Genomic DNA, 57671 nt, shown 5'->3' with positions numbered 1-57671 from the left:
ACAGAAGAGTTTGTTCAGAAAGAGAGGTATTCATGATGCCACTTACTTTTGCAGATAGCGGACAGCTTCTTAAGATCCGGAAGATCACAGGAAATGATGAAACCAAACAGCACCTTGCTACTTTGGGATTTGTAACCGGAGAAGAGATTTCGATTGTTAACAAGAATGGTGGAAATCTGATAGTGAATGTCAAGGATAGCCGCATAGCTCTTGATAAGACACTCGCAAACCGCATCTATATCTGATGCGGGTAATTTTATGTTGGTACTAAAAATATCAAATAGAGGGAGAAAACGATGAAAACACTTAGAGATGTGGAGATTGGTCAGAATGCCAAGGTTGTAAAACTCCATGGTGAAGGCCCGACAAGGCGCAGGATCATGGACATGGGACTGACTAAGGGAGCAGAAGTTTACGTAAGAAAGGTTGCACCACTGGGAGATCCGATCGAACTCACAGTCAGAGGATATGAGCTTACAGTGCGCAAGGCTGATGCAGAGTTCGTAGAGGTCGAGTAAGACCGATACTTTCCATTTTTATTCTGCATAGAGGGTATGCAGTTTATTTTTAGAAGGGCGGTTAGTTAATGCTAACGTCTGATATCAGATAATCAAATGATCACACATTAGGAGGCAGTAGATGGAAATAAAGATCGCACTTGCGGGTAACCCCAACAGTGGTAAAACAACACTTTTTAATGACCTTACAGGAAGCAGGCAGTACGTAGGTAACTGGCCCGGTGTTACTGTAGAGAAGAAGGAAGGTAAACTTAAGGGAGATGAATTCAAGGATGTTGTCATCCAGGATCTTCCGGGTATTTATTCCCTTTCGCCTTATACACTTGAGGAAGTTGTATCAAGAACTTATCTTGTAACAGAGAAGCCTGATGCCATCATCAATATCGTAGATGGAACCAACATCGAGCGTAACCTGTATCTTACAACTCAGCTGCTTGAGCTGAACATCCCAACAGTTGTAGCACTTAACATGATGGATCTTGTTCGCAAGAATGGCGACAAGATTGATATAAAGGCTCTTTCAGATGCACTCGGATGTGAAGTTGTTGAGCTCTCCGCACTCAAGGGTGAGGGTACACAGGAACTCGTTAAAAAAGCTGTTGCAGCAGCTAAGAGTGGAAAAGTATCCCATAAAATAGACTTCCTTACAGGTGAAGTTAATGAAGCTGTAGAGAAAATTGAAGAGATCATCAAGGGAAGCGGAGATCAGAAGTTCCTTCGCTGGAATGCTGTTAAGGCGTTTGAGAGAGATGAGAAGGCTGTAAAAGAGCTTCACCTTACATCCGATCAGCTTAAGGAAATCGAGGCAGTAACCAAGCAGGTTGAGGAGAGCCTTGATGACGATGCGGAATCTCTTATCACAAACGAGAGATATACATATATTACTTCGGTAACAGATAAGGCTGTTAAGAAGGGCCTTGCAAAGGGAGAGCTTACAGTATCCGATAAGATCGATAAGATCGTTACCAACAGAATCTTAGGTCTTCCTATTTTTGCACTTATCATGTTCCTTGTATATGCCATTGCAATGGGCGGTTGGAGTGTTTCAATCGGAACAATGGCTACTGACTTTACAAATGATGTTATCTTCGGTGAGTGGGTTCCCGGACTTTTTGATACACTTCTTGGTGCACTTCATGTAGAAGAGGGCACAGTTTTATACGGACTTATCCAGGACGGTATTGTTGCAGGCGTTGGCGCTGTTATCGGTTTTGTGCCTCAGATGTTAGTTCTTTTCCTGCTCCTTTCAATTCTTGAGGATGTCGGATACATGGCCCGTGTTGCATTCGTTATGGACCGTATCTTCAGACAGTTCGGCCTTTCAGGTAAGAGCTTCATTCCTTGCCTTGTTGCAACAGGATGTGGCGTTCCCGGTGTTATGGCGAGCCGTACAATCGAGAACGAGCGTGACAGAAAGATGACCATCATGACCACAACCTTTATGCCTTGCGGAGCTAAGCTCCCTATTATCGGACTTATCGCAGGTGCGATCTTCGGTGGATCACCACTTGTTGCAGCTTCAGCTTACTTTATCGGAATCGGTTCAATCATCCTTTCCGGAATCATTCTTAAGAAGTTCAAGGCATTTGCAGGAATTCCCGCTCCTTTCGTTATGGAGCTTCCTACATACCATGTTCCTTCTGTTTCAGGTGTGCTTCGTGCCACATGGGAGAGAGGCTGGTCATTTATTAAGAGAGCCGGTAGTGTTATCGTAGTTTCTTCAGTAATTATCTGGTGTCTGTCATCCTTTGGATCAGTAAACGGACACTTTGGTCTTGTTGATAACCTCTTTGAGGACGAGACAATTGTTACAGATGAATATGTTGCACAGCTTGCAGACAAGATGGATGTTCCTGAAGAGGATGTCAATGCAATGGATGCATCCCTCCTTGCAAGTGTTGGAAATGCAGCTTCATTCGTATTTAAGCCTCTTGGATTCGGCAGCTGGAAGCCTACTGTTGCAACAGTGACAGGACTTGTTGCAAAGGAAGAGGTTGTTGGAACCTTCGGTGTACTTTATAATTATGATGATGGCGAAGAAGAACTCGGAGAAGAAGGCGAGCAGATATGGAGCAGAGTTGCAGCTGATTTCTCACCTATCGCAGCTTACGCATTCATGATCTTCAACCTTCTGTGTGCACCATGCTTTGCTGCAATCGGAGCTATCAAGCGTGAGATGAACAACGCTAAGTGGACCTGGGCAGCAATCGGATACATGACAGGATGGGCTTACGTTCTTGCTCTTATTGTTTACAACATCGGTGGACTAATCATGGGTGAGGTTTCCTTCGGAATCGGAACAATCGCCGGAATAGTTCTTCTTGGCGGACTTCTTTACCTGCTTTTCAGAAAGGGCTATCAGGCAGCTGAGGGCGAGGGCAAAGAGATGGCTGTTAAGATGACAGCCTGATGTAAAACAGTTTTTGGCTTTTACTTTAGAAAGGAGGTGCGATATGGCATCTATAATAGGAAATGCGGTTGTCGTAATCGCACTTGCAGTTATCATATTCTTCTCCGGAAGAGCAACCATCAGGACCTTTAAGGGAGAACTTAAAGGAGAGGGCTGTAGCGGTTGCAGCGGCGGTAGCTGTTCACACTGCAGCAAATGTGCTTCTGTAGCTAAAAAGTAAATATACTTAGCTGATATCAGGACCCGGAATGTAAGTTCCGGGTCCTTTTGTTATGATTAAAATGCATATTTATTTAAATTCTGTTGACTGATATATTGGGCTTTTTGTAGAATAAAGAGGTAACTATTGGGGAATAATTATTCAGGAGGTATTAATGAAAAACTATTTTGATCTGAGCGGAAAGGTAGCACTGGTTACAGGAGCTTCTTCCGGTCTGGGGGTACAGTTTGCTAAGGCACTTGCCGAGCAGGGTGCTGACATCGCTATCTGCGCAAGAAGAGTAGAAAAGCTTGAGGCGGTTAAGAGCGAGATCGAGGCTCTCGGAGTAAAATGTTTTGCTCACAAGTGTGATGTTCTTAATGTGGACGAGATCCGTGAGATGGTTAAGGCTGTAGAAGATCACTATGGCAAGATTGATATTCTTGTTAACAATGCAGGTGTTGGCGATGCTACAGGCGCAGCAGATCTCTCTGATGAGACATGGCGCAGTGTACTTGGAACTAACCTTGATGCAGTATTCTATGTAGCAAGAGAAGTTGGTAAGGTAATGCTCAAGAACGGATATGGTAAGATCATCAATATCGGTTCACTTCATTCAGAGGTTGTTATGCCTCTTAACACATGGCCTGTACCGGCTTATGCAGCTGCCAAGGGTGGTGTTAAGATGCTTACCAAGGCTCTTGCTGTTGAATGGGCAAGAAAGGGTATTACAGTTAATGCAATCGGACCTGCTTACTTCGGAAGTGAGATGACCAATGACATTCTTTCAACCGGCGGATTTGATCCTGTGGCTCAGGCATATTGCCCTATGGGACGTGCAGGAAAAGAAGGTGAGCTCAACGGAGCAATGCTTTATTTTGCTTCTGATGCTTCATCCTACACAACCGGCCAGATCCTCTTTGTTGACGGCGGATGGACAGCAATGTGATTATTTATTGATATGACACAGGTACCCCTGCAGAAATTGCAGGGGTATTTTATTGTATGATAAAATATGCCAATGAATGAAAGTGTAAGAGAAATAGAATACATAATAAAAACTGAAGAGGACGGACTGACTGTAAGAGGGATCATGGTACTGGCTTTAAAGCTTTCTTCCCGGGAAATAACCAGGTGTAAGCAGTTTGAAGACGGAGTGATGCTAAGAAATGCCAAAGATAACGGGTACAAGCCTGTCTGGCTCAAGGATACTGTTCGATCAGGCGATGTACTTAAAATCAAGATATACGAGGACATCGATAACTCCGGCGATGTAATCCCGTCAGATGACCCGATAAACATAGTTTACGAGGATGAAGACCTTATTCTTCTCAACAAGCCCGGTGATATGGTGGTACATCCATCCTACGCTCATCATCTTGATTCTTTATCAAATGCCCTGGCAGGCTATTACAAGCGCACAGGTCAGAGTCACGTGGTACGCACCATCGGAAGGCTTGACCGGGAGACGTCAGGTCTTTTGATATTTGCCAAGAACAGACATGCGGCAGCGATACTCTCGAATCAGAAGGACAATATGTCCAGGAGAAAAGAGTATCTGGCAATTGTCAGCGGAGTTATGGAGCAGGAACAGGGAACAATTGATGCGCCGATCGGACAGGAAGAGGGCGTGCGTATGCTCCGTAAAGTCATGGAGAGCGGCAAACAGGCCATTACTCACTACAGGCTGATCAGGCAGTTTGACGATTACGCACTTATAAGGCTTCATCTCGATACAGGCAGGACCCATCAGATAAGGGTACATATGTCTTATATTGGTCATCCTCTTTTGGGAGATAATCTTTATGGAAAAGAGATCCCGGATAACCATGGGATGACAAGAGCTGCTCTGCATGCGGCGCATCTGGAATTCAGACAGCCGATAACAGGGCAGGATATGTCTTTTGATGCAGATCTCCCTGAAGATATGGCGAAGCTTATAGGAGAATTATAAAAGGAAGCTCAGAGCGAGCTTCCTTTTTTGATTATGTCTTTTCCGAATTCCAAGCGGAGCTTTTCCGTCATATCATCAAGCTTTTTTTGCCTCTCTCTGTCCGGAGAGCCGGTATTGATATCAGTGCTTTCATTGGGGGCGGAAAGACCCTGGTCGAAGAGGCTGAGCTGCTGGTAGGAACCGTCATCGAGTTTTGTTACGCCGACACCTACCAGTCTTATAACTTCGCCTCTCATGAACAATCCGTTATCTCCGAGAAGAAGCTTGTCGGACAGCTCTTTAGAGTACTTAAGAAGGTGCTGCTCATCATTTATGGAGCTCTCAAGCTGCATCTGAGCCGAGTGTCTCTTAAAGTTTCCTGTTTTGACTGAAACTGTAACGGTTCTGCCAAATACCCGGTCAGCTATAAGACGCCTTGAAACACTTCCGCATAGGTACTTCAGTACCGGGATTATATCCTTGTCGTAGCTGTCGGATGTAAGATCTGAACGGAGCGTAGTCTCGTTTGAGTAGCTCTTGGCATCCTCGTAGCTGTCTGATACTTCTGAACTTCCGATGCCGTTGGCAGCAGCGTAGATGTAGGAACCTATATTATCGCCGAGTATGGATGTGAGCATCTGCAGGTCAGCTGCGGCTGCTTCGCCGATGGTCCTTATTCCGATGCTCTGTAGCCTTCCGGCAGTAGCTTTTCCGCAACCGTACAGATCTCCTATATCAAGAGGCCACATCTTTTCTCTGATCTCTTCGGGGAAAAGGGTGTGTATCCTGTCGGGCTTTTGAAAATCACTGGCCATCTTGGCAAGGAGCTTGTTACTGGATATGCCGACGTTGACGGTAAAACCAAGAGTATCTCTGATTTCATCCTTTATCTTTGCTGCAAGGCAGATTGGAAAGGGGCAGTCCGGTGTTTCAAGATGATGATACATACTGTGCATGCCCGAGACATCAACATAAGCTTCATCAATTGAGACCTGCTCGATAAGCGGGGAATAGCGTTTTAATACATCAATAAATTTGTGGGAATAAAACCTGTAGGTGGTGAAGTCGGATTTTACAAGAACAAGTGAAGGACATTTCTCCAATGCCTTTACCACGGGTTCACCGGTGACAATACCGTATTTCTTGGCAGGAATTGACTTGGCGGTAATAATGCCGTGCCTGGTCTTGACATCTCCGCCGACAGCGGAAGGAATGGTTCTGAGGTCAACGCTGTCAGGATCCTCAGAAAGAGCCTTTAGCGCGGACCAGGACAAAAAGGCAGAATTGACATCAATATGGAATATGTATTTGTCATGATCGTAGACATGGTTTTCCATCGATTTTTATTTCCTCTAATTAGCCATTATACACCATATTTCCGACAAAAAATTGTATACTGAATATAGTGAATAAATACAGGTTATTTTTTGAAAAGAGGAGAGAAAAATGCCGATAATAGGAGCTTTTATGGTGCCACACCCGCCCATCATGCTTCCTGAGGTGGGGAGAGGCGAAGAAGAAAAGATAGCTGCAACAACAGCTGCGTACAGGCAGGTCGCGGACAGGATAGCAGAGCTTAAGCCTGAGACGATCATTATCTCAAGCCCCCACAGCATTATGTATGCTGATTATTTTCATGTTTCTCCGGGTAAAAGAGCTGAAGGCGACATGGGGAGATTCAGGGCATCTCAGGTGAAGTTTGATGTGGAATATGACACTGACCTTGTAGCTGAGATATGCGCGATTTCCGATTCCTACGGCCTGGAGAAGGACGACATAAAGAGTATGGAGATACAGGGCTTTCCTGCAGGAACCATGGGGGAAAGAGATCCTGAACTGGACCATGGTACCATGATTCCACTCTACTATATCAGAGAGAAATATACTGATTTTAAGATCGTGAGGATTGGATTATCAGGACTTTCTCTTCCGATGCACTACGAGATGGGACAGATCATACAACAGGCTGTTGAGCGAACGGGAGTAAGAGCTGTTTACGTTGCCAGCGGAGACCTTTCACACAAGATGAAGGAAGACGGGCCTTATGGTTTTGCCAAGGAAGGTCCCGAGTATGATGAGAGAATAATGGAAGTCTGCGGCAGCGGTGAATTTGACAGACTTCTTGATTTTGATGAAGTGTTCTGCGACAAAGCTGCCGAGTGCGGTCACAGGTCTTTTGTCATGATGGCGGGCGCTCTGGACGGACTGGCAGTATCTGCGCATAAGCTCTCTCATGAGGCGACCTTTGGTGTTGGATACGGAATATGCACCTTTGAGGTTGGCGGCCAAGATGAGAACAGACATTTTCTTGAGAAGTGGAGAGACAACAAGAAAGCACAGCTTGAAAAGAGAAAGCAGGATGAGGATCCGTATGTGAGACTTGCCAGATACTCTCTGGAGAGTTATATAACTCTGGGAAAAAGGATCACCAGGAAGGATTTAAAAGGTGATAAATGGTCTGATATGGACGATGAGATGTTCGGGAGAAAGGCCGGAACCTTTGTGTCCATTCACAAGGACGGGGCACTCAGGGGCTGCATAGGGACCATACTTCCGACCACCGGTTGTATCGCCGATGAGATCATGCAAAATGCGATCAGTGCAGGAACAAATGACCCGAGATTTCCAATGATCAAAGAAGATGAGCTTCCGTATCTTGAGATGAGTGTCGATGTCCTTGATGAGCCGGAGCCCATAGACAGCCCGGATGAGCTGGATGTTAAGCGGTACGGGGTGATCGTTACCCACGGCAGGAAGAGAGGACTCCTTCTTCCTAATCTGGACGGTGTGGACAGCATTGAGCAGCAGATTGACATTGCACGCCAGAAGGCCGGAATTTTTGAAGATGAAGATTATAGCTTGGAGCGCTTTGAAGTAATTCGTCACTACTAAAAAGCCGGGAGGGTTAATATGCCAAAATGTAACGTCTGCCACAATCATTGTGATCTGGAGGAAGGACGGGAAGGGCTTTGCAAGGCCAGGATCTGTCGCGATGGCAAGGTGGTTCCCAAAAACTATGGCCATGTCACATCCATTGCTCTTGATCCGATAGAGAAAAAACCTTTAAATCTCTTTTACCCGGGATCGAAGATCATATCAGTGGGAAGCTACGGCTGTAACCTCCGTTGCCCGTTCTGCCAGAACCACGAGATTTCTTATGATTTCGGAAAAGAGTATCCCTATGGCTTTCGGGAGATGTCCCCGAAGGAACTGGCTGACATTGCACTGGAATACAGGGATGAGGGCAATATAGGCGTGGCTTTTACTTACAATGAGCCGCTTGTGGGCTATGAGTTTGTGGTGGATGCTGCCAAGGCAGTCCATGAAATCGGGATGAAGACAGTGCTTGTATCCAACGGCTGTGTGACCAAAGAGGTGGCCGAGCAGGTAATACCTCATATAGATGCCATGAATATCGACTTAAAGGGCTTTACTGACAAATATTATCAGGAAGTACTTCGTGGCGACAGGAAGCTGGTCATGGATTTTATTAGCATGGCTGCAGAGGTCTGCCATGTGGAAGTCACAACCCTTGTGGTTCCGGGCTATAATGACACAGAGGATGAGATAAAAGAGCTCTCGAAGTGGATAGCTTCCCTGGATAACGGCAGGGGAAAAGAGAAGGTGGCGCTGCATCTTAGCAGATATTTCCCAAGGTTTAAAATGGATGCTCCGGCCACGGATGTAGATCTGATATACAGGCTAAAAAGCGTGGCAGCCAAAGAACTTGATAATGTATTTACAGGGAATTGTTGAGTTTTTTTGACTTTTGTACCCTATCATCATATAATAGTCCAATATTTGATTTGGAGGATTATTATAATGAGCAATTACGAAGATACAGAAGCATGCTGCTGCGGAGCAGAAGAGGGATGCGGCGATGGCGGATGCTGCGGCGGATCTGAAGGCGGCTGCGGTGGATGCGGCGGATGCCACACATATGAGCCTGATTTTGAGGGCCAGAACATTGGTAAGACCTGTAGAACTCACTATACAGGAACTTTCAACGACGGAACCAAGTTTGATTCTTCTTATGACAGAGGAGAACCTCTTGAGTTCATCTGCGGAACAGGAATGATGATCCACGGCTTTGATAAGGCTGTTGCAACAATGAATGTAGGAGATATCATCGATATTCACTTGGAGCCAGGCGAAGCTTACGGCGATGTGGATCCAAACGCATTCATAACAATGAACATCTCTGATCTTCCGGGATCTGAAGACCTTAGTGTTGATCAGAAGGTATATCTTCAGGATATTTACGGAAGACCGATACCCGTTAAGGTAACAGCCAAGGACGATTCACAGATCACATTTGATGCAAACCACGAGATGGCGGGCAAAGAGCTCAACTTTAAAATCGAACTTGTAGAAGTTGTCTGATGTATGATTTGTTTGCTCCTATACACTTATCCGGGGATTTAAAATAAAGTTTCAAATCCGCATGTTTTCAGGTGAAATTAATATTTATTTTCGAGAAATTTTATGGTTTTTAGTGTTGAATGACATTTCCGGGTAGGTTAGTATTTAGTTAAGAATATAGACAATTATGTTCACGTTATGATTATGATTGTGTAGGAGTGAAGATTATGAGGAAGTTAAATTTTAGAAGAATCCTTGCTATGGCAATGACTGCTGTTCTGACATTCACACTTCTTGCATGCGGTGCAACGAATGATGCGATTGTCGATGATCAGGCTGCTGTCAGAGGTTTAGACGAAGGTGTCGGCGAGATCTGGATTGATGATGAGGCTATTGCCCTTGCCGGATCAGCTGCTTCATCACAGGCTGCCCTTGATGCATGCACAGCTGTATTTAACATCATGAATCAGCAGAGAGTTGCAAGAGGTCTTTCAGAGCTTGCATGGAGCCAGGCACTTACAAATGCTGCTCAGGTTCGTGCTAATGAGATCACAACATCATTCTCTCATACAAGACCTAATGGTTCAGAGTTCTGGACAGTAGATTCAAGTTGTCAGTACGGTGAGAATCTTGCTAAGCTTTATCAGTCAGCTGATGCTGTTTATACTGCTTGGATGAATTCACCTACTCACGCTGCTAACATTATGGATGGCGGATACAAGACAGTTGGTATCGCTATTTGCCAGACAGGCGACGGCAGCTGGTACTGGGCACAGGAATTTGGATATTAAGACGAGTAAAAGTTAAAAAAGCACAGCCCTTGCTCGCAAGGGGGCTGTGCTTTTTTTGACTTTGACTCGTCTTAATATCCGAATGTGATATAATATAAGTGACTATATAATACCTGGGGAGGTGTTACTATGTTTGGAAAATCATCAAAGGACATTTACATCAACAATGAGACAAGACCTCTGTCTGTTTCAGGTTCCAACGACAATCCTTACATGCAGGAGATGCTAAGGGGAGAAGAGAAGCGTCGTGAGAAAAACCGTGAGGACATCTATAACAGACAGAACGGCTACATCAAGTAAATAAAGAAAGAGTTAAAAAGCGCCGGCTTTGGAATTCCGAAGCCGGCGCTTTTTTGCGTTACATCATCAAAGTTTATCTATTGTGCTCTCAGAGTATTTTTCATCGCAGTATTTACAGCGGTATATTTCTCTTTCCTCATCTGCAAGATAGAAGATCTGCGGAAGCTCCTGCTCAATGGAAGAGATGCATCTTGGGTTGTGGCATCTGATAACCCCGGTGATCTCTTTTGGAAGAACAAGGGATCTCTTTTCGATGATCTCACCGTCCTTGATTACGTTGACAGTGATGTTGTGGTCGATGAATGCCAGGACATCGAGATCCAGTGAATTTATGTCGCATTCAATCTTTAAGATGTCTTTTTTGCCCATTGCCTGGCTCTTGGCGTTCTTGATGATGGCAACTGTTGAATCCAGTTTATCAAGACCGAGATGTCTGTATATCTGCATGCTCTTGCCTGCCTGTATGTGGTCAAGAACAAAGCCTTCCTCTATTTTTCCTATATTAAGCATTGTTTATTCCTCCGGATTTATTTGATATTGAGAAGTGTGAGTATAAGTGCCATTCTGACGTAGAGACCGTATTGAACCTGTTTGAAGTATGCAGCTCTCGGGTCGTCATCTATTTCAACGGATATCTCGTTTACCCTTGGGAGAGGGTGGAGGATATACATATTCTCTTTTGCCTTGGCCATTTTCTCTTTATTCAGGATGTAGAAATCCTTCAATCTGATGTAGTCTTCCTCGTTGAAGAAACGTTCCTTCTGAACTCTTGTCATGTAGAGGAAGTCAAGCTGAGGCATAACATCTTCAAGCTTTATTACTTCTTCGTATGGGATGTTCTTCTGGGTCAGCATCTCGGTGATGTAATCCGGAACCCTCAGTTCTTTGGGTGAAATGAAGATAAAGCGGATTCCCTCGTATCTGCTGAGGGCGTTTATAAGTGAGTGAACGGTTCTGCCGAACTTAAGATCTCCGCAAAGACCGATGGTGAAGTTTCCAAGCTTACCATATAGAGATCTTATGGTGAGAAGATCGGTAAGTGTCTGAGTCGGATGCTGATGTCCGCCGTCACCTGCGTTTATCACAGGAATACGGGACTTGGTTGCAGCAACCATCGGCGCACCTTCTTTGGGATGTCTCATGGCGCATATATCTGCAAAGCAGGAGATTACCCTTATTGTATCGGCTACGCTTTCACCTTTGGCTGCCGAAGAATTTGAAGCATCCGCAAAGCCCAGTGTCTTGCCACCAAGGCGCAGCATTGCGGTCTCAAAAGAAAGCCTTGTTCTGGTACTTGGCTCATAGAAGCATGTGGCCAGGATCTTGCCGTCACATTTGTGGGCAAAACTGTCCATGTCCTTTTCGATTTCTCCCGCCAGGTCAAAAAGTTCTTCCAGCTCCTCTACTGAAAAGTCCAGAGGATTCATCATGTGTCTTAATTCTTTCATACTCTCTCCCTATTATTTTTATATTTAATGTAAGCGCGTATCCTGAAAAAGAGAATACGCGCCTTGTCCATTAATCCGTTATGACTGTAAACGTCGACGCCGGAGCCGACAGATCTACAGGAATGTGAAAGTAAACTTCATCGTTGCCAAACTGCTTGAAATAGATATAACGGCTTGTCACGTTAATGCTGTTGACAACGCCTTCGAATAAAACAACTTTATTGCTGCCGTCGAGATCACATCTGCGAAGAGATGGATTCATGGCATTTGAATAGGAATAGTAGATGTGATTCCTGTCCATTGTGAAGCAGTCACATCTGTCTGAAGTAACAAGCTGCTGTTCACCGGTGGTGAGATTGGTTCTCCATAAGCTGAAATTGGCAGGGCCGTTGAGATAATAAAGATACCCGTCCTGAACTACGGGGAAGAAATAATAGCCGTTTACCACAGTGGTTGAAACATCGCCGTCCCTTGTGAGGAGTGCGTGAATATCATGATCATTGGTTACGCCTGTGTAATAGATAATACCGTTGTCGTAGCACATGGGAGAAATAAGCTCATCAGCCACCTTGGTATTGTCTTTTTTGTTGCACTTGATCTTATGAAGAGTTCCGCCGTTGGCATCCTTGATCTGATAATAGAGATATTCTCCGCAGAGCTGTGTCTCTCCGCAGAAGTCTCTGACAAGACAAACCTGATCGCGGCCTGAAGTCTTGCAACGATAGATTCCGTACTGTTTGGAAGCTGCTCCAAGGCCTGTTACTTTGGAAGACTTACTGGTGGAATCCATATAGAAATAAAGATATCCATTGGCTCCGCTGATGTATTTGGTACCCATGCTTGTGAGGCGTTTGGGACTTGTCTCATCAACATTCATGGAGTAAAGACATCCGTCATCATATGCATTTGAAAAATAAACCTTGCCGTCCATTTCAAAAAACAGACCGCCGTTTTGCATGTTACCTGGAATATTACCGGAATCGGTGGGACTCATGGGAACGTGTTTATCAATAAAATAGAGAGTAAGAGCACCGGATATAATCAGAAGCATCAATATGAAAAACAGTGCAAATTTCTTGTTCATGCTTTTACCTCCGCTCTTTATTATATCTCTTGTGTCTTCTTGCTATCAAGTCGTAATTTGTATATCATTAATCATGTATAATTATGTTTAGTAAACACGGAGGAGCAGGCGGTTGGACTTAAAGGACCTTAGAAAACAGATAGATGAGATTGATTCATCTTTAGTCGAATTATATGAAAAGAGGATGGAAGTCTCTTCAGCAATAGCAGATTACAAGATAGCAAACGGCAAAAAAGTTTACGACAGGGAGAGAGAACTGGAGAAGATAAAGACAGTTAAGGGGCTTACCCATTCTGATTTCAACAGTATCGGTATTGAAGAGCTCTTTTCCCAGATAATGTCAATGTCGAGAAAGCTCCAGTATCAGAAACTCTCGGAGCAGGGGGCATCGCTTCGACTTCCGTTTATTCCGATAGATTCGCTTATGGGATCGGCAAAAAGAGTGTGCTACCAGGGAGCGGAAGGAGCTTATTCCGAGGAAGCTACCATAAGATTTTTCGGCAAGGATGTTAACTGTTTTCATGTAGACAGCTTCAGAGATGCCTTCGGAGCTTTGGAAGACGGAAGCGCAGACTACGCGGTTCTTCCTATTGAGAATTCCACAGCAGGCATAGTGAGTGAGGTTTATGACCTGCTTACAGAGTATGAGAACTACATTGTGGGAGAGCAGATAATAGACATAAAGCACTGCCTTCTCGGAGTTCCGGGAGCAAGGCTCGAGGATATAACAACAGTGTACTCGCATCCCCAGTCACTGATGCAGTCAGCAAGATTTCTTGCTGAGCACTCCGACATCAAGCAGATAAGTATGAAGAACAATGCCTTCGCAGCCAGGAAGGTTTCTGATGATAAAGACAAGACTCAGGCGGCGATAGCAAGCAGAAGAGCCGGTGAAGTCTATGGCCTTGAGATCATACAGGAAGCTATAAACCAGGCGGAGTCCAATTCAACAAGATTTATAGTGGTAACAAACCAGAAGGTATTCCTAAAGGGGGCCGGCAAGATAAGCCTGTGTCTTGAGATTCCTCATGAGGCAGGATCGTTATACCATATTATGTCTCATTTTATCTATAACGGTCTTAACATGACCAAGATAGAGTCAAGGCCTATCGAGGACAGGAACTGGGAGTACAGATTTTTTATTGACTTTGACGGTAATCTTGAGGATAGCGCAGTCAAGAACGCCTTGAGAGGACTCAGAGAAGAAGCCAAAATGATGAAGATTCTTGGAAACTACTAAAGAGGTTTTTTAAGGAGCGAATATGACCGGTGAAGTTTTTGCAGCAATAGATGTTGGCTCATATGAAATGGCGATGAAGATTTTTGAACTGGATCACAAGTACGGGGTAAAAGAGCTTGATCATGTCAGACACCGCATGGATCTGGGAACGGAGACCTATGCCAAGGGAACAATCAGCAGCAGCCATGTAGATGAACTTATCAGAATACTGTCGGAATTCAGGCAGAAAATGAAGGAGTATGGCGCAACACACTACAAGGCTTACGGTACCAGCGCCATCAGAGAGACTAAGGACATTGTGATCCTGCAGGAACTCATAAGGCAGAGAACACATTTGCAGATTGATGTTCTAAGTAACTCCGAGCAGAGATTTCTTGATTACAAATCTATCGCCCTTAAGAACGAGCAGTTCCAGGAGGTAATCAAGAAGCCTACCGCTATCATCGATATAGGCGGCGGAAGTATTCAGATATCGCTGTTTGAGAAGGATGCGCTCATTGCAACCCAGAACCTGAAAACAGGTGTCCTTAGGCTCTATGCCATCATGCAGACGGTACATGCCACAAGAAGAGAATACTCAGAGCTTATCTCCGAGCTTGTAAATACACAGCTGGCTGTCTTTTCCAAGATGTATTTAAAGGACAGAAGAGTTGAGAACCTTATTATCATTGATGACTATGTCTCACCAATACTCAGAAGGTTCAGAAGTGAAGGCAAACTTGTGGGTTACGCTTCGAACAAGGAGTACAGCCGGTTCCTTGAAAATGCCACAGATATCAACGCAAGGCAGGTGGCTAAGAGGCTCGACATCCCCGAGGAGAACATTCCGCTTTTGTATGTGTCCTCTATCCTGATCAAGTGCATCATGGATATCACAAATGCAGAGAATCTGTGGGCCCCCGGTGTTACTCTTTGCGACGGAATAGCATATGAGTACGCTGAAAAAAAGAACTTTATCAAATCACCTCACGATTTCGAACACGATATAATTTCCTGTGCACAGAATATTTCCAAGAGATACATGGGAAGTAAATCAAGGCGCGAGACTCTGCAGAAGATAGCTGTAGAGATATTTGACAACACCAAGAAGATCCACGGACTTTCCAGAAGAGAGCGACTTTTGTTGCAGGTGGCGACCATGCTTCACGACTGTGGCAAGTATATAAGCATGGTGAATCTCGGTGACTGCTCCTATAACATCATCATGTCCACCGAGATCATAGGTCTTTCACACAAAGAGAGGACTATTGTGGCCAATGTTGTCAGATACAACCATGAAGAGTTTGATCACTACGGAAGCAAGAGTCCATATCTGGAGGGGCTTTCCCAGGAGGAATACCTGATAGTTGCCAAGCTCACCGCAATCCTTAGAGTAGCAAACGGCCTTGACAGGACTCACAAACAGAAGTTCAAGGACGTCAAGGTCACTGTCAAGGACAAGCAGCTAATAATCAACATCGATACCGGAGCAGATATTACTTTGGAAAAGGGACTCTTTACCAACAGAGCAGCTTTCTTTGAAGAAGTATTTGGCATAAAGCCTGTTATCAAGCAAAAGAAAATGATGTGAGGAACAGCAAATGGCAAAAGACAGATCAACCATAGATTTTGAAAATCCAAAACTGTATATAAACCGTGAGCTGAGCTGGCTCCAGTTCAATTCAAGAGTTCTTTCGGAGGCTGAGGATATATCCAATCCACTCTTTGAGAGGCTTAAATTTCTCAGTATATCTGCCAGCAACCTAGACGAATTCTTTATGGTCAGGGTGGCTTCGCTGAAAGACATGATAAACGCAGGCTACAAAAAGCTTGATATTGCAGGTATGACTGCCGGTGAACAGCTTGAAAAGGTTCTGGATGCGGTTCATAAATTTGTAGATAAGCAATATGAAATATACAATGGCCAGCTGGTACCTCTTTTACTGGAAAAAGGACTTGAGGTTTCGGATGGTCTGGACCTTTCGGAAAGGGATCTTGAGTATGTGGACAGATACTTTGATGAGTATGTGTATCCGGTACTGACTCCGATGGCGGTTGATTCATCAAGGCCATTCCCGCTTATCAGGAATAAGTCTCTGAACATTGCGGCTCTTCTCAAGAAAAAGGAGGACAGCGATGAGGTGGATTTTGCCACCGTTCAGGTTCCTGATGTTCTTCCGAGGATTCTTGAGATCCCTGCAAGGGATGAGGGGGAAGGACTCAGAAAGGTAATACTTCTTGAGAAAATAATCCTCAGGAATATGCACAAGCTCTTTTTGAATTATGATGTTCTGACCTGCTCGGCGTACAGAGTGGGAAGAAATGCCGATCTTTCAATTGATGAGGACGAGGCGGAAGATCTTTTAAAAGAGATCGAGAAGCAGATCAAGCGTCGTCAGTGGGGACAGGCCATCAGACTTGAGGTTGAGAAGGGAATAGACAAAAAGCTTCTTAAAAAGATAACTTCCGAGCTTGAAGTTGAAGATAATGAAGTTTACAGCATTGAAGGCCCTATCGATCTGACATTCCTGATGAAGATGTATAAGCTTGAGGGATTTGACGATCTCAAGGAGCACAGCTATTATCCGCCTCAGAGCGTTCCCGAATTTGAGGGAGGCAAGAACATATTTGATGTGATTTCCGAGGGCGATATCTTAATGCATCACCCTTACCAGACTTTTGAGAATGTGGTGAAGTTTGTTGAGACGGCGGCTGTTGACCCTGATGTTCTTGCTATTAAGCAGACACTTTACAGAGTCAGTGGTAATTCGCCTATTATCGCAGCCCTTGCCAAGGCGGCCGATAACGGCAAGCAGGTAACGGTTCTGGTTGAGCTTAAGGCAAGATTTGATGAGGAGAATAACATCGTCTGGGCCAAGATGCTTGAAAAAGCCGGATGTCATGTAATCTACGGTCTTGTCGGACTTAAGACCCACTGTAAGATCACTCTGGTTGTAAGGCGTGAAGAGGATGGAATAAAGAGATATGTTCATCTGGGAACAGGTAACTACAACGATTCCACAGCCAAGCAATACACCGATGTAGGTCTCTTTACCTGTGCTCCGGCATTTGGTGAGGATGCTACCGCTGTATTCAACATGCTCTCAGGTTACAGTGAGCCTCTTGGATGGAATAAGCTTGCGATTGCGCCTCTGTGGCTCAAGGACAGGATAATAGATCTTATAAAGAGAGAAGAAGAACACGCCAGAAGGGGAGAGAGAGCAAGGATTGTTGCCAAGATGAACGCCATCTGTCACAAGGATGTCATAGCCGAGCTCTACAGAGCCAGCAGTGTCGGCGTCAAGGTGGATCTTATTGTCAGAGGTATCTGCTGTCTGCGCGCAGGTGTAGAGGGTGTCAGTGAGAATATCACTGTCAGATCCATTGTCGGAAACTTCCTTGAACACAGCAGGATATTCTATTTCGAGAACGGCGGAAGTCCTGAGATGTATGCTTCAAGTGCTGACTGGATGCCCAGAAACCTGGAGCGAAGGGTTGAGATTCTTTTCCCTGTTGAGGATGCATCTCTTAGGGAGAAGCTCTGGCATATTCTTGATGTGGAGCTCAAGGATACAGAGAAGGCTCACATCATGAACAGTAAGGGAGAATATGAAAAGATTTCAGGCAAGCTCCCTAAGGACGCAGAGAGAGTGAACTCACAGATGGTATTTGGAGATGAGGCTGTGGATGCAGTGCTTAAGCAGGATCCGGGCAGCAGCAGAGTTTTTATACCGGAGATGAATCCTAAGGCATAATAATCAGATAGGGGAATTAAGAGCAATGCGATATATATTGGCTTCCGGTTCGCCCAGAAGAAAAGAGCTTCTGGGCAAGATCATACCGGAATTTGAGATAATCCCGGCAGTTTCGGAGGAAGTTATGACCAGGCAGCTTCCCTCTGATATCGTAGAGGAACTGTCATTTCAGAAGGCTTCTGAAATATTTAACAAAACTTTTACGAATGAAGAGGAAGGACTTGTTGTAATCGGCGCAGACACCGTTGTATCATATAATCATAAGATACTTGGTAAACCTTCAGACAGAAGTGATGCTGCGTCAATGGTGCAAATGCTGTCAGGTAAGGTACACAGCGTATATACCGGTGTCAGCATTTTCTGGATAAGTGGCGGAGAGCCAAGGAGCATTACCTTTTCAGAGTGTACTGATGTTGAAGTGGCTGAGATGTCTTCTGATGAGATAGACTGGTATGTTTCCAGCGGCGAATGTGATGACAAGGCCGGAGCCTACGGAATACAGGGACTCTTTGCAAGGTTTATAACAGGTATCAAGGGCGACTATTATAATGTTATGGGACTTCCCGTAGCAAGGCTTTATAAAGAACTCAAAGAACAAGAATTATTGTAGGGTTATGGAGGAAAAGTTATGCATGAGTATGATGAAGCTGTAATCAGATGTTTTCTTGAAAATCAGGGGCAGCTGTTTCCTGAGGATGTTGCATCCAACGAGGAAGAAGCTGAAGCTTTTCTTGAAGACTGCATGGCTGTAGTTGTGGACGGAGTGGAAGAAGTAGAAGAATACTTCGAGGAATCCGGCGTTGACACCGAGGGTGGCAATGTTCTTGATGCGGACGAGGTGTTCGACATCGGAGACGGAAGATACTTAATAGTAGAGGGATAAAATGAACAAAAAGATTTTCTTTTTTGATCTGGATGGGACGCTTCTCAATTCAGAAAAAAAGATAACACCGAATACTTTGAATGCCCTGAAGAGATTCACTGATTCAGGGCATTATTTTTGCATAAATACGGGAAGGGCCATCGACAGTGCCAAGGCAGTTTACGATGGACTGGGTCTTGATTTCAAGGGAAGCTTTTTATGCGGCTCTAATGGCACCGAGATCTACAGCGTAGATGAGCGGAAGTATGTTTATAAGACAGGAGTTCCCCTGGAGCTTGTTGACAGTATCCTTGATCTTGCAGAAGAATATGATATGCACTGTCACACTTACAATGAGGACCATATTGTTTCTAGGCATGATAATGAGTGTATGAAGTATTACAGAAGAGTAATCAAGACTCCGCTTATCGTTACGGACAATGTGCTGGAGTATCTTAAGCAGCCGCCTTCCAAGATGATAGCAATAGAGCTCTATGACAGGGAGAAACAGGAGAGATTTAAGAAAGCTCTGCAGGATATGGTGGGTGACAGGCTTACTCTTTTATATTCGAATCCCAACTACATGGAGATTTTTCCATCCGAAGCGGGTAAGGGCAGTGCGGTCAAAAGACTTGCCGCAATTCTTGGGGTTGACGAGAAGAACACCTACGCTGCCGGGGATGAGCAGAATGATATTTCAATGATAGAAGCTGCCGGATGCGGCATTGCCATGATAAACGGTACCGATATGGTAAAAGAGTCTGCGGATGTCATAACGAGGTTTGACAATGATCATGACGGACTTGCCGAATTTATCCTGAGAGCGATGGAAGAATAATTTATCGTTGCCTTCGCCACTTTAATGTGTTAAACTAAACGGGATTTGTAAAAAAACAGAAGAAAAGGGGATTTTACCATGAACATAGTTTGTCTTGATCTTGAAGGAGTACTTGTACCGGAGATATGGATTGCTTTTTCCCAGGCCAGCGGAATACCGGAACTTAAGAGGACCACAAGGGATGAACCCGATTATGACAAGCTTATGAAGTGGCGTATCGGAATCCTCAAGGAGCATGGTCTCGGACTTAAAGAGATCCAGGATACCATAAGGACAATTGATCCGCTACCCGGAGCAAAAGAGTTTTTGGATGAACTCAGAAGCCTTACACAGGTTATCATCATAAGTGATACCTTTACTCAGTTTGCAACTCCTCTCATGGAGAAGCTGGGATGGCCCACAATTTTCTGCAACAGTCTTGAGGTCGCAGAAAGCGGCGAGATCACAGGCTTTAAGATGAGAATAGAAAACTCCAAGCTCACAACAGTCAAGGCACTTCAGTCAATTGGTTATGATACTATTGCCAGTGGAGACAGCTACAACGATCTTGCGATGATTGAAGCTTCCAAGAGTGGATATTTATTCAGGACTACTGATAAGATAAAAGCTGATTATCCGCATCTTCAGGCTTTTGAGGAGTATGGAGATCTTCTTGCAGCTATCAAAAAAGATTTATAAAAATGCACTTTATAAAGTCTTAATACTAATTGCATTGTAATAACGTTAAGATTTGGATAAAATTAAAATAACTATTGACGAGCAGTAAGGAAAGCTTGAGGAACCGTATGTGGAATTACGGCTACGCAATACATAGTCTGTTCATACTGTTTATTATCTTGTTGTTTTATTTTTCGCTGCCCAGGCTTTCTCTCAGGATCAACAGGATTTTTATATATATCTTGTGGCTGGAGAGCGCGGTATTATTCTTTGATATAGTATCAAGCTGGGCAGACAGTAATCTTTCGCAGGTGAGCTTATCAGTAGCTCATCTTTTGAATGTCTGCTATTTTGCATCCTTTTTCCTTAGAACACTTGCTTTTTTTGAATTCACTTCGATTGTGTTTAAACGCAATTATTCTGACAGCAAATTATATTTAGCTATTCTTTGCATACCATTTTCCGTTGCTTTTGTATTTACGTTTATAAGTCCATGGACCGGGCTTATCTATAATCTGGATGGCGGTCAGTATCATAACGGTCCGTTCTATTTTCTTTTGTACTATGTAACATATTTTTATCTGGTATGTTCAGTCTACGTTACCCTAAGGTACAGATATATTATACGGAGAAGGTATTTTTACAGTATGATGCTTTATCAGGCTGTTCTTGTTGCGGGTATTATATTCAGAAAAGCATTTCCTTCATATCTTTTAATGGACAGCTTCTGTCTTATGGCGATATTTACTGTGTATCTTGCATTCGGAAATCCGGAATTTTATCTGGAATCACGAAGCAAGGTGTTTAACGCGGATGCTTTCAGGGATTACTTTGAAGAAAATAACGGCAGACTAAACCATAAAATACTGGGTGTGTCCATACATAATTATATGGAGATGAGAGATATATATGGCGGTCGACAGATTGACAGAGGTATTACTCTTATAAGCCAGTATCTTTACAGAACATTTCCCGAATGTGAGATTTTTTATTACAGAAACGGAACGTTCTTCCTTATGGCAGATCCGGAATTTGATGAAAATGGCGCTGCAGCTGTCATCAAGGAGAGATTCAAACATGCATGGACGGCTGATAATCTGGAGCTGTATCTCGGAGTAACTTTTACAAGTGCATATGTCAGGAACGATGTTGCTTCATCTGATTATCTTTTAAGTACGCTTATGTCAGCGGTGGATAAGGCAGACGGGGAGTTTACCGGAGAAATTGCTTTTGTTTCAGATAAAGAGCTCAATGACTATGTAGATAAGGCATCGATCAAAAGAGCTCTTGAGAATGCGGTTGAACACAATCAGGTTGAAGTGTTCCTGCAGCCTTTCATAGAAGCAAAGAGCGGAAAGCTTGTAGGGGCAGAGGCTCTGGCAAGAATAAGGGATGCTGAGGGGAATATCATTCCTCCTATAGCTTTTATACCGATGGCTGAAGCCAACGGCAAGATCAATACTCTTGGAGAACAGATATTTGATAAGGCATGTTTATTTGCTAAAGAAAATGATATAGCAGCCATGGGAATGAAGTGGATAAGCGTAAACCTGTCACCTATTCAGTTTGTTAAGAGAGACCTTGCAGACAGATATGCTTCGATAGTTGAAAAACATGGTATTGATCCCGGAATGATGCATCTTGAGATTACTGAGGTTTCATTGGCTGATGAGAGCTTTATGAACAGGCAGGTTCATGCAATGCGTGAAAAGGGCTTTAAATTTGCTCTTGACGATTATGGCACCGGTTCATCAAATATCAAAAGAATAAAACATTATCCGTTTGTTGATATCAAGATTGATATGAGCGTGGTATGGGATTACTGTAAAGCTCCGGATGAGATACTTCCGACTATGATATCGACTTTTAAGCGTATGGGCTTTAAGACCACATGTGAAGGAATAGAAGATGAGAATATGGCAAAGATAGTAACTGAGCTTGGCTGTGACTACCTTCAGGGGTATCTGTATTCAAAACCTTTGCCTATGGATGAATTTGTTAAGAAATACAGCAGTTGCAATTTGTAAGGCAATCCCATATAATACGAACTGTTGCAAGGAATAGTTTTATTATATGAGGTTATGAAATGATTAGTGCTAATAATGTAACCCTGAGAGTCGGCAAAAAGGCTCTTTTTGAAGATGTAAACATCAAATTCACAGAAGGTAACTGCTACGGCATAATAGGTGCCAACGGAGCAGGTAAATCTACATTTCTTAAGATCCTGTCAGGACAGATAGAGACCACGAACGGAGATATAGCTATAACTCCCGGAGAGCGTCTTTCTTTCCTCGAACAGGATCACTTTAAGTACGACGATAACGTGGTTCTTGATACGGTCATGGGTGGAAATGCCCGTCTTCTTGAAGTAATGAAGGAGAAGGATGCAATCTATGCCAAAGAGGATTTCTCTGATGAAGACGGTATCAGAGCAAGTGAGCTTGAGGCAGAGTTTGCCGAGATGAACGGATGGGAAGCTGAGTCAGATGCAGAGAGTCTTCTTAACGGACTCGGAATTGAGACTGAGAATCACTACAAGCTCATGAAGGAGCTTGACGGTAATCAGAAGGTCAAGGTTCTTCTTGCGAGAGCTCTTTTCGGAAATCCCGATATTCTGCTTCTCGACGAGCCTACCAACCATCTGGATCTGGATGCTATTGCATGGCTCGAGGAGTTCCTCATCAATTATGAGAATATCGTCATCGTTGTATCCCACGACAGATATTTCCTTAATAAAGTATGTACATATATCGCCGACATCGACTATGGCAAGATCCAGCTCTATGCCGGTAACTATGACTTCTGGTATGAGTCTTCACAGCTCATGATCCGTCAGATGAAGGAAGCCAACAAGAAGAAAGAGGAACAGATCAAGGAACTTAAAGAGTTCATTGCCAGATTCTCCGCTAACGCTTCCAAGTCCAAGCAGGCTACTTCAAGAAAAAGAGCTCTTGAGAAGATCGAACTTGATACCATCAAGCCATCAAGCAGAAAGTATCCTTACATTGATTTCAGACCTGATCGTGAGATCGGTAATGAAGTCCTCACTGTTGACGGTATTTCCAAGACCGTTAACGGAGAGAAGGTTCTTGATAATATCTCATTCGTTGTTCAGCATGATGACAAGATCGCTTTTGTAGGCGGTAATGAGCTTGCTAAGACAACTCTTTTCCAGATTCTCATGGGAGAGATTGAGCCGGATGAGGGAACCTACAAGTGGGGCGTAACTACTTCACAGGCATACTTCCCCAAGGATAATACCAAGGAGTTTGACAATGACTACAACATCACAGAGTGGCTCACAGGCTATTCTGAGATCAAGGATTCTACTTATGTAAGAGGATTCCTTGGACGTATGCTTTTTGCCGGAGAGGATGGTATTAAGAAGGTTAAGGTTCTTTCCGGAGGAGAGAAGGTAAGATGTCTGCTTTCCAAGATGATGATAAGCGGTGCCAACTGTCTTATCTTCGATGAGCCTACCAACCACCTTGACATGGAGTCAATCTCCGCACTTAATGACGGAATGATCAAGTTCCCGGGAGTTGAGCTTTTTGCCTGCAGAGACCACCAGGTTGTACAGACAACAGCCAACAGGATCATGGAGATCCTTCCTGACGGAACACTTGTGGATAAGAGATCCACATACGATGAGTACCTTGAAAACGATGAGATGGCCAGAAAGCGTACAGTTTATAACACTGTGGCTGATGAGGAAGAAGACGACTGATAAAGAGTCTTTGAAAATATAAAGGTCAATATCTATATAGGAGGAGCAGTTATGCAGCAGTACAGTCCAGTAAAAGAGGGAAAAGTTCGTGAGATCTACGATATCGGGGAGAACCTTATCATGGTTGCTACCGACAGAATCTCAGCATTTGACGTGATCCTTAAGAACAAGGTCACAAGGAAAGGCGCGGTTCTTACACAGATGTCCAAGTTCTGGTTCGATCTGACAAAAGACATTGTCAAGAATCACATGATCAGTACAGATACGGCAGATATGCCTGAGTATTTCAGAGCGCCACAGTTTACAGGTAACAGTATGCTCTGTAAAAAGCTGACAATGCTTCCTATAGAGTGCATCGTAAGAGGATATATAACAGGTTCAGGCTGGAAGAGCTATGTTCAGGACGGAACAGTTTGCGGAATCAAGCTCCCTGAGGGACTTAAGGAGTGCGACAAGATTCCTGAACCAATCTACACACCAAGCACCAAGGCTGAAATTGGTGATCACGATGAGAACATCGACTTTGATCGCAGCGTAGAAGTTCTTGAGAGAGACTTCCCGGGACATGGTCTTGAGTATGCTACCAAGATCAGGGATTACACAATAGCTCTTTACAAAAAGTGCGCAGAGTACGCTCTTACAAAGGGAATCATCATTGCTGATACCAAGTTTGAGTTCGGCCTTGATGAAAACGGAGAAGTGGTTATCGGTGATGAGATGCTTACACCTGACAGCTCACGTTTCTGGCCTGTTGAAGGGTATGAGCCCGGACACGACCAGCCATCCTTCGATAAGCAGTTCGTTCGTAACTACTTGAAGGCTAACCCTGAGTGCGACTACAACCTTCCTCAGGATGTCATCGACAAGACCATAGACAAGTACCTTGAGGCATACAGACTCCTCACAGGCAAAGAACTTGAGATCTGAACAGATTCTGAATAAAAAAACCGCCCGGACCATTACGGATCCGGGCGGTTTATTTTTGTCGTTATTTAATCATCCACATCAAAGTGTTCAAGAACATTCTTTTTAGCTTCAGGCTTTGAGTCTCCGTGCTTTACCATGAGCATTGTGAAGAATGCCAGGGTCGAGAAAACAAAAGCGTATGGGAACAGTGTCCTGTAGGATACGTGTTCAAGAAGGAAACCTGAGAGGATAGGTGTAAATACCTGTGCTGCCATTGAGAAGGTGTAATAGGTTCCTGTGTACTTGCCGATGTCTCCTGATTTGCTCATCTCAACTACCATAGGATAGGAGTTTACGTTGATGGCTGCCCATCCGATACCGATGATCGCAAAAAATACATTGACGATTCCGTTGTAAACAGGCATAAGGGCTGCTACCAGATAGCATACACTCATGAGAATTACTCCAAAGAGAATGACTTTCTTACGGCCTACCTTACTTGAAACAATACCTACGGGAACGTAGCTTATGATGGCAGCTACCATGGCAATCATCATAGTCATTGCGTATCCGTCTCCGTTTAAGTGCCATACTTCGCTGACATATCTTGTGTAAGCGGTGGTAACGGCGTTGTAGGCCATGTACCAGAATGCTACAGATAATAACAGGAATACAAGACTCTTAAATACGTCCTTTGGAAGAGCTTTGCCTTTGCCGGCTTCATTTTCTGAGTCTTCTTCCAGTTCCTCGCCCAGGGAATGAAGGCCGCCTTCTTCCTGAATCTTCTTGGCTATCACAGGCTCTTTTATCGTAAGGAACAGTACGAGGACTGCAATACCCATGATGGCCAGCACACCACACATGATAGGAGTGTAGTTGACGTCTGCGGCTGCAGTATTACTGTCAATGAAAATCATGGTAAGCACCAGAGTGAAAGCGCCTCCCAGCGCACCCATGAGATTGATTATGGCGTTGGCAGAACTTCGAAGCGGAGCCGGTGTAAGATCAGGCATAAGTGATACAGCAGGTGATCTGTAGGTTCCCATCGCTATGAGCAAAAGCAGAAGCACTATAATAAAGAAGATAAGGCTTCCGGATGGCTTGGCTATCTGGATAAGAATAAAGTAAAGTATCATTGCGGAGATGGTTCCGAACAATATATAAGGAGTTCTTTTTCCAAGTCTGGTATCTGTTTTGTCGGAGAGAGCTCCGAAAAACGGGAGCAGGAACAGCGCCAGAACATTATCAAGGGCCATTATCACTCCGGTAAGGGTTTCTCCCAGGCCAAAGTTGTATTTGAGTATCTTTGGAATTTCATTGTCATAGAATTGCCAGAAGGCAGTGATGGACAAAAATGCCAGTCCGATTAGAATAGTTCTCTTGTAATTAAGTTTCATTTCCCCCAAACCCCCTTATTTTATATAGGATATGAGATTAGGATAGTTGAAAAACAAACTTTTTACAATCACTTCACAGATTTTTTTGCAATATAATTACTATATTTCTTGCGAAAACAAAAAAAGCAATGTACAATAGTTGGCGGACAAGTTATAAATTTATCAATTTCAGGAAGTGTTTTAATGGTTACAGTCAAGGTTATATGCGTAGTTCTGTTGATTCTGGCAGTTCTTTACTTACTTATTATAATGCCGAGAATGACAGGAAGGCCGGATAGGGAACCATACCTGAAAGTCCTGTATGCTCACAGGGGACTTCATGATAACAGTTCAGATGCGCCGGAGAACACAATGGCCGCCTTTGAAAAGGCCGTTATGTCAGGCTATGGCATTGAGTGCGATGTTCAGCTGACGAAGGACGGTGTTCCGGTTATTTTCCATGATTTTACACTGGCAAGGGTTGCGAGATACCCCGAGGGTGAGATTCCGGAGAATGCAGTCAGAAACGAGGACGGCAGCGTAGGTGTAGCCGGTAAGGTTATCGATTATACCTTTGAGGAACTTCAGAAGTTTCATATTTTGAACTCTGATGAGAGAATCCCAAGGTTTGAAGATTTTCTTAAGCTTGTTGACGGAAGAGTTCCGCTTATCATTGAGCTTAAGATAGAGCTTGGAGATTTATCTGTCTGTCCCAAGGTAGATGCGCTTCTTAGGAGCTACAAGGGTGTTTATTGTATCGAATCATTTAATCCGTTGGGGATAATCTGGTACAGAAGACACCGCCCCGAAATATTCAGGGGTCAGCTTTCGGACCAGTTCCACAGAGATAAACCTGAGGAATTCAAGGGAGCACTGTATTTTATACTCACCAATCTGTTTTTCAACTTTTTGGCTAAACCGGACTTTATTGCGTTTAACCGCAAGTATTCAAAGAGTCTTTCAATGCAGATATGCAGACGTCTTTACAGATGCGTTACTGCCGCATGGACCATCAAGGACCAGGAGCAGCTTGATGCGGCAAAAGAGGACTTTGATATTTATATCTTTGACAGCTTTATTCCAAGAGATGGCAATAAAGCAATTTAATAAGGTAATTCCTGTGTAATACTCGCACAGTAGTTATAAAAAATGTATATATGAAAGGTTACCGGACTGTATTCCGGTAAGAAAGGTAAAAACATGGCAAACAAGTGGGTTTATATGTTTAGCGAAGGTGACATGACAATGCGTAACCTTCTCGGTGGTAAGGGTGCTAACCTTGCTGAGATGACAAGCATCGGTCTTCCTGTTCCACAGGGCTTCACAATCACAACTGAGGCTTGTACACAGTATTATGAGGATGGTCGTAAGATCAACGACGAGATCATGGCTCAGGCTATGGAAGGCGTTAAGAAGATGGAGGAGATCAACGGCAAGAAGTTTGGTGATCTTCAGAATCCTCTCCTTGTTTCTGTTCGTTCAGGTGCTCGTGCTTCTATGCCCGGTATGATGGATACAATCCTTAACCTTGGTCTTAACGATGAAGTTGTAGCAGCTATGATCAAGGGCAATCCTGATCCTGCTTTTGAGCGTTTCGTATATGATTCATATCGTCGTTTCATCCAGATGTTCTCTGACGTAGTTATGGAGGTTGGTAAGAAGTACTTCGAGCAGCTTATCGACCAGATGAAAGAGAAGAAGGGTGTTAAGTTCGACGTTGACCTTACAGCAGCAGATCTTAAGGAGCTGGCTGAGCAGTTCAAGGCTGAGTACAAGAACCAGCTTGGCAAGGACTTCCCTTCAGATCCTGTAGAGCAGCTTAAGCTTGCTATCGAGGCTGTATTCCGTTCATGGGATAACCCTCGTGCTAACGTATATCGTCGTGATAACGATATCCCTTACTCATGGGGAACAGCTGTTAACGTAATGCCTATGGTATTCGGTAACCTTAACAATGAGTCAGGTACAGGTGTTGCATTCACACGTGACCCTGCTACTGGTGAGAACAAGCTTATGGGTGAGTTCCTTATCAACGCTCAGGGTGAGGACGTAGTTGCAGGTGTTCGTACACCTATGCCAATCGCTCAGATGGAGCAGGAATTCCCTGAGGCTTATGCAGAGTTCATCAAGGTTTGTGAGACTCTTGAGAATCACTACCATGATATGCAGGATATGGAGTTCACAGTAGAGAACAAGAAGCTTTACATGCTTCAGTGCCGTAACGGTAAGAGAACAGCTCCTGCTGCTCTTAAGATCGCTTGCGACCTGGTTGACGAGGGACACAAGACTCCTGAAGAGGCAGTTGCTATGATCGATCCTCGTAACCTTGATACACTTCTTCACCCTCAGTTTGATGCTGCTGCTCTTAAGGCTGCAACACCTATCGGAAAGGGTCTTGGTGCATCACCCGGAGCTGCTTGCGGTAAGGTTGTATTCACAGCTGATGATGCTGTAGCTTGGGCTGAGAGAGGCGAGAAGGTTGTTCTTGTTCGTCTTGAGACTTCACCTGAGGATATCACAGGTATGAAGGCTGCTCAGGGTATCCTTACAGTTCGTGGTGGTATGACATCACATGCTGCCGTTGTTGCTCGTGGTATGGGTGAGTGCTGCGTATCAGGTTGTGGCGACATCAACATGGATGAGGAGAACAAGAAGTTCACTCTTGCCGGCAAAGAGTTCCACGAGGGAGACTTCATCTCAATCGACGGTACAACAGGTAACATTTACGATGGTCAGATCGCAACAGTTGATGCTAAGATCGCCGGCGAGTTCGGACGTATCATGGCATGGGCTGATGAGTTCAGAAGACTTAAGGTTCGTACAAACGCTGATACACCTGCTGATGCTAAGAAGGCTAGAGAGCTTGGTGCTGAGGGTATCGGTCTTTGCCGTACAGAGCACATGTTCTTCGAGGAAGACAGAATCGCTGCTTTCCGTGAGATGATCTGCTCAGATACAGTAGAAGAGAGAGAAGCTGCTCTTGAGAAGATTCTTCCTTATCAGCAGAACGACTTCAAGCAGCTCTATGAGGCTCTTGAGGGATGCCCTGTTACAATCAGATTCCTTGATCCACCTCTTCACGAGTTCGTTCCTACAACTGAGGACGAGATCAAGAAGCTTGCTGATGCTAAGGGCAAGAGCGTAGACGAGATCAAGGCTATCATCAATTCTCTTCACGAGTTCAACCCTATGATGGGTCACAGAGGATGCCGTCTTGCAGTTACATATCCTGAGATCGCTAAGATGCAGACAAAGGCTGTTATCCGCGCTGCTCTTGAAGTACAGAAGGCTCACTCAGACTGGAACGTTAAGCCTGAGATCATGATCCCTCTTGTATGTGAAGTTAAGGAGCTCAAGTACGTTAAGAAGGTAGTAGTAGAGACAGCTGATGCTGAGATCGCTGCTGCTGGTGCTAAGCTCGAGTATGAAGTTGGTACAATGATCGAGATTCCAAGAGCTGCTCTTACAGCTGATGAGATCGCTAAGGAAGCTGACTTCTTCTGCTTCGGTACAAACGACCTTACACAGATGACATTCGGTTTCTCACGTGATGATGCCGGTAAGTTCCTCAATGCTTACTATGACACAAAGATCTTTGAGAACGATCCATTTGCTAAGCTTGACCAGACAGGTGTTGGTAAGCTTATGGAGATGTCACTCAAGCTCGGTAAGCCTGTAAATCCTTCACTTCACGTTGGTATCTGTGGAGAGCACGGTGGAGATCCTTCATCAGTTGAGTTCTGCCACAAGATCGGACTTGATTATGTATCATGCTCACCTTTCCGTGTTCCTGTTGCTAGACTTGCTGCTGCACAGGCTGCTATCGCTGAGAAGGCTGAGAAGAAGTGCGACAAGTGCGACTCAAAGTCTTTCGTAGACGATGAGACAAAGGCTAAGCTTGAAGAGGCTGCTAAGAAGGCTGAGGAGATCGCTAAGGAGCTCGCTGAGCAGTCAGCTGATGTTGCTAAGGCTGGCCTTGAGGGTCTTAAGGCAGGCGTTGACGCTGCTATCAAGGCTTACAAAGAGACAAGAAACAAATAATTGATCATTAAATGATCTTTAAGGGAACCATCCGATTACGGGTGGTTCTCTTTTTTATGATAGAATAGGGATGTTGGAGGATTAAGCATGAGGGGAATAGACTTACATACACACTCAAACTGTTCAGACGGCACTTATTCGGTAAAAGAGCTTATGGACTATGCCCATGAAAAGAATCTGGCAGCGATAGCACTGACCGATCATGATACAGTTGACGGACTTGATGAAGCGTCATCCTATGTAAAAGAAAACTATCCGGATATGGAGCTTATCCCCGGAATTGAGTTTTCTACTGTGGAGGAGGGCAAGGATGTCCATATCGTGGGGCTTTATATCGATCATCACAATGAGGGCTTTAAAGCCAAACTTGGACAGTTTATAGATTCGCGCACAGTCAGGAACAAGAAGATGTGCAAGAAACTCTCGGAAGAGGCCGGAATACCAATATCCTATGAGGAGCTTACAGGCTCTTTTCCCGGAGCTGTGCTCACAAGGGCACACTATGCCAAATTCATGGTGGACAGGGGATATGCCAGGAGCAGGAACGAAGTATTTGATAAATACATCGGAGATAATTGCCCATACTACGTAGAAAGAGAGAAGATTTCTCCCGAAGAAGCTATTTCTTATGTGTTGGAAGCAAAAGGAGTGCCTGTGCTTGCTCATCCGATACTGTATCACTTAAGTGACAGAAAGCTGGATGCAATGGTGGCAAGGCTTAAAGATGCGGGCCTTAAGGGAATAGAAGCGATATATTCAACCTACAGTCCCTCAGAGGAACGCCAGATAAAAGAGCTGGCGGAAAAATATGGACTTCTGATTAGCGGAGGATCAGATTTTCATGGTGCCAACAAACCCAAGATAGATCTCGGCACCGGAATGGGAAAACTGTTTTTGCCGGAAGATCTGCTCATACCAATAAAAAAAGCAAGGTAGTGACATAAAAGTCACTACCTTGAATTTTTGTAGTAAATATGCACAATTGTAACTGGTTTAATTATATCAGATAACAGTTTAAATTGTCTGTCAGGAATTATATAATATTGAATGTAGTCTAAAATTTCTTTAGGAGGAAAGTGGTTAATGAAAAGACAAAGAGTATTAAAATGTGCGGTATCTGTTTTACTTGCATTGGCTCTGGTTCTTACAGCCAATGTAACTGCCTTGACATCTTACGCTGCTGTAAACATAGCGCAGGATATTAAGACGATCGCTGATGTTCCTGCTGATCTTTCAGGCAAGACAATCATTCTTCACTCAAACGATGTTCATGGTGCCATTGGACGCTATGCTTATATCGCTTCTGTAAGGGATAATTTTGTGAGAAGGGGAGCTGAAGTTATCCTCGTTGACGCCGGTGATTTCAGTCAGGGTACTCCTTATGTTAGTACCACAAAGGGACTTGATGCTATCACATCAATGAATGCAGCCGGATATGATATCGCGACACTGGGAAATCACGAGTTTGACTATGGATATGCACAGCTTCGCGGAAACCTTGCAGTAGCTAAGTTCAAGGTTATCTGCGCAGATGTTCTTGATGCCAACGGAAATACAATCGTTCCCGCAAACACAATGTACACAACAAAGTCCGGAATGAAGATCGGTTTCTTCGGAATGGAGACACCTGAGACTCAGACCAAGACAAATCCTGCTCTTATCCAGGGACTTAAGTTCCTTTCAAAGGGTGAGCTCTACACATGTGCTCAGGCTCAGGTTGATGAGCTTAAGGGACAGGGCGCCGATCTTGTTATCTGCCTTTCACACCTTGGTGTAGATGATGAGTCAGCTCCTGACGGACACAGAAGTGTTGATCTTTATGCCAAGACAAAGGGCATTGATCTTATGATCGATGGACATTCACATACTGTTATGACAGCTGAGAAGAAGCTTCCACCTGTTACTTCAACAGGAACCAAGATTCAGACAATCGGTGTGGTTGTACTTGATAATGCAACCAAGAGCTTTGAGGACAGCTATCTGCTTAGCCTTGACGGGCTTGAGAAAGATGTTGTTACCGATGCTGTTACAACAGCAATCATCAAGAGAGTAGACAAGGAATACGGAGTAACATTTGCAAAGAGTGAAGTAGCACTTAACGGCGAGAAGGCTCCCGGAAACAGAACTGAGGAGACAAACCTTGGTGATCTTATTACAGATGCTATGCTCTGGACAGTTCTTAAGAACAGCGGTTCAGTATCGGTTGATCCTTCACATGTTGTAGCTATTACAAACGGTGGTGGTATCAGAGCTGCAATAAAAGCCGGTGATGTTACCAAGAATGATGTTAATACTGTTCTTCCTTTCGGAAACACAGTAGCAGTTGTTTATGTAACAGGCGATGAGCTTCTTGAGGCTCTTGAGGCATCCACATACTGCACACCTGATGCAATCGGCGGATATCCTCAGACATCCGGCATCAAGTTTACACTTGATACAAAGAAGAGCTTTGCTAAGGGTGCTGCATATCCGAATTCAACATACTACAAACCTGCAAGCATCAACAGAGTAACAATTGACAGCATTAATGGTCAGCCTTTCTCCAGGACTGATACATACGCAGTTGTAACCAATAACTTCTGCGCAGCAGGCGGTGATACATACTATGCATTCTCTGCCGCATCAGCTCAGTTTGATACAGGTATTCCTCTTGACGAGGCTCTTATTGACTACGTGGTTAATGAACTCCACGGCACAATCGGAAGCAAATATGCTGCTCCTCGCGGAGATCAGACAATTAAATAATCTGACAGGCTAAATAGACTACAGGGCTGTAGCACATATATCTGTGCTACAGCCTTTTTATATTGCTTTTGGCTAGATAGACCTCCCTGATGTTGGCTGTGAGTATTATAGATGTTAAAATAATAAGTATAATACGATAAATAGTGAGGTACGATATATGCAGGATTCGGGAAGCGGAGTATCTTTTGAGAAGATTATTTCTGGCTTGTTTTGGAAATTACAAGGATCTGATAGAGCCTGGTTAGTTGTTATTGCGATAGTGGTCATACTGATCGTTGTCGCTCTCTATGTGTTTTTTGTAATACTGTTGCTTAAACTGAATAAGAGGATATTTAAGAGTATAGAGAAGAAAAAGGGAAACAGTATTACCATTCAGTTCTTGCAGAAGGCGGTATCTCTTGGGATAATGGTAATATTGGTGGTGCTTCCGCTCGGCGGGCAAAGGCTGGCTCAGTCGCTGCTTGGATCTACTGCTGTGGTTGCAGTTATCGTAGGTCTTGCTGCCAATGAAGTTTTAAAAGATATGTTTGCAGGCCTTGAGATAAGTCTGTATAAGCCGTTTGATGTGGGATCCAGAATAATGCTGGAGGACGGAAGAGCAGGTATAGTTGAAAAGATGACACTGCGCCATGTGGTACTGAAACTGATTGATACAACCAGACTGATAGTACCAAACAGTAAAGCTAATCAGGGAATGATAGTGAACTACAGCTATGAAGAATATGTTCCCAGGTCTTTTGATGTATGCTACGGAATAGGATATAACTCAGATATAGACAAGGCCAAGGATATAATCAGGCAGACAATCTGCGAATGTCCGCTTACCCTGAATAAAGATAAATACAAAGAGGATGATCCCGGATCGAGATCTGTATATTTTCTGGAGGTAAAAGACAGCGCATTAATGCTTGGTGCGACTGTATATTATCCCCATGAGATAAGAACGGAAGTTGTTAAGGATCAGGTTAACACTGCAGTATTTAAGGCGCTTGTGGATAATGGAATAGAAATCCCATATAACTACGTGAATCTCGTAGTGAAAAAGGAGAATGAAGATGCTTGAATTAAGTAATGCTATCAGCGGAGATATTGACATCAGTTACAGTAATCTGTTTTCTTTTGCAAATTATCTGCTTACAGCCATCGGAAGCTGGTTTTTGTTTAAAAAATGCGGAGTAAAAGGGATATGGGCGATTATTCCTGTTGCCAGAGAATATCATGTGAGTCTGTGTGCTGACAAGGAAAAGGAAGGGCGTGTTTACACCATTGTTTCCCTGCTTTTTTATCTTCTCTATGTAATTACCGGAGTGTTTGTATTATTTAATCCTATGTGGGCACTTTTCATGGTGATTCCTTTGGTAGGTGTTTATGTAACGCTGATCATTTACATGCTCAAGATTTATCTTGGGCTTATCAAGGTCTTTGACAGAAAGAAAAAATGGCTTATTCTCTTTATGTTTTTTGAGGGAATTACACTCTTTTGGTGGGGCGTTTCATCAAGATTTGTTCCCGGCAAAAAGGTTGAGCAGATATCAAAAAACGGAGCCAAGGAACTTGGTGAAAACTTAACTGCTGCAGCAGAGGGACTTACGATAAATATCGCAGACAGAACCGTTATAGATTTCTTCAAGAAAAAGACTCTTTTAAAGGATATACATCTGATAATCCCAAGAGGGCATATGGTGCTTTTGCTTGGAGGATCAGGAGCGGGTAAGACAACTTTCCTCAACGCCGTAACGGGATATGAGAAGGCAAAAGCGAGTATAAAGCTCGATAATAATGATGTTTACAGTGACTATGACAAGATGAAATATGATATCGGATTTGTGCCGCAGCAGGACCTTATGAGAGGTAACGATACCGTAGAAATGACTCTTACGGATGCAGCACTTATGAGGCTGTCTGCAGATGCTTCCGTAATGGAAAGAGAAAACCGCATCGCCAACATGCTTGATCAGTTTGGACTTACAGCGGTGAGAAACTCACTGGTTGAAAAGCTCTCCGGGGGCCAGAGGAAGAGACTGTCAATTGCTATAGAGTTTATATCAGATCCATCGCTGTTTATACTTGATGAGCCTGATTCCGGTCTTGACGGTGTCGTGGCCAGGAGCCTGTTTGAAAAACTCAGAGAAATTGCTGATGACGGAAAGATAGTAGTAGTCATAACACATACCCCTGACAGGGTAATAGATCTTTTTGATGATGTTATAGTTCTTGCTAAGGATGCCACCAGAACAGGCCGACTTGCCTGGTATGGGCCTGTAGATGAAGCATATGAATTCTTTGGTAAAGACTCTATGGAGGAGATTCTTCTTTCAATTAACCAGAAGGATGAAGGCGGAGAAGGAAGAGCAGATGAGTTTGTTGAAAAGTATGCTGACAGAATTAAGGAAAAGGTGGGGTGACATGCTATGGAAGAATATAGCGTAAGACACAGAGGAAGAGTTTCACAGACTTTTATATATCTCGGCAAGCTTTTCAGGATGTTCCTGTTCCAGAATGATTGGAAGGTTCTGCCAATGGCGGCAGTTATAGCCGGACTTGTTGCTTTTTCAGTGGGAGCAAATCTCTATAAGACCATGGAGGGAACTCTGATGGGAACCTTTGCTCTTTCCTGTATATGTATTTGGAATGGCTTTTTTAATTCCATACAGGTGATATGCAGAGAGAGGGCAATAGTAAAAAGAGAGCACAGATCAGGACTTCATATATCATCTTATATTGCGGCTCATATGATTTACCAGGCGTTTTTATGTCTTCTTCAGGTTATCATTACCATAGGGGTATGCATGTTGATGAATGTAAAACTTCCTGTGGGAAGCCTTATAACTCCATGGCCTATCGTTGATTTTGGCATCTCTCTGTTTTTTATAACCTATTGCGCAGATATGCTGGCACTGCTGGTTTCGGCGTTTTCAAAGACCACTACGACAGCGATGACTGTCATGCCGTTTCTTTTGATCGTACAGCTCTTGTTCTCGGGGGCCTTTTTCAACCTTCCGCCTGAAGCTATGCCGTTTACTAATCTTACTGCTACCAAATGGGGACTTACGGCTCTTTGTGCTCAGGGTGATTATAATTCACTTCCTATGGTCAGTGTGTGGAACAGTGCTCTTAAAATGAAGGATGTAGAGGTCGAGGGAGAAAAGCCTCTTTTAACGGTCTTTCAGGAGATTGAAAAGAACAATATGAGAGATGATCTGCTTATGAAAACAGGAGAGCTCAATCAGAACCACGATTATGACTTTAACCCTGTTATAGTCCTTCGATGCTGGGCGTGGCTACTGATGTGGACAGCAGTATATGTGATCCTGACTATTATTCTTCTTGAAAATATCGATAAAGACAAACGCTAAAAAATACTGCCACGTCAGATTGTGACGTGGCAGCTTTTTTAATTTACAGGTGCTGGTCTCTTTTGACTTTGTCGTACTGTTTGTTGAGCCATGGATAGATGGCTGCTGTGAGCTTCATGTCCAGGTTAAAGAAGTAGACGGTGAAGGTCAGAGCAAAGAGTACAGCGATAACAATAACGATTATTTTAATTACATGCAAGAAAATTGACATTTCTTATTCTCCTTAGAATTTATTTACCATGATTTCTCATCAGGAAGGACCTCAAGTGATGGATCGATCGGTTCTTCGTTCCATACGGTCCTCATGAAGGAATTGATCTGATCGCGGACACCCTGGCGGGAGATGATACGTGGATCGAAGAGGTCGTGAGATACCCAAACCAGAGGGATACCTTTTTCACGGGCTTTTTCTTCGAATAGGCCGTGCATTCCATCAAGGGCCTTACAGCTCATGTGCTCCCAGAGGATGACCATATCTGCGTTGAACATCTCAACGAACTCCCAGAGTTCATCAAGAAGAACTTTGTAACCACCGTGAGTTCTGTTTCTCATGATCATGTTCTCTGTAAGCCAGGCCATATCGTAGATAGCCTGTTCTCTGTTCTCGGGAGTATCCTCTGTTACGAGCTTCTTGGTGGATACCATAGAGAGCATATCGGTCAGAGGAACAATGCCCCAGCAGTTAAGGAGCCATACAAGGAAGTCCATGTAGTAGTGGGACTGAACACCCCATACGATGGCGCGGTGTCTGTATTCCTTGGCTGCCATTTTCTTTTTGGCGTAAGCCTGACGGGCAAGCTTGGTGATCTTTCTGTCTGCCTTCTCGAAGGCGGCTACACGTCCGCAGATGGCCATGTAGTTGGTCTCTGTATAAAGAGCAAGGTTTGAACCAAATACCTGTGGGTAAGGAGTGCGGTTCATTTCAAGCCATTCCTGGCGACATTCGGTTGCATAGTTTACACGCTTTGCACACTCAAAGTATGCCTTCCAGTCCCATTTTACACCGGTATGCTTCTCAATGAATGCTATGGCATTTCTGATCTCCTGAGCTGCATACTCCTGAACGTCGTCCTCTCTGTGACGAAGTGGAGCAGCAAGCTGGAAGACAGGGATTCCGTCTTCTTTTTCAAGACGCTGAGAGATAACACCGTTTCCCAGGAGAGAGCCGTCACATGTTGTATTACACTGGATAGCACATGCTCCCAGGACAGGAGCGTCATCGTCAATTGAAACTCCGGCCTCTGCCTCAGGCATAGGGCAAACATCACCCGCAAGACCGTATTCCTGGGCTACGTCAATGTAGTGGCAGGCTGCATACTGATTAAGCAGAACCGAAACATAGGTGGACGGAGTTTCTCTTGAGAGACACTTAAGGGTTGGGAAGCCCATCATTACAGCTGTCATCTCGTTCTCATCAACCAGAACAACCTTATCTGAAAACTTCTTGTCATTGCCAATCCTGCGATCGCCTCTAAAGAGTGAATCAAGGAGCTTGGCTACGTCATCGATAACAAGGTCCTGTTCCTCATGGCAGATCCTGAGGTACTCGCCTCGAAGACCCTGAGTGTGTCTGTCCACCATCATGGGAACTGCCAGGTAGTTGGCCATCCAGCGATATCTGAACATAGCCTTGACATTTCTTGGTTTCATGACGAATTTGCCAAGGGTCATCATTATCTTGAGCCACCTTGAGTAGTCGTACATTGTGTCCGCAAGTCCTCGCCATTCGCGTCTCTTTCGGACAAGGGAACCCTCTTTATAAAAATCGCCGAGTCTGTCGGCGCCAATCTCTTTAGCCATTCGCTTCACCTCTCTGAATCTTCTTGATCTCTATGCTCTCGACAAAGGCCTGAACTCTGGTTGTCATCTGACCGGACACACCGATGCTGTAGGGCCTGTCAACTGCCAGAACAGGATAACCGTATTTATTTCGGAGGATCTGTGAACCCATCATCTTTTCATATGCCCACGGATCGCAGAACTTCATCTGCTCATATATAATGCCGTCGGCCTTATATTCTTTGGCGAGTTCATCAACATAGATCCTGCGATGATCCATCTTATCTGTGTTCATAAAACGAGGACATTCGCCCTTGTTCATATAAGCTCTGCAGATCTGAGTCAGAGCATCCTCATCGTCACTTAGGACAATGGGATTTCTTCCGGGAAGAGAACCGTAGCAGAAACGGTCGGCGCAGACATATGCGCCTGCATCCTCGATGAGCTTTACAAAATCAGTATCATCAACTTCAGAACCCGCAACAAGAACTCTGGCTCTGAACCTGCTCTTTTCATCGGGTTCCCTGCTCTTTAATTCCTCGAGAGTCTCCTCGAGCTTATCCAGCAAAAGATATTTCGGAGCGACATAGGTTGCAAGAGTTATGACGTTAAATTCATAACCGGTGATCCTGGGATTGTCTTCCTTTCTGAAATCGCCTATGGCGCGAATTATTTCGCATACGCGGTTGTGCTCTGCAACAGCCTTTCTGATGGCTTCATCCGAGATATCTATCCCGTATTTCTCGGAGAGAGGCTTTAGAATGTGATTTTTGCACTGGAGCACGTAGAGATTAAGACCGTTGTCATCGGCCTTCATAGGAATCTCCATATACTCGAAGAAGAACTTGTCTTTACCTTTGCCGAGGGTATTAAGAAGTTCCATGTTTTCAATGCAGCGGTTCATCATAGAACAGCCGTCGGGAGTGATTATGGCGTCAGCAAAATTGTATCCGCCTTCAATCGCGCGCTCCAAAAGAGCACGGCTGTACTCGCAAAGAAAACTTGTCATGTAGTAAGTGGAGATATCCAAGGAACCTGTCCTTGGTGCACGGAGACGTGCGGAGAAACACCCCGGAAGATTAAGGAGTGGTTCAGGAGTGTTTTCACAGGTGTAGGCAACACAAATACGCCCATCTGCCTGTGCTTCTTGAATCAGCTCATTGTTTGCCTCAAGGAGCAGATTCTCGAAGAAAATCAGATGTTTTAAGTCTTTCACTATTTTCCCCTACCTTCTTATTAATTATTTATAAAATTAGTCTAATAGAATAGAGAAAAGAAGTCAATTAATAGTGCATTTATACGATATATTGATTTATAATATAAGGTAGTATCGATAATTGTACCACTTGAGGTATCTATGGCAAATTTAGTCAATGAAAGATCTGCTTCAAGTTCATATTCCGGGCTCAATGTCTTTGGCGAGAATTCCTATGAAAGGGAACTGAAACTATGCCAGGAGCTTGGAGCTGATGTCCAAAAGCTTAAATCGCTGGGGTTCAATACACTTCAGCTTGCTGAGATAAGGAAAGGTCTGGCAGACAGGGTTGATGTAAGCAGATACATGGACCCCAAACTGTCATGGTCGGCTATGGAAGAACTGCGTCTTGAGATGTATCAGGGCATCGATATGTCAATGTACAGAGAGCAGGGATTTGATACTACTCAGCTTGCGCAGATCAGGCAGGGCATCAGTGAAGGAGTAGATGTAACTCCCTATGCAAAAAAGATCTATTTTGCTGACCAGATGCGTGAGCTCAGGCGAGGTCTTTCAAAAACCAACCCTGTTCCGATAATCTTTTATCAGGATCCGGCCTTTGACGCAAGGCAGATGAGAGAGATCAGAAAAGGCCTTCAGGCCGGAATCGACATCTCTTTATATGCCCATGCATCCATGCCTTATCTGAAGATGAGGGCAATCAGGGAGAGCGCTGAGGATGGACTGATCTTTGATAAGAATTATGTCGACAGGTACAATGCCAGTATTTTGAATCAGATACACAAGGCATATGTGGACAAGGTCGATATCTCCAAATATTTAGCACAGAGATTTGATGACGAACAGCTTGAACAGGTGAGGATTGCCTTAAAGGACGGTATTCCCATTGATGACTACATAACTGCCGATATGAGGGGAGACACCATCAGGGAGATCAGGCTGGGCCTCGAAAACGGAGTTGATGTCAAGCAGTATGCAGATGTTGCATATGGATGGCAACAGATGTATGAAATGCGCGTAGGTCTTGAGCATCAGATCGATATTAAGCCTTATTGTAATCCTCTTTATCAGGCGGACCAGATGAGAGAATTGAGGATAGGTATCGAGGAAGGCGTCGATATATCCAAATTCTCATCGATGATGTACACGGCCAAGGATATGCGCCGCATACGTCAGAATTTGCTTGCAGGAAGCGTTGACGGTCGGGGACCGGCCGCTGCAATAGCTGAGGCTAATGCTGAGGCAGCAAAAACACCGCTGAGCCATATATCCAAAGAGGATGCTTTTGTCAATGAAATGTTAGAGCATCGCGATACTTACCTCAACTTTGAGGAAGGCAATATGATGTGCTTTTTGACGCTTCCTGAGAGAATGGACGGCAGAAAATATACAGAGGAAATTCTTTTGAAATTCCTAAAAAAGGCCAAGGTCATCTATGGCGTTGACAAGCAGGCGATAAAGAAGCTGGGACAGGAAGGAAAGCCTGTTATCAGAAGCCTTGTGGCTGTGGGACTTGAAGTTGTCAACGGACAGAACGGATACTATGAGTATTTCTTCGATACCACGGAAGAACCTGAGCCGGAGATTCTAAGGGACGGAACAGCGGATCTTGAGAAGATGAAGTGTCTGCAGCCTGTCAAGGTTGGTGACAGGATAGCTCTCTATCACAGAGCAACAAGAGGTACAGACGGATACGATGTATTCGGTAATTACATAAAAGCTATTCCGGGAAAAGAGATACCTATCCTTAAGGGTACCGGATTTATGATAATGAACGACAGAGTAAGTTATGTTGCAACTTATACCGGTGCCATAAGAATGGTGAATGGGAGAGTTGAGATCACCAAGCTCATGGTCGTTCAGGAAGTAAAGATAACCGACAAGAAGATCAAGTACGACGGAACTGTATTTGTAGTCGGAGATGTCTTTTCCGGAAGTGAGATTGAAGCTACCGGAGATGTTATAATAGGCGGGCATATGGAGAGCTCGACTGTGACCTCCGGCGGAGAGGTAGTAATAAAGGGAGGAGTTACATGTCCTATCAGAGGCGGAATAAGCGCCAAAGGTGATGTGAGCGCCAAGTATTTTGAGGGCGCGACAATTAGCGGAGAAAACATCTCTGCCAATTACTTCATCAACTGTAAGGTTGACGCCAGAGGTCAGGTCAAAACCTATGGAAGAGTAGGAATGATCTATGGTGGAACCATCAACTGTATTTACGGAATAGAAGCTGCTTCCGTCGGAAATAAGTCAGGCGCAAGGACCATTATCAATCTGGGTGTCAATTCCGGCATTCTTGCTAAATACAATAATGCCCAGAAGAGCATTGTCAGAGAAGAGGAGCAGCTTGAGGCTCTCAATACCGAGAAGGAAAGGCTTAAGGAAGTGGGCGGCGGTAACCGTGAGCTTATGCAGTGGAAGGTTAAGATTAACGCAGCCGTGGCCGGCAAAGAGAACAGGATAAAAGAGCTTAAGGCCGAGATGGAAGCACTTGAGGCAGAGATCAACAAGAGCAACGGAGCCTGCGCCGTCATAACCGAGATGGCATATGCCAATACCATATTTGTTATTTCCGGTGTAATTTACAGACTTGAAAGTGACAGAAAAACCTATGACAAGATGATATTCAAGGCAGATGCAAAAAAAGAGAATATTATCGTACTTTGAGCCCTGTTGTAGAAAACGTACTGTCGGAGCCCCCTCCGGCAGTATTTTTTGTGAAAAAGAGCGATTGTTTAGGGCTTGATTGTATGTTAAGTTTGGATTATAATTTTTGGGACTTTAATACATCACAGTAATGGAGGGAACAAATGGCACAGCTTTGGGGCGGAAGATTTACAGGCAGTATCAACGAACTGGCGTGGACTTTTAACGCATCTATTTCTTTTGACAAGAGGTTTCTTGAGGTGGATGTCAGAGGCAGCAAGGCACATGCCACTATGCTGGCCAAGCAGGGAATCATCTCGGAAGATGAGAAGAATGCCATTATTTCCGGCCTTGATGCAATCCTTTCCGATGTAAGAGATGGTAAACTTGAGATAACAGATAAGTATGAGGATATCCACAGTTTTTTGGAGGCTAATCTCATAGACAGGATCGGGGATGCCGGCAAGAAGGTTCACACCGGCAGGAGCAGAAACGATCAGGTAGCTTTGGATATGAGGCTCTACTGCAGGGGCGAGGTTGAGGATATGGCAGGTCTTTTAAAAGAGACACTAAAGTGCCTGTCAGATATCATGAAAGACAATCTTGATACCTACATGCCGGGCTTTACACATCTTCAGAAGGCTCAGCCCGTAACTCTTGCTCATCATCTGGGTGCATATTTTGAGATGTTTAAAAGAGACCTCCTTCGCATGAAGGATATCTATAAGAGAATGAACTACTGTCCGTTGGGAGCCGGTGCTCTTGCCGGAACAACATATCCGCTGGACAGAGATTATGTAGCAGAGCTCCTTGATTTTGAGGGACCGACTCTCAACAGTATGGATTCGGTTTCGGACAGGGACTATCTGATAGAGTATATGTCAGCTCTTTCAACAATAATGATGCACTTATCAAGACTTTCCGAGGAGATAATTATCTGGAACTCCAACGAATACAGATTTGTTGAGATAGACGATGCGTATTCAACCGGAAGCAGCATCATGCCACAGAAAAAGAATCCTGACATCGCAGAGCTTGTAAGAGGCAAGACAGGAAGAGTTTACGGCGACCTCATGTCACTTCTTACAACAATGAAGGGCATACCACTTGCTTATAACAAGGATATGCAGGAGGACAAAGAGGCAGCATTTGACGCCATGGATACTGTCAGAAACTGCCTGACACTCTTTACCGACATGCTCAGAACCCTTAAGTTCAACAAAGACAACATGGAAAAGAGTGCGACCAAGGGCTTTACAAATGCAACAGATGCAGCCGATTACCTGGTTAACAAGGGAATGCCGTTCAGAGATGCACATTCGGTTATCGGAAGACTGGTTCTTGCCTGCATCGACAAGGGATGTGCTATAGACGATCTTAGTCTGGCAGAGCTCAAGGAGTTTTCAGAGCTCTTTTCCGAAGATATATATGATGCGATATCTCTTAAGACCTGCGTTGAAAAGAGACTTACCGTCGGAGCTCCAAGCCCTGAGGTAATGAAAAACGTGATTAAGGCAAACGATGAATTCTTATCATCATTTAGCTTTAAATAAACCCAAACGAAATATGAGAGGAGTAACTATTATGAGCGACAAGTTAAAAGTAGCGGTTCTTGGCGGAACCGGAATGGTAGGACAGAGGTTTATCTCTATTATTGAGAATCACCCATGGTTTGAGGTTGCAACTATTGCAGCAAGTCCACGTTCTGCCGGCAAGACCTACGAAGAGTCCGTTGGCTCAAGATGGAAAATGGAAAACCCCATGCCTGAATCTGTCAAGAACATCGTTATCAAGGATGTTACAGATGTAAAGGCCGTTTCTGAGGACGTTGATTTTGTCCTTTCAGCTGTGAACATGTCCAAGGATGAGATCAAGGCTATTGAGGAAGAGTATGCCAAGACTGAGACTCCCGTTGTTTCAAACAACTCAGCTCACAGATGGACTCCTGATGTACCTATGATCATTCCTGAGATCAACCCTGATCACATGGATGTTATCGAGTTCCAGAAAAAGAGACTTGGAACAAAGAGCGGCTTTATTGCTGTTAAGCCCAACTGCTCAATCCAGAGCTACACACCTGCTCTTACAGCTTGGAAGGAGTTTGAGCCATATGAAGTAGTTGCTACAACATATCAGGCTATTTCCGGTGCCGGCAAGAACTTCGAGGAGTGGCCGGAGATGGTTGGAAACGTTATTCCTTTTATTTCAGGTGAGGAAGAGAAGTCAGAAAAAGAGCCTCTTCGTATCTGGGGTAAGATTGAGAACGGCGTGATCGTTCCTGCCGATGACGTGAAGATCACATGCCAGTGTATCAGAATTCCTGTTCTTTACGGACATACAGCAGCTGCTTTCGTTAAATTCAAAAAGAATCCTACCAAGGAGCAGCTCATCGAGAGACTTGAGAGCTTCAAGGGACTTCCTCAGGAGCTTGGCCTTCCAAGTGCTCCCAAGCAGTTCATCCAGTACATGCAGGATGATAACAGACCTCAGGTTACTCTTGATGTCAACTATGAGAACGGTATGGGAGTAAGCATCGGTAGAATTCGTGAAGATTCTATCTACGACTGGAAGTTCGTAGGTCTTTCACACAACACATTAAGAGGAGCAGCCGGCGGTGCTGTAGAGTGTGCAGAGCTTCTTAAGGCAAGCGGATACATTAACAAAAAATAATTAATGCAAAGAAAGCGCTATGGAAGAAATCAGAAAAATCGATCTGGCTTTTTTAAACAGATATTATGACAGTGGTCGCTCCAACATTCTTGTAGTCTACGGACACAGGAATGTGGAGCAGAACTCACTGCTCTTTAAATTCATTGAGAACAGAAGAAGTGTCTTTTACACAGCGAGATCAGTTTCGAGCCTGGAGCAGATAAAGCTCTGGGAAAAAGAGCTGATGGATAATAACCACAGCTTTGGGGCAAATCCCACTTATACTGATATTTTTGATCTTGCTATCGGAAATGCGGGCAGAAATCCCGTAATATTTGTCATTAAGAATTTCGAATACATAATCAAATCATCTGAGAGTTTTATGAAGGAACTGGTGAGCTTTGTCGAGAAGAACGGCAAGTTCAGGCAGATCCTTGTTCTGCTTGTAAGTAACGATGTTTCCTGGGTAGAAAACAGCATGGTTCAGAGTCTTGGCTCTTTGTCTTCAAGCCTTGCGGGATTCAGAAAGATAAAGCCCCTGCCTTTTTCGGAGATGAGAAGCTATTTCAGGAACATGCCCTACAGGGATGCTGTTTTGACCTACTCTGTACTGGGCGGGCAGACGCTGCTCTGGAGATATTTTGATGACGCTCTGTCTTTTAAAGAGAATGTCTGCAAGAATATTCTTGATCCGGGTTCATTCCTGTACGGAGAGGCTCTTCGCCTCACACAGTACAGCTTAAGGGAGACGTCGGTCTATCATACGATTCTCTCGGAGATGGCTCAGGGAGCCAATAAACTCAATGATATTTATCATGCCACAGGCTTTTCGAGAGCCAAGATTTCAGTCTATTTAAAGACACTTATCCATCATGATTTTGCATACAAAGCATATTCATTCGGAAATGCCGGAAGGGAAAACGTCATGAAGGGCGTATACAAGATACAGGACCCGCTTCTTGACTTTTATTTCAGGTTTATCTTCCCGAATGAGAGCAGTTTATTACAGATGCCCGCAGACAAATTTTATGATATATTTATATCTGCAGGAATTCAAAATTACGTGAGTGATCACTTCAGAGATGTCTGCCGTGAGTACATTTTCCGGCTTGAGGAGAGAGGTCTTTTCCCATTCGAGATTGGAGATGAGGGCGAGTGGATAGGCAAGGAAGGCAACATTGACATAATAGCTCAGAGTGATATGGGAGATACTGCTCTCGGAATCTGTTCGTGGCAGAAACAGATAACCCATGCGGATCTCGACAGGCTTGAATACTGCGCTAAAAAAGCAAGACTTGAGGGAGATGTTATCTATCTCTTTTCCACAGCGGGCTTTGATGACTGGATCATTGATGCGTCACTTAAGCCCGGCAGTAGATTGAAGCTGATAGGGATAGATGAGCTGACGAATGGCTAATAAATCTGTATATATTGCTGAGAAACCCAGCGTTGCACAGGCATTTGCCGGTGCGCTAAAAATAAATTTTTCCAGGAGAGATGGTTACCTGGAGTCTGACGAAGCTATTGTTACATGGTGTGTCGGACATCTGGTAACCATGAGCTATCCTGAGGTCTATGATGAGAAATACGCCAAGTGGTCTTTTGACACACTTCCATTTATTCCCGATACATACAAGTATGAAGTAATCGGGAATGTCTCGAAACAGTTCAACATAGTAAAAGGTTTACTTAACAGAGATGATGTTGATACGATTTATATATGCACCGACTCGGGAAGAGAGGGTGAGTATATCTATCGTCTTGTTGACATGCAGGCAAATGTTAAGGGCAAAAAAAGAAAACGTGTGTGGATAGATTCTCAGACTGAGGATGAGATACTGCGCGGCATAAGAGAGGCCAAGGATGACAGTGAGTACGATAATCTTGGGGCTTCTGCATTTCTGCGCGCCAAGGAAGATTATCTGATGGGAATCAATTTCTCAAGGGCTCTTACTCTGCGATATGCGTATTCAATCAAGAATTACCTTGGGCTTGATAAGTGTGTGATCAGCGTGGGGCGTGTAATGACCTGCGTCCTTGGAATTGTCGTAGACAGGGAGCGAGAGATAAGAAACTTTGTTAAGACACCGTTCTACAGAGTGCTTGCAGGTGTCATGGCAGGTGGCAAGAAGTGTGATGCGGAGTGGAGAGTATCTGCGGATTCGCACTTTGAAGGCTCACCGGAGCTGTACAGCGAGAAGGGCTTTAAGACAAAAGAGAGTGCCGAAAAGCTTATAAGGGAAGTGGGCACTGAAAACAGAAGAGCCACTGTAGAGAAATGCGAGACCAAAAAAGAGGTAAAGAATCCGCCACTTTTATACAACCTGGCTGAGCTGCAGAATGACTGCTCAAGATTCTTTAAGATAAACCCTGATGAGACTCTGGCAATAGCGCAGGAGCTTTATGAGAAAAAGCTCACAACCTATCCGAGAACCGACGCGAGGGTTATGTCCTCAGCTATAGCCAAGGTTATCGACCAGAATATAAAAGGACTTGCATCCTATGAGCCGTGCTCGGTTTTTGCCAGGGCGATACTGCAGCATGAGTCATACAAGGGTATAGCGAAGACCAGATATGTCAACGACAAAGCAATAACAGACCACTATGCTATTATTCCGACAGGTCAGGGACTTTCAGCAATTTCTTCATTAAGTCCCACATCCGCCAAAGTTTATGAGATAATAGTAAGGAGGTTTCTTGCAGTTTTTTATCCGCCTGCAACATATCAGAAAGTGGCATTGGAATTATCGCTGCCAAACCTTGATAATGAAGGAAAGAGAGAACACTTTTTTGCCAACTTCAAGATCCTTACGGCCAAGGGATACCTTCACGTAATGGATTACTCCTTCTTCAAAAAGAAGGACAAAGACAGCGAAGAGGATACGGCTAAAGAAGGTGAAGAGGCAGAGCAGACTGTAACGGATGAAGAGCTCTTTGAATACCTGAAGAAGATCAAGAAGGGCGATGAACTCGATGTATCATCTTTCGAGATCAAGGAAGGCGAGACTTCCCCGCCGAAGAGATACAATTCCGGAACCATAATCCTTACCATGGAAAATGCCGGACAGTTCATAGAGGATGAGGAACTCAGAGCTCAGATAAAGGGCTCCGGAATCGGCACCAGTGCTACGAGAGCCGGAATTCTAACCAAACTTGTTAATATCAAATATCTGAATCTGAACAAGAAGACTCAGATAATAACTCCCACACAGATGGGAGAAATGGTATACGAGACTGTTCTCTGCTCCATGAAGCCCATGCTCAATCCGGCGCTTACAGCCAGCTGGGAGAAGGGGCTTACGGGAGTTGCTGATGGCTCTATATCAGAAAAAGAGTACCAGGAAAAACTCAACGATTTTGTTACAAAGAGGACCAACATGGTAAAGCAGAACGACTACAGAAGTGCTCTGAAGTCCAGGTTTGACTATGTTGCACCGTTTTACAAAACCACCAAAAAGGAAAAGAAGAATGGAAGAGCACAAAGCAAGTAAAAAGAGAAACCAGTTACCACTTTTTCTTCTTACATTATGTATATTAATGGCTTCCATTGTGCCGGCTTTTACTGTCTATGCAAGTGAAGAGCCCAAGATTGTTAAAGTCGGCTATTTTGAAAATGAGATATTCCAGGAAGGCGCCGGGGACGGTCAGGTGCGCAAGGGATATGCTTATGAGTATTACCAGAAACTCTCAGAGTACACGGGCTGGGAGTATGAATATGTCTATGGCAGCTTTGCAGAATTGTACAATAAGCTGTTGTCAGGTGATATTGATTTTCTGGCAGGTCTTGCCTATACACCGGAGAGGGATGGCCTGGTAGGTTATCCTAAATTCTCCATGGGAACCGAGACCTACAATCTGGTCAAACATTCCGATGATAATTCAATTACCGTGATTCCTGCTTCTCTCGGAGGAAAGAAGATCGGAGTTCAGGAGAGTGCCATTGTTTACACATTAAGGGACTTTTTGAAAGAGCATAATGTACTTTCACAGGTAGTTACTTATAAATCTGCCTATGAGATGGTTGCAGCTTTTGACAACAATGAAGTCGATGTTTATGTAGCTGAGAGTAACGGCTCATACGAGAGAGAAAATGCAGAGCTTTTATATGCTTTTGGATCAACCGAGTACTACCTTTGTGTAAACATAAAAAGAAGAGATCTTCTGATTGAGCTGAACAATGCTCAGGAACAGCTCATGATTGAGGAACCCAATTATCTGAACGCCCTGAACATCAAGTATTATCCCTCCAGTATCGCCAGCAGGACATTTACTGAAGCTGAGAAGAGCTGGCTCAGGGAACATGAGACTCTGACTGTCGGATATCTTAAAGATTATCTGCCATATTCGGATATGGACGAAAATGGTAATGTGACCGGTCTTGTTAAAGATCTGGTCCCAAAGATGTTACAGGACCTTGGCATAAGCAGTGTCTCAGTAAGCTATGTGGGATTTGATAAGTACGACGATATGATCGCCGCAATAGGAAATGAGGAAATTGACACCGCATTTCCTGTCGGAGGAGGCTATTATTACTCTGAAGAAAATAACATCTATCAGTCCAACGCCGTATTGTCATCCACAACGGCTATTGTTTATGCCGGAGAGTACACAGAATCCAAGCTGTCGTCCTTTGCACTCAATAAGAACAATAGCATGCAGTATTATTTTGTTAAGACAAATTTCCCCAATGCTCAGGTTACTTTCTATGATTCAATCGATGATTCGCTGAAGGCTGTGCTTGATGGCAAGGCAGGTTGCACCACTCTTAACGGAATGCGTGTCAACAATCTGCTCAAGAACCGTAAGTACAGAGATCTGTCAGTCAAGCAGCAGAGTATGGCTGATGACAGATGCTTTGGCGTCCATCTTGGACAAAAGGGCCTTCTGAAGCTTATTAACAGAGGTCTTAATGTAGTCGGCAATGATCAGATACAGGATATGGCGCTTCGCTATTCCGGTGAACTTTACAAATATGATCTGAAGGATTCAATCCTAGATAATATGTGGTTTGCTGTTCTGATCGTATTTGTCATTTCACTCATTATAGTTGCCTCACTTATCAAAGAGGTTATTTCCAACAAAAGACGCGCAGCCGAGAGAGAGGCCGATGCAAAAGAGCTCCAGAAAAAGAACATTCAGCTCGGTATAGCTGTTAAGGAGGCAGAAGAAGCCAATAAGGCCAAGGACGATTTCCTTTCATCCATGTCCCATGACATAAGAACCCCTATGAATTCAATTCTCAGTATGAACGAGATGATATTGAGGGAGTCAAGAGATGAGAATATCCTTGAGTATTCGGGGCATATCCTGTCTTCCGGCAAGACACTGTTGGGACTTATAAATGATATCCTCGACTTTACAAAGATTGAAGCCGGCAAAATGGAAATTGTACCGGTGGAATATGAGATATCATCCGTACTCAATGATCTGGTGAATATCGCCAAGTCCATGACGGAGGAAAAGGGTCTTTCACTGGAACTGAACATAGACAACTCATTGCCTAATTATCTCAGGGGCGATGAGATAAGAATTAAACAGGCGGTTACCAACCTTATCACCAACGCTGTCAAGTACACTAATGTGGGAACAGTAACCATTGGTCTGGAATTTGCCAAGATCCCGGGCAACACGAAGAGTGCTCTGTTTAACTTCAGTGTAAAAGACACAGGAATAGGAATTAAAGAAGAGGAGATCAGCAAGATCTTCGAAGCCTTTGAAAGACTGGACAAAAATAAGAATCACGGAGTTGAGGGAACGGGGCTTGGAATAACCATTACTCAAAGACTTCTGAACCTGATGGGATCTACGCTTGAAGTTGAAAGTACGTACGGTGTCGGTTCCACCTTCAGCTTTACCATTAAGCAGGAAGTACTTAAGTGGGATGAGGTCGGCGATTTTGAAGCTGCCTTCAGAAAGTCCATCGTTGAGAGAAAGAAGTACAAAGAGAAGTTTACAGCACCGGATGCCAAGGTACTTGTGGTAGATGATACGCCTGTTAATCTGACAGTATTTAAGAACCTGCTCAAACATACAAGACTGCAGATTGATGAGGCAAATAGTGCAGATGAGTGCATCGAACGCTCTATGAAGAAAAAATACGATATCATCTTTTTGGATCATATGATGCCTCATAAAGATGGTATCGAGGCTCTTAAGGAGCTCAAGTCGATTAAGGATCATCCCAATATCGATACTCCGATCGTGTGCCTGACTGCCAATGCAATTGCAGGAATGAGAGAGGTATATATCTCGGCAGGATTTGACGACTATCTTGCCAAGCCGATAGATCCTGCAGCTCTGGAAGAGATGATAGTCAAGTACCTGCCTAAGCAAAAGATAGCTTTTTCAGCCAAAACAGAGGATACGGGTCGAAAGAACGATGAAATTCCCATGGCACTGTATGAACTTGAGGGACTCAATGTATTTATTGGCATCAAAAACTGCGGGGATAAGGCTTCTTATCTCGAAACTCTCAGAACATACAAGGAATCTGCGCCTCAGACGATTTCTGACATAGAAGCTTACTGGGAGCAGCGTGATATATTGAATCTTACGACCATGGTGCATGGAATCAAGAGCTCTTCAAGGACTATAGGAGCTTCAGAGCTGGCTGATCTTGCTGAAAAGCTTGAGAAGGCAGGAAGGGTCGGAGATGAGGAGACACTTCTGGAGGGACTTGGAGATCTGATGCTCCTCTACAGAGATCTTACAAACAGGATCGTGGTTCCCGAAGTCAAGCCGGTAAGCGAAGACGGCAAGCCTGTCTTTGACAAGAACGAGCTTAAGAACATCTATGTCAGCCTTAAGTCTCACCTTGATAACGGACACTATAACGAGGTGGAGAGCATCGGAGAGCTACTAAAAGATGCGCATGTTCCCGATGATGAAAAGCAGAGAGTAGACAACATAGTAAGAGTTATTTCGGACTATGACTACGATGATGTATACAAATACATCTGACACTAAAATAAATGTTAAATTTATGTCATATCTGTTGAAAAGTGCTTTGTTTTATGCAAAAATAGGTATTGGCATGGGCAAGACATGCAAAAAACGTGAGTGAGTAATGCAAATTACTTTACAATACGAAAGGAGATTTTCACATGATTTACTCAACAGAGGTAAAAAACATGTGCCCTGTAACACAAGGGGTACACCATGGCGCAGCTCCCATTCCGGAAGAGGCAAAGTGGGTTAAGTCAAAAGAAATAAAGGACATTTCCGGCTATACACACGGTATCGGCTGGTGCGCTCCTCAGCAGGGCTGCTGCAAGCTTTCCTTAAATGTTAAGGACGGTATCATTCAGGAGGCACTTGTTGAGACTATCGGATGTTCAGGAATGACACATTCAGCAGCTATGGCTTCTGAGATTCTTCCCGGACTTACAGTTCTCGAGGCTCTTAACACAGACCTTGTTTGTGATGCTATCAACACAGCTATGAGAGAGCTTTTCCTTCAGATCGTTTACGGAAGAACACAGTCTGCATTCTCTGAGGACGGACTTCAGATCGGTGCAGGTCTTGAGGATCTTGGTAAGGGTAACCGTTCAATGGTTGGTACAACATACGGAACACTTGAGAAGGGACCTCGTTACCTTGAGCTTACTGATGGATATATCACAGATATCGCTCTTGATGAGAACGATGAGATTATCGGATACAAGTATGTTAACTTTGGTAAGATGATGGACTTCATCAAGGCCGGTGATGACGCTAACACTGCTCTTGAGAAGGCTAAGGGACAGTACGGACGTGTTAACGATGCAGTAAGATGCATCGATCCCAGACATGAATAATAGGTAAGGAGGAAAATATATAATGGCTTTATTTGAATCATATGAAAGAAGAGAGCCCCAGATCCTGGCTTGCCTTAAGGAGTATGGGATTTCTTCCATCGAAGAATGTAAAGAAATAACAATGGCAGCTGGCATTGATGTATACAGCCTCATCGAGGGCATTCAGCCTATCTGCTTTGAGAACGCAAAGTGGGCTTACACAGTAGGTGCAGCTATCGCAATCAAGAAGAACTGCCGCAAGGCTGCTGATGCAGCTGCTGCAATCGGTATCGGTCTTCAGGCTTTCTGTATCCCCGGATCAGTTGCTGATCGTCGTAAGGTAGGTCTTGGACATGGTAACCTTGGTAAGATGCTTCTTGAAGAGGATACAGAGTGCTTCGCATTCCTTGCAGGTCACGAGTCATTCGCTGCTGCTGAGGGTGCTATCGGTATCGCTGAGAAGGCTAACAAGGTTCGTCAGAAACCTCTTAGAGTTATCCTTAACGGTCTTGGAAAAGATGCTGCTCAGATCATTTCACGTATCAACGGCTTCACATACGTAGAGACAGAGTATGACTACTACACAGGTGAGGTTAAGGAAGTATTCAGAAAGTGCTACTCCAAGGACGCTAATTCACCTCGTGCAAAGGTTAATTGCTACGGCGCTAACGATGTACAGGAAGGTGTTGCTATCATGTGGAAGGAGAACGTTGACGTATCTATTACAGGTAACTCAACCAATCCTACAAGATTCCAGCATCCTGTAGCAGGTACATACAAGAAGGAGCGTACAGAGGCCGGCAAGAAGTACTTCTCAGTTGCTTCAGGCGGTGGTACAGGACGTACACTTCACCCTGATAACATGGCTGCAGGTCCTGCTTCTTATGGTATGACAGATACTATGGGACGTATGCACTCAGATGCTCAGTTCGCAGGTTCTTCATCAGTTCCTGCTCACGTTGAGATGATGGGTCTTATCGGCGCAGGTAACAACCCTATGGTTGGTATGACAGTTTCAACAGCAGTTTCTATCGAAGAGGCTGCAAAGGCTGGTAAGTTTTAATATCCGCAAATAATAAGGGCACGACCGAAAAGGTCGTGCCCATTTTTTATCTTCTCTTATCAGGATATTTCTCGTAGAACAGGTTCTTGTCCTTATACATTTCCTCATCGGCATATCTCATGGCCAGTCTCAGCCTTCCGCTTGATTCGTCGTGATAATATCCGATAGCAAAGTGCAGCCATTCAGGATCACTTGCCTGTTCCCTAAGGATTCTGATCTTTTCCTCGAATTGAGGTTTGCTGTTAAAGGAGATGATGGTAAATTCATCACCGCCTGCTCTGTAGATCTTATCATCCGGGAATATTTTTTTGAGAACGTCCGCAGCATATACAAGCAGCTTGTCTCCCTGATCATGTCCGCCGTTGTCGTTGATGGTCTTGAGGCCGTTCAGGTCACAGAATGCAACGTTAAAAGGTTGAGGACAGATCTCGAGTTTGATGGAAAGCTCGTCTACGTTGACGTTCATGCAGTTTCTGTTAAATACGCCTGTGAGCATATCTACATTGCTGAGATATTCAAGCCTTTCCAGGAAGGTATGATTTGCAACCTCAGCTGTCAGGAAGAAGGATACCAGTTCGATGGTCTGTTTGATCCTTTCCATATCATCAACATCAAAGTTAGTGATGTAAAGATATCCTGTAATAACCCCATTGTGAATAAGAGGGAAGAGACAAAGGCTTGTCACATTGTTGGCTCTTAAAGTAGATACCCAGGGACCTGCAAGCTTTTCGTAGTGAGCCATATCGGCTTCATCTTTTATAATGATACTGTCGGTTTCTCTGCAGAGCTTTTCCCAGCTGTCAACTATTTCATATGGTATATGAGCGAAGATGTCTTTTATGCAAAGCTCATCATTTCTAACGGATTCACTTATAACGTCGAATTCCTGCTGGTCACTTAAGACGGTTATGATAGCAGCAGCATATGACTTGGTATATTCTCTGAGGTCTTTTATGACTGTATTGATACTTTCTGAGAAGTCTTTTTCGTTTCTGAGTTCAAGACAGGATTTAATGACAAAACTTGAGATGTCAGGAGATACTGACGCAAACTTGCCGGTATCCATTTCTCTGTTGAGAGTATACATGAACTGGCAGTATCTTACGTCGGGATCCTGTTCATCTTCGCAGCCCGGACATACTACAGGGAATAGAAGATCCTCTGTCCAATACCCATACATCTTGGTCGTATCTACATAGGTATGGATATGCTTACCGTTCCATGCCGCATCAAAAACAATCGCCTCAAACTTTGGCTCTTTCGGCAGGTGAGCGGTGTAGAGCTGTCCCTCGATGACCTCATCAAAATCATCATAGCTGATATTACGGTCATGCTCAGTTTCTATAAAGAGGTCATAATAGCTCTTTTTAAATATGTCGTTTATAGCAAAGAAGCGTATCTCTCCGCAGGTTCCGTCGGGATTCTTCCTGACTGAGAGAACGCTGGCGGGCATTGTGAATGTATTAAGACTAATTTTAAAGCTTTTATAGATCTGATCAGACATTTGTGCCTCCAAACAAACGACAAGACGTTAATATTTGTACTATTATATATTATCATAAAATTGTACCCTGTGATATGAAAAGACTATTAAAAATAAGCTATTTAATCAGCTGTAAGAATGAAGTATAATTTACTGAAAAGGAGGAGAGTGTATGAATGTCTCATTACCGATTATCTGGTTGATCATCACAGTTGTTATGTCAGTAATCGAATTAATGACCATGGGACTTGTCACCATATGGTTCGCTGCCGGAGCGGTTGTAGCTCTTTTGCTGGCTCTTATCGGAGCCCCGTTGTGGCTGCAGGTAACTGCATTTTTGGTGGTTTCGGTAGTTGTACTGGTCCTTGTAAGGCCTATTGCTGCTGCTCATTTTAACAATAGGATCAAGAAGACCAATATCGACGCCGTAATAGGCAGGAAACTCATTGCCAAGACCGATATAGACAATCTTCATGGAACAGGTAAAGTGGATATGGACGGCTCAACCTGGCTTGCTGCCTCAAACGTAGATAACATCGTTATTAAGGCAGGAGAAGAGGTTAAGGTTGTAGAAGTCAGAGGAGCAAAACTTATTGTTGAAAGGGAGGGCTTATAATGGCAGCCGCAGTAATTGCAATTTTTGTTGTTTTAGTAATCATTCTTTTAGCTACAAATATCAAGATCGTACCACAGGCTCATTCTTATGTCGTTGAGGAGCTTGGTGCATACAAGGAGACATGGGATGTAGGTCTTCATTTCAAGATTCCTTTTATTGACAGAGTGGCAAGACAGGTGGATTTGAAGGAGCAGTATTGTGACTTCCCGCCTCAGCCTGTTATCACTCAGGATAATGTTACAATGCAGATCGATTCAATCGTATTCTTCAGAATTTCAGACCCCAAGGCTTATGCATATGGTGTAAGAAATCCTATCGGTGCTATTGAGAACCTTACAGCTACAACTCTTCGTAACGTAATCGGATCACTTACTCTTGATGAGACACTTACTTCAAGAGATCAGATCAATGCTCAGATGCAGGATGCACTGGACATTGCTACCGACCCATGGGGAATCAAGATCACAAGAGTAGAGCTCAAGAACATCAATCCTCCGGAGCAGATCAGAGACGCCATGGAGAAGCAGATGAAGGCTGAGCGTGAGAAGAGAGAGAAGATCCTCTTTGCAGAAGGTGAGAAGCAGTCACAGATCACGGTTGCAGAAGGTGAGAAACAGAGTAAGATCCTTCAGGCTGAAGCTGACAAGCAGGCTACAATCCTCAGAGCTGAAGCTGAGAGAGAGAAGAGAATCCGTGAGGCTGAAGGTCAGGCTGAAGCTATCAAGAGCATTCAGAAGGCTAATGCTGAAGGTATTACAATGCTTAAAGAGGCCGGAGCTGATGAATCGGTTCTCACACTTAAGAGTCTCGAGGCGTTTGAGAAGGCTTCAAACGGACAGGCTACCAAGATCATTGTTCCATCAAATATCCAGGGCATTGCAGGCCTTGCAGAATCAATAAAAGAGATAGTTAAGTAATGACAAACGATTTCGCGGTTTTTAGTGACATACATGCCAATCATACAGCTTTTCAGGCTGCGATTGATTTTTGCATGGGCAGAGGCATAACCAACTTTATACTTCTTGGCGACTTTGTCACTGACTGTCCGTATCCTCAGAAGACCATGGAGTTGATATATGTGTTGAAGCAGTACTTCAATACCTATATTATCCGTGGGAATCGGGAGGAGTATCTTTTAAACTATAAGAATTCCGGAGCCGGTAAATGGAGAAAGGGCTCTGCCAGCGGAGCACTTCTCTACACCTATGAGAATCTCTCAGGCAAGGATTTTGATTTCTTTGAGTCATTGCCTAATTACGGAACATATCAGGTCAAAGGGATACCCGGTTTTGAGTTCTGTCATGGCTCGCCGACCAACACCAGTGAGCTTTTGTACAGGGAAAAGAGGAATACCAAGAAGGTACTTTCACACCTCAAGGAGGGAGTTCTTCTTCACGGACATACTCATATTCAGGGAACCTATGTATACAGGGGCAAAAAGGCAATTAATCCGGGATCCATAGGAATCCCCTGGTACAATGAGGGTAAGACCCAGTTCTGCATACTTCACGGAAACGGTAAGGCATGGGAAGAGGAATATATTCAGCTGGACTATAACAGAAAAGAAATCCTCAGGGAATTCAAGGAATGCGGACTTCGTGAGATCGCACCTGCCTGGGCAGCTGTAACAATGCACACCATCAGGACGGGAGTTGACCTTAATCAGACAGTTCTTTTACGTGCCATGAGGCTTTGCGAGCAGGAGAGAGGAACTGTAAAATGGCCCAATATACCTGAAAAATACTGGGCAATAGCTCTCAAAGAGAACAATATTGATCTTAAGGGTAAGGATATACCCAAAAAAGAAGAGGAGACTTAACGTCCAATGTCATTAAGTTAAGGGTGACGGAAATAAGACTCTTATACCAGAAATGGTATAGGGGTCTTTTTTTCTGCGAAAATAGTTGACAGAATGAA

The 57671-nt window shown here is 44.1% G+C and carries 47 protein-coding genes and 1 pseudogene; 39 read left to right on the top strand and 9 right to left on the bottom strand.

All coding sequences use genetic code 11. The features are described 5' to 3' along the window. Positions 1-32: 32 nt before the first annotated feature. The 6 genes from G590_RS0109515 (at position 33) to G590_RS0109490 (ending at position 5081) form a co-directional block, all read left to right on the top strand. Positions 33-245 (top strand): FeoA family protein, encoded by a 213-nt coding sequence (locus tag G590_RS0109515; RefSeq protein ID WP_022765436.1) that lies wholly within the window; start codon positions 33-35, stop codon positions 243-245. Positions 246-296: 51 nt separating this feature from the next. Further along, positions 297-518, top strand: a complete 222-nt coding sequence (locus tag G590_RS0109510) for a FeoA family protein (protein ID WP_022765435.1) — start codon at positions 297-299, stop codon at positions 516-518. 121 nt (positions 519-639) lie between these two features. Further along, positions 640-2928 (top strand): ferrous iron transport protein B, encoded by a 2289-nt coding sequence (feoB, locus tag G590_RS0109505; RefSeq protein WP_022765434.1) that lies wholly within the window; start codon positions 640-642, stop codon positions 2926-2928. Between the two features lie 43 nt (positions 2929-2971). Beyond that, entirely contained in the window at positions 2972-3148 is a 177-nt protein-coding gene (locus tag G590_RS21330; protein ID WP_022765433.1) for a hypothetical protein, read from the top strand. Between the two features lie 154 nt (positions 3149-3302). Beyond that, positions 3303-4076 carry an SDR family oxidoreductase gene (locus G590_RS0109495; protein WP_022765432.1) on the top strand — a complete coding sequence of 258 codons (774 nt, stop codon included), beginning with the start codon at positions 3303-3305 and terminating at the stop codon, positions 4074-4076. A gap of 66 nt (positions 4077-4142) precedes the next feature. Beyond that, complete coding sequence (locus G590_RS0109490; protein WP_081641043.1) at positions 4143-5081, top strand: RluA family pseudouridine synthase; 939 nt, start codon at positions 4143-4145, stop codon at positions 5079-5081. Positions 5082-5089: 8 nt separating this feature from the next. Here G590_RS0109490 and G590_RS0109485 read toward each other — a convergent pair whose 3' ends face one another. Continuing rightward, a complete protein-coding gene (locus tag G590_RS0109485) occupies positions 5090-6397 on the bottom strand; it encodes a DNA polymerase Y family protein (protein ID WP_022765430.1) in 1308 nt (435 codons plus the stop codon). Between the two features lie 109 nt (positions 6398-6506). Here G590_RS0109485 and amrA point away from each other — a divergent pair, with 109 nt between their 5' ends. From amrA to G590_RS21325, 5 genes and pseudogenes are all read left to right on the top strand, one after another. Continuing rightward, positions 6507-7952, top strand: a complete 1446-nt coding sequence (gene amrA / locus G590_RS0109480) for an AmmeMemoRadiSam system protein A (RefSeq protein ID WP_022765429.1) — start codon at positions 6507-6509, stop codon at positions 7950-7952. An 18-nt stretch (positions 7953-7970) separates the two neighbouring features. Next, the gene (amrS, locus tag G590_RS0109475; RefSeq protein ID WP_022765428.1) at positions 7971-8816 is read left to right on the top strand and encodes an AmmeMemoRadiSam system radical SAM enzyme; all 846 of its coding nucleotides are present in this window, start codon (positions 7971-7973) and stop codon (positions 8814-8816) included. Between the two features lie 72 nt (positions 8817-8888). Beyond that, positions 8889-9443, top strand: a pseudogene (locus G590_RS19020) (FKBP-type peptidyl-prolyl cis-trans isomerase); the annotation flags it as partial. A gap of 206 nt (positions 9444-9649) precedes the next feature. After that, positions 9650-10213, top strand: coding sequence for a CAP domain-containing protein (locus G590_RS0109465; protein WP_022765426.1), 564 nt, complete (start codon positions 9650-9652; stop codon positions 10211-10213). Between the two features lie 129 nt (positions 10214-10342). Further along, positions 10343-10513, top strand: a complete 171-nt coding sequence (locus tag G590_RS21325; RefSeq protein ID WP_022765425.1) for a hypothetical protein — start codon at positions 10343-10345, stop codon at positions 10511-10513. Positions 10514-10579: 66 nt separating this feature from the next. Here the strand turns inward: G590_RS21325 and G590_RS0109455 are convergent, their stop codons facing one another. The 3 genes from G590_RS0109455 to G590_RS0109445 form a co-directional block, all read right to left on the bottom strand. Continuing rightward, complete coding sequence (locus G590_RS0109455; RefSeq protein ID WP_022765424.1) at positions 10580-11023, bottom strand: aspartate carbamoyltransferase regulatory subunit; 444 nt, start codon at positions 11021-11023, stop codon at positions 10580-10582. Positions 11024-11040: 17 nt separating this feature from the next. Next, positions 11041-11961 (bottom strand): aspartate carbamoyltransferase, encoded by a 921-nt coding sequence (gene pyrB, locus G590_RS0109450; RefSeq protein ID WP_022765423.1) that lies wholly within the window; start codon positions 11959-11961, stop codon positions 11041-11043. A gap of 70 nt (positions 11962-12031) precedes the next feature. Then, positions 12032-13045 (bottom strand): DUF5050 domain-containing protein, encoded by a 1014-nt coding sequence (locus tag G590_RS0109445; protein WP_022765422.1) that lies wholly within the window; start codon positions 13043-13045, stop codon positions 12032-12034. A gap of 112 nt (positions 13046-13157) precedes the next feature. Between G590_RS0109445 and pheA the strand changes: the two genes are divergently transcribed. The 10 genes from pheA to G590_RS0109395 all read left to right on the top strand — a co-directional run bounded on the left by pheA (position 13158) and on the right by G590_RS0109395 (position 25030). After that, on the top strand, positions 13158-14285 hold the full coding sequence (gene pheA / locus G590_RS0109440; protein ID WP_022765421.1) for a prephenate dehydratase: 1128 nt from the start codon (positions 13158-13160) through the stop codon (positions 14283-14285). Positions 14286-14307: 22 nt separating this feature from the next. Next, positions 14308-15855 (top strand): Ppx/GppA phosphatase family protein, encoded by a 1548-nt coding sequence (locus tag G590_RS0109435; RefSeq protein ID WP_022765420.1) that lies wholly within the window; start codon positions 14308-14310, stop codon positions 15853-15855. Positions 15856-15865: 10 nt separating this feature from the next. Then, positions 15866-18019 (top strand): RNA degradosome polyphosphate kinase, encoded by a 2154-nt coding sequence (locus G590_RS0109430; protein ID WP_022765419.1) that lies wholly within the window; start codon positions 15866-15868, stop codon positions 18017-18019. 25 nt (positions 18020-18044) lie between these two features. Next, positions 18045-18629 (top strand): Maf family protein, encoded by a 585-nt coding sequence (locus tag G590_RS0109425; RefSeq protein WP_022765418.1) that lies wholly within the window; start codon positions 18045-18047, stop codon positions 18627-18629. Positions 18630-18647: 18 nt separating this feature from the next. Continuing rightward, positions 18648-18902, top strand: a complete 255-nt coding sequence (locus G590_RS0109420; RefSeq protein WP_022765417.1) for a hypothetical protein — start codon at positions 18648-18650, stop codon at positions 18900-18902. Between the two features lies 1 nt (position 18903). Continuing rightward, a complete protein-coding gene (locus G590_RS0109415; protein WP_022765416.1) occupies positions 18904-19719 on the top strand; it encodes a Cof-type HAD-IIB family hydrolase in 816 nt (271 codons plus the stop codon). 78 nt (positions 19720-19797) lie between these two features. Further along, on the top strand, positions 19798-20397 hold the full coding sequence (gene thrH, locus G590_RS0109410) for a bifunctional phosphoserine phosphatase/homoserine phosphotransferase ThrH (protein WP_022765415.1): 600 nt from the start codon (positions 19798-19800) through the stop codon (positions 20395-20397). Between the two features lie 626 nt (positions 20398-21023). Continuing rightward, positions 21024-22403, top strand: a complete 1380-nt coding sequence (locus G590_RS0109405; protein WP_196802479.1) for an EAL domain-containing protein — start codon at positions 21024-21026, stop codon at positions 22401-22403. Between the two features lie 59 nt (positions 22404-22462). After that, positions 22463-24103: an ABC-F family ATP-binding cassette domain-containing protein gene (locus G590_RS0109400; protein WP_022765413.1), complete on the top strand. Its 1641-nt coding sequence runs from the start codon at positions 22463-22465 to the stop codon at positions 24101-24103. Positions 24104-24154: 51 nt separating this feature from the next. Beyond that, the gene (locus G590_RS0109395) at positions 24155-25030 is read left to right on the top strand and encodes a phosphoribosylaminoimidazolesuccinocarboxamide synthase (RefSeq protein WP_022765412.1); all 876 of its coding nucleotides are present in this window, start codon (positions 24155-24157) and stop codon (positions 25028-25030) included. A 65-nt stretch (positions 25031-25095) separates the two neighbouring features. Here G590_RS0109395 and G590_RS0109390 read toward each other — a convergent pair whose 3' ends face one another. Further along, a complete protein-coding gene (locus G590_RS0109390) occupies positions 25096-26406 on the bottom strand; it encodes an MFS transporter (RefSeq protein ID WP_022765411.1) in 1311 nt (436 codons plus the stop codon). A gap of 183 nt (positions 26407-26589) precedes the next feature. Here G590_RS0109390 and G590_RS0109385 point away from each other — a divergent pair, with 183 nt between their 5' ends. The 7 genes from G590_RS0109385 (at position 26590) to G590_RS0109355 (ending at position 36527) form a co-directional block, all read left to right on the top strand. Continuing rightward, the gene (locus G590_RS0109385) at positions 26590-27492 is read left to right on the top strand and encodes a glycerophosphodiester phosphodiesterase family protein (RefSeq protein WP_022765410.1); all 903 of its coding nucleotides are present in this window, start codon (positions 26590-26592) and stop codon (positions 27490-27492) included. A gap of 93 nt (positions 27493-27585) precedes the next feature. Further along, positions 27586-30426: a pyruvate, phosphate dikinase gene (ppdK, locus tag G590_RS0109380; RefSeq protein WP_022765409.1), complete on the top strand. Its 2841-nt coding sequence runs from the start codon at positions 27586-27588 to the stop codon at positions 30424-30426. An 87-nt stretch (positions 30427-30513) separates the two neighbouring features. Then, on the top strand, positions 30514-31362 hold the full coding sequence (locus tag G590_RS0109375; RefSeq protein ID WP_022765408.1) for a PHP domain-containing protein: 849 nt from the start codon (positions 30514-30516) through the stop codon (positions 31360-31362). A gap of 147 nt (positions 31363-31509) precedes the next feature. Further along, complete coding sequence (locus G590_RS0109370; RefSeq protein ID WP_026494055.1) at positions 31510-33171, top strand: bifunctional metallophosphatase/5'-nucleotidase; 1662 nt, start codon at positions 31510-31512, stop codon at positions 33169-33171. 157 nt (positions 33172-33328) lie between these two features. Beyond that, on the top strand, positions 33329-34234 hold the full coding sequence (locus G590_RS0109365) for a mechanosensitive ion channel family protein (RefSeq protein ID WP_022765407.1): 906 nt from the start codon (positions 33329-33331) through the stop codon (positions 34232-34234). Continuing rightward, positions 34227-35576, top strand: a complete 1350-nt coding sequence (locus G590_RS0109360; RefSeq protein ID WP_022765406.1) for an ATP-binding cassette domain-containing protein — start codon at positions 34227-34229, stop codon at positions 35574-35576. The genes G590_RS0109365 and G590_RS0109360 overlap by 8 nt, the downstream gene beginning before the upstream one ends. A 6-nt stretch (positions 35577-35582) precedes the next feature. Further along, positions 35583-36527 (top strand): ABC transporter permease, encoded by a 945-nt coding sequence (locus G590_RS0109355; RefSeq protein ID WP_022765405.1) that lies wholly within the window; start codon positions 35583-35585, stop codon positions 36525-36527. Between the two features lie 43 nt (positions 36528-36570). Here G590_RS0109355 and G590_RS21535 read toward each other — a convergent pair whose 3' ends face one another. The 3 genes from G590_RS21535 to G590_RS0109340 are packed head-to-tail and all read right to left on the bottom strand — an operon-like array spanning position 36571 to position 39522. Continuing rightward, positions 36571-36738, bottom strand: coding sequence for a hypothetical protein (locus G590_RS21535; protein ID WP_022765404.1), 168 nt, complete (start codon positions 36736-36738; stop codon positions 36571-36573). 23 nt (positions 36739-36761) lie between these two features. Beyond that, the gene (locus tag G590_RS0109345) at positions 36762-38327 is read right to left on the bottom strand and encodes a 2-hydroxyacyl-CoA dehydratase family protein (protein WP_022765403.1); all 1566 of its coding nucleotides are present in this window, start codon (positions 38325-38327) and stop codon (positions 36762-36764) included. Then, complete coding sequence (locus G590_RS0109340; RefSeq protein ID WP_022765402.1) at positions 38320-39522, bottom strand: 2-hydroxyacyl-CoA dehydratase family protein; 1203 nt, start codon at positions 39520-39522, stop codon at positions 38320-38322. Before G590_RS0109340 ends, G590_RS0109345 begins: the two co-directional genes overlap by 8 nt. 141 nt (positions 39523-39663) lie before the next feature. Between G590_RS0109340 and G590_RS0109335 the strand changes: the two genes are divergently transcribed. The 8 genes from G590_RS0109335 to G590_RS0109300 all read left to right on the top strand — a co-directional run bounded on the left by G590_RS0109335 (position 39664) and on the right by G590_RS0109300 (position 53655). After that, positions 39664-42189: a FapA family protein gene (locus G590_RS0109335; protein ID WP_022765401.1), complete on the top strand. Its 2526-nt coding sequence runs from the start codon at positions 39664-39666 to the stop codon at positions 42187-42189. Positions 42190-42332: 143 nt separating this feature from the next. Further along, the gene (argH, locus tag G590_RS0109330) at positions 42333-43721 is read left to right on the top strand and encodes an argininosuccinate lyase (RefSeq protein WP_022765400.1); all 1389 of its coding nucleotides are present in this window, start codon (positions 42333-42335) and stop codon (positions 43719-43721) included. Between the two features lie 31 nt (positions 43722-43752). Continuing rightward, positions 43753-44838 carry an aspartate-semialdehyde dehydrogenase gene (gene asd / locus G590_RS0109325; RefSeq protein ID WP_022765399.1) on the top strand — a complete coding sequence of 362 codons (1086 nt, stop codon included), beginning with the start codon at positions 43753-43755 and terminating at the stop codon, positions 44836-44838. Positions 44839-44857: 19 nt separating this feature from the next. Continuing rightward, complete coding sequence (locus G590_RS0109320) at positions 44858-46234, top strand: ATP-binding protein (protein ID WP_022765398.1); 1377 nt, start codon at positions 44858-44860, stop codon at positions 46232-46234. Continuing rightward, positions 46227-48308: a DNA topoisomerase gene (locus G590_RS0109315; RefSeq protein ID WP_022765397.1), complete on the top strand. Its 2082-nt coding sequence runs from the start codon at positions 46227-46229 to the stop codon at positions 48306-48308. The genes G590_RS0109320 and G590_RS0109315 overlap by 8 nt, the downstream gene beginning before the upstream one ends. After that, on the top strand, positions 48286-51777 hold the full coding sequence (locus G590_RS20590; protein WP_022765396.1) for a response regulator: 3492 nt from the start codon (positions 48286-48288) through the stop codon (positions 51775-51777). The genes G590_RS0109315 and G590_RS20590 overlap by 23 nt, the downstream gene beginning before the upstream one ends. 143 nt (positions 51778-51920) lie before the next feature. After that, complete coding sequence (locus G590_RS0109305) at positions 51921-52613, top strand: iron-sulfur cluster assembly scaffold protein (RefSeq protein WP_022765395.1); 693 nt, start codon at positions 51921-51923, stop codon at positions 52611-52613. A 22-nt stretch (positions 52614-52635) separates the two neighbouring features. Next, a complete protein-coding gene (locus tag G590_RS0109300; protein WP_022765394.1) occupies positions 52636-53655 on the top strand; it encodes a GGGtGRT protein in 1020 nt (339 codons plus the stop codon). A 46-nt stretch (positions 53656-53701) separates the two neighbouring features. Here the strand turns inward: G590_RS0109300 and G590_RS0109295 are convergent, their stop codons facing one another. Then, positions 53702-55159, bottom strand: a complete 1458-nt coding sequence (locus G590_RS0109295) for a GGDEF domain-containing protein (protein ID WP_022765393.1) — start codon at positions 55157-55159, stop codon at positions 53702-53704. 151 nt (positions 55160-55310) lie between these two features. On the opposite strand from G590_RS0109295, the gene G590_RS0109290 reads away from it, so the two are divergent. The 3 genes from G590_RS0109290 to G590_RS19010 are packed head-to-tail and all read left to right on the top strand — an operon-like array spanning position 55311 to position 57573. Then, on the top strand, positions 55311-55754 hold the full coding sequence (locus G590_RS0109290) for an NfeD family protein (RefSeq protein ID WP_022765392.1): 444 nt from the start codon (positions 55311-55313) through the stop codon (positions 55752-55754). Continuing rightward, on the top strand, positions 55754-56671 hold the full coding sequence (locus G590_RS0109285; RefSeq protein ID WP_022765391.1) for an SPFH domain-containing protein: 918 nt from the start codon (positions 55754-55756) through the stop codon (positions 56669-56671). Before G590_RS0109290 ends, G590_RS0109285 begins: the two co-directional genes overlap by 1 nt. Further along, the gene (locus G590_RS19010; protein ID WP_022765390.1) at positions 56671-57573 is read left to right on the top strand and encodes a metallophosphoesterase family protein; all 903 of its coding nucleotides are present in this window, start codon (positions 56671-56673) and stop codon (positions 57571-57573) included. Before G590_RS0109285 ends, G590_RS19010 begins: the two co-directional genes overlap by 1 nt. Positions 57574-57671: the final 98 nt, after the last annotated feature.

This window comes from Butyrivibrio sp. XPD2006 (genome assembly GCF_000420865.1).
Classification (GTDB): domain Bacteria; phylum Bacillota; class Clostridia; order Lachnospirales; family Lachnospiraceae; genus Butyrivibrio.
This window is presented reverse-complemented; position numbering and strand designations above follow the sequence as displayed.

What these genes read in the sequence shown, in the direction of transcription:
- G590_RS0109515 (WP_022765436.1), top strand. Translation starts at nt 33, where the DNA reads ATGATGCCACTTACTTTTGCAGATAGCGGACAGCTTCTTAAGATCCGG.
- G590_RS0109510 (WP_022765435.1), top strand. Translation starts at nt 297, where the DNA reads ATGAAAACACTTAGAGATGTGGAGATTGGTCAGAATGCCAAGGTTGTA.
- feoB (WP_022765434.1), top strand. Translation starts at nt 640, where the DNA reads ATGGAAATAAAGATCGCACTTGCGGGTAACCCCAACAGTGGTAAAACA.
- G590_RS21330 (WP_022765433.1), top strand. Translation starts at nt 2,972, where the DNA reads ATGGCATCTATAATAGGAAATGCGGTTGTCGTAATCGCACTTGCAGTT.
- G590_RS0109495 (WP_022765432.1), top strand. Translation starts at nt 3,303, where the DNA reads ATGAAAAACTATTTTGATCTGAGCGGAAAGGTAGCACTGGTTACAGGA.
- G590_RS0109490 (WP_081641043.1), top strand. Translation starts at nt 4,143, where the DNA reads ATGCCAATGAATGAAAGTGTAAGAGAAATAGAATACATAATAAAAACT.
- G590_RS0109485 (WP_022765430.1), bottom strand. Translation starts at nt 6,397, where the DNA reads ATGGAAAACCATGTCTACGATCATGACAAATACATATTCCATATTGAT.
- amrA (WP_022765429.1), top strand. Translation starts at nt 6,507, where the DNA reads ATGCCGATAATAGGAGCTTTTATGGTGCCACACCCGCCCATCATGCTT.
- amrS (WP_022765428.1), top strand. Translation starts at nt 7,971, where the DNA reads ATGCCAAAATGTAACGTCTGCCACAATCATTGTGATCTGGAGGAAGGA.
- G590_RS0109465 (WP_022765426.1), top strand. Translation starts at nt 9,650, where the DNA reads ATGAGGAAGTTAAATTTTAGAAGAATCCTTGCTATGGCAATGACTGCT.
- G590_RS21325 (WP_022765425.1), top strand. Translation starts at nt 10,343, where the DNA reads ATGTTTGGAAAATCATCAAAGGACATTTACATCAACAATGAGACAAGA.
- G590_RS0109455 (WP_022765424.1), bottom strand. Translation starts at nt 11,023, where the DNA reads ATGCTTAATATAGGAAAAATAGAGGAAGGCTTTGTTCTTGACCACATA.
- pyrB (WP_022765423.1), bottom strand. Translation starts at nt 11,961, where the DNA reads ATGAAAGAATTAAGACACATGATGAATCCTCTGGACTTTTCAGTAGAG.
- G590_RS0109445 (WP_022765422.1), bottom strand. Translation starts at nt 13,045, where the DNA reads ATGAACAAGAAATTTGCACTGTTTTTCATATTGATGCTTCTGATTATA.
- G590_RS0109435 (WP_022765420.1), top strand. Translation starts at nt 14,308, where the DNA reads ATGACCGGTGAAGTTTTTGCAGCAATAGATGTTGGCTCATATGAAATG.
- G590_RS0109430 (WP_022765419.1), top strand. Translation starts at nt 15,866, where the DNA reads ATGGCAAAAGACAGATCAACCATAGATTTTGAAAATCCAAAACTGTAT.
- G590_RS0109425 (WP_022765418.1), top strand. Translation starts at nt 18,045, where the DNA reads ATGCGATATATATTGGCTTCCGGTTCGCCCAGAAGAAAAGAGCTTCTG.
- G590_RS0109420 (WP_022765417.1), top strand. Translation starts at nt 18,648, where the DNA reads ATGCATGAGTATGATGAAGCTGTAATCAGATGTTTTCTTGAAAATCAG.
- G590_RS0109415 (WP_022765416.1), top strand. Translation starts at nt 18,904, where the DNA reads ATGAACAAAAAGATTTTCTTTTTTGATCTGGATGGGACGCTTCTCAAT.
- thrH (WP_022765415.1), top strand. Translation starts at nt 19,798, where the DNA reads ATGAACATAGTTTGTCTTGATCTTGAAGGAGTACTTGTACCGGAGATA.
- G590_RS0109405 (WP_196802479.1), top strand. Translation starts at nt 21,024, where the DNA reads ATGATGCTTTATCAGGCTGTTCTTGTTGCGGGTATTATATTCAGAAAA.
- G590_RS0109400 (WP_022765413.1), top strand. Translation starts at nt 22,463, where the DNA reads ATGATTAGTGCTAATAATGTAACCCTGAGAGTCGGCAAAAAGGCTCTT.
- G590_RS0109395 (WP_022765412.1), top strand. Translation starts at nt 24,155, where the DNA reads ATGCAGCAGTACAGTCCAGTAAAAGAGGGAAAAGTTCGTGAGATCTAC.
- G590_RS0109390 (WP_022765411.1), bottom strand. Translation starts at nt 26,406, where the DNA reads ATGAAACTTAATTACAAGAGAACTATTCTAATCGGACTGGCATTTTTG.
- G590_RS0109385 (WP_022765410.1), top strand. Translation starts at nt 26,590, where the DNA reads ATGGTTACAGTCAAGGTTATATGCGTAGTTCTGTTGATTCTGGCAGTT.
- ppdK (WP_022765409.1), top strand. Translation starts at nt 27,586, where the DNA reads ATGGCAAACAAGTGGGTTTATATGTTTAGCGAAGGTGACATGACAATG.
- G590_RS0109375 (WP_022765408.1), top strand. Translation starts at nt 30,514, where the DNA reads ATGAGGGGAATAGACTTACATACACACTCAAACTGTTCAGACGGCACT.
- G590_RS0109370 (WP_026494055.1), top strand. Translation starts at nt 31,510, where the DNA reads ATGAAAAGACAAAGAGTATTAAAATGTGCGGTATCTGTTTTACTTGCA.
- G590_RS0109365 (WP_022765407.1), top strand. Translation starts at nt 33,329, where the DNA reads ATGCAGGATTCGGGAAGCGGAGTATCTTTTGAGAAGATTATTTCTGGC.
- G590_RS0109360 (WP_022765406.1), top strand. Translation starts at nt 34,227, where the DNA reads ATGCTTGAATTAAGTAATGCTATCAGCGGAGATATTGACATCAGTTAC.
- G590_RS0109355 (WP_022765405.1), top strand. Translation starts at nt 35,583, where the DNA reads ATGGAAGAATATAGCGTAAGACACAGAGGAAGAGTTTCACAGACTTTT.
- G590_RS21535 (WP_022765404.1), bottom strand. Translation starts at nt 36,738, where the DNA reads ATGTCAATTTTCTTGCATGTAATTAAAATAATCGTTATTGTTATCGCT.
- G590_RS0109345 (WP_022765403.1), bottom strand. Translation starts at nt 38,327, where the DNA reads ATGGCTAAAGAGATTGGCGCCGACAGACTCGGCGATTTTTATAAAGAG.
- G590_RS0109335 (WP_022765401.1), top strand. Translation starts at nt 39,664, where the DNA reads ATGGCAAATTTAGTCAATGAAAGATCTGCTTCAAGTTCATATTCCGGG.
- argH (WP_022765400.1), top strand. Translation starts at nt 42,333, where the DNA reads ATGGCACAGCTTTGGGGCGGAAGATTTACAGGCAGTATCAACGAACTG.
- asd (WP_022765399.1), top strand. Translation starts at nt 43,753, where the DNA reads ATGAGCGACAAGTTAAAAGTAGCGGTTCTTGGCGGAACCGGAATGGTA.
- G590_RS0109320 (WP_022765398.1), top strand. Translation starts at nt 44,858, where the DNA reads ATGGAAGAAATCAGAAAAATCGATCTGGCTTTTTTAAACAGATATTAT.
- G590_RS0109315 (WP_022765397.1), top strand. Translation starts at nt 46,227, where the DNA reads ATGGCTAATAAATCTGTATATATTGCTGAGAAACCCAGCGTTGCACAG.
- G590_RS20590 (WP_022765396.1), top strand. Translation starts at nt 48,286, where the DNA reads ATGGAAGAGCACAAAGCAAGTAAAAAGAGAAACCAGTTACCACTTTTT.
- G590_RS0109305 (WP_022765395.1), top strand. Translation starts at nt 51,921, where the DNA reads ATGATTTACTCAACAGAGGTAAAAAACATGTGCCCTGTAACACAAGGG.
- G590_RS0109300 (WP_022765394.1), top strand. Translation starts at nt 52,636, where the DNA reads ATGGCTTTATTTGAATCATATGAAAGAAGAGAGCCCCAGATCCTGGCT.
- G590_RS0109295 (WP_022765393.1), bottom strand. Translation starts at nt 55,159, where the DNA reads ATGTCTGATCAGATCTATAAAAGCTTTAAAATTAGTCTTAATACATTC.
- G590_RS0109290 (WP_022765392.1), top strand. Translation starts at nt 55,311, where the DNA reads ATGAATGTCTCATTACCGATTATCTGGTTGATCATCACAGTTGTTATG.
- G590_RS0109285 (WP_022765391.1), top strand. Translation starts at nt 55,754, where the DNA reads ATGGCAGCCGCAGTAATTGCAATTTTTGTTGTTTTAGTAATCATTCTT.
- G590_RS19010 (WP_022765390.1), top strand. Translation starts at nt 56,671, where the DNA reads ATGACAAACGATTTCGCGGTTTTTAGTGACATACATGCCAATCATACA.